Annotated in this window: 48 protein-coding genes and 1 tRNA gene (2 of these 49 running past the window's edge); 28 read left to right on the plus strand and 21 right to left on the minus strand. The window is 67.2% G+C overall.

The window, feature by feature from the left end; all coding sequences use genetic code 11:
- Positions 1-233 carry the 5' portion of a M16 family metallopeptidase gene (locus BVE01S_RS05285; protein ID WP_066625157.1) on the minus strand. The gene continues 2,632 nt to the left of window position 1, outside the view, so the window shows 233 of its 2,865 coding nt (coding positions 1-233); its start codon is at positions 231-233; its stop codon lies beyond the left edge, outside the window.
- Positions 234-423: 190 nt separating this feature from the next.
- Here BVE01S_RS05285 and BVE01S_RS05290 point away from each other — a divergent pair, with 190 nt between their 5' ends.
- Positions 424-1,662: an argininosuccinate synthase gene (locus tag BVE01S_RS05290; protein WP_066625161.1), complete on the plus strand. Its 1,239-nt coding sequence runs from the start codon at positions 424-426 to the stop codon at positions 1,660-1,662.
- On the opposite strand, the gene BVE01S_RS05295 is transcribed toward BVE01S_RS05290, so the two are convergent.
- Genes BVE01S_RS05295 through BVE01S_RS05305 form a run of 3 tightly spaced genes read right to left on the minus strand, consistent with a single transcriptional unit; the run spans position 1,659 to position 5,171 of the window.
- A complete protein-coding gene (locus BVE01S_RS05295; protein ID WP_066625163.1) occupies positions 1,659-2,960 on the minus strand; it encodes a PQQ-dependent sugar dehydrogenase in 1,302 nt (433 codons plus the stop codon). The genes BVE01S_RS05290 and BVE01S_RS05295 overlap by 4 nt on opposite strands.
- A 59-nt stretch (positions 2,961-3,019) precedes the next feature.
- Entirely contained in the window at positions 3,020-4,357 is a 1,338-nt protein-coding gene (locus tag BVE01S_RS05300) for an acetyl-CoA hydrolase/transferase family protein (protein WP_084375303.1), read from the minus strand.
- Positions 4,358-4,394: 37 nt separating this feature from the next.
- The gene (locus tag BVE01S_RS05305; protein WP_066625164.1) at positions 4,395-5,171 is read right to left on the minus strand and encodes a phosphatase PAP2 family protein; all 777 of its coding nucleotides are present in this window, start codon (positions 5,169-5,171) and stop codon (positions 4,395-4,397) included.
- Between the two features lie 257 nt (positions 5,172-5,428).
- Between BVE01S_RS05305 and BVE01S_RS05310 the strand changes: the two genes are divergently transcribed.
- Together BVE01S_RS05310 and BVE01S_RS05315 are read left to right on the plus strand one after the other, a co-directional pair.
- On the plus strand, positions 5,429-7,312 hold the full coding sequence (locus BVE01S_RS05310; RefSeq protein ID WP_370667552.1) for a ribonucleoside-diphosphate reductase subunit alpha: 1,884 nt from the start codon (positions 5,429-5,431) through the stop codon (positions 7,310-7,312).
- Between the two features lie 216 nt (positions 7,313-7,528).
- Positions 7,529-8,335 (plus strand): lipid A-modifier LpxR family protein, encoded by an 807-nt coding sequence (locus BVE01S_RS05315; protein WP_205678458.1) that lies wholly within the window; start codon positions 7,529-7,531, stop codon positions 8,333-8,335.
- Positions 8,336-8,339: 4 nt separating this feature from the next.
- Here BVE01S_RS05315 and BVE01S_RS05320 read toward each other — a convergent pair whose 3' ends face one another.
- On the minus strand, positions 8,340-10,094 hold the full coding sequence (locus BVE01S_RS05320; protein ID WP_066625168.1) for a gamma-glutamyltransferase family protein: 1,755 nt from the start codon (positions 10,092-10,094) through the stop codon (positions 8,340-8,342).
- A gap of 144 nt (positions 10,095-10,238) precedes the next feature.
- Here BVE01S_RS05320 and BVE01S_RS05325 point away from each other — a divergent pair.
- Positions 10,239-10,315: transfer RNA gene (locus tag BVE01S_RS05325), tRNA-Arg, on the plus strand.
- A gap of 228 nt (positions 10,316-10,543) precedes the next feature.
- Here BVE01S_RS05325 and BVE01S_RS17160 read toward each other — a convergent pair.
- The 5 genes from BVE01S_RS17160 to BVE01S_RS05350 form a co-directional block, all read right to left on the minus strand.
- Entirely contained in the window at positions 10,544-11,095 is a 552-nt protein-coding gene (locus tag BVE01S_RS17160) for a helix-turn-helix transcriptional regulator (protein WP_066625170.1), read from the minus strand.
- A gap of 295 nt (positions 11,096-11,390) precedes the next feature.
- Entirely contained in the window at positions 11,391-12,365 is a 975-nt protein-coding gene (locus tag BVE01S_RS05335) for a hypothetical protein (RefSeq protein WP_066625173.1), read from the minus strand.
- Positions 12,328-14,820, minus strand: coding sequence for a fimbria/pilus outer membrane usher protein (locus tag BVE01S_RS05340; RefSeq protein ID WP_244878360.1), 2,493 nt, complete (start codon positions 14,818-14,820; stop codon positions 12,328-12,330). Before BVE01S_RS05340 ends, BVE01S_RS05335 begins: the two co-directional genes overlap by 38 nt.
- A 105-nt stretch (positions 14,821-14,925) precedes the next feature.
- Positions 14,926-15,675 (minus strand): fimbrial biogenesis chaperone, encoded by a 750-nt coding sequence (locus tag BVE01S_RS05345; RefSeq protein ID WP_146112027.1) that lies wholly within the window; start codon positions 15,673-15,675, stop codon positions 14,926-14,928.
- A 78-nt stretch (positions 15,676-15,753) separates the two neighbouring features.
- Positions 15,754-16,344 (minus strand): hypothetical protein, encoded by a 591-nt coding sequence (locus BVE01S_RS05350; RefSeq protein ID WP_055807932.1) that lies wholly within the window; start codon positions 16,342-16,344, stop codon positions 15,754-15,756.
- Between the two features lie 339 nt (positions 16,345-16,683).
- Between BVE01S_RS05350 and BVE01S_RS05355 the strand changes: the two genes are divergently transcribed.
- The 3 genes from BVE01S_RS05355 to BVE01S_RS05365 all read left to right on the plus strand — a co-directional run bounded on the left by BVE01S_RS05355 (position 16,684) and on the right by BVE01S_RS05365 (position 19,704).
- Complete coding sequence (locus BVE01S_RS05355; protein ID WP_066625181.1) at positions 16,684-17,391, plus strand: response regulator transcription factor; 708 nt, start codon at positions 16,684-16,686, stop codon at positions 17,389-17,391.
- 211 nt (positions 17,392-17,602) lie between these two features.
- Positions 17,603-18,028 (plus strand): TadE/TadG family type IV pilus assembly protein, encoded by a 426-nt coding sequence (locus BVE01S_RS05360; RefSeq protein ID WP_066625184.1) that lies wholly within the window; start codon positions 17,603-17,605, stop codon positions 18,026-18,028.
- Complete coding sequence (locus BVE01S_RS05365) at positions 18,028-19,704, plus strand: TadG family pilus assembly protein (protein ID WP_066625187.1); 1,677 nt, start codon at positions 18,028-18,030, stop codon at positions 19,702-19,704. The genes BVE01S_RS05360 and BVE01S_RS05365 overlap by 1 nt, the downstream gene beginning before the upstream one ends.
- A 3-nt stretch (positions 19,705-19,707) precedes the next feature.
- Here BVE01S_RS05365 and BVE01S_RS05370 read toward each other — a convergent pair whose 3' ends face one another.
- A complete protein-coding gene (locus BVE01S_RS05370; RefSeq protein ID WP_066625189.1) occupies positions 19,708-21,063 on the minus strand; it encodes a M23 family metallopeptidase in 1,356 nt (451 codons plus the stop codon).
- Between the two features lie 318 nt (positions 21,064-21,381).
- Between BVE01S_RS05370 and BVE01S_RS05375 the strand changes: the two genes are divergently transcribed.
- The 3 genes from BVE01S_RS05375 to BVE01S_RS05385 all read left to right on the plus strand — a co-directional run bounded on the left by BVE01S_RS05375 (position 21,382) and on the right by BVE01S_RS05385 (position 25,247).
- On the plus strand, positions 21,382-24,588 hold the full coding sequence (locus tag BVE01S_RS05375; protein ID WP_066625191.1) for an intermembrane phospholipid transport protein YdbH family protein: 3,207 nt from the start codon (positions 21,382-21,384) through the stop codon (positions 24,586-24,588).
- A gap of 77 nt (positions 24,589-24,665) precedes the next feature.
- On the plus strand, positions 24,666-24,854 hold the full coding sequence (locus tag BVE01S_RS05380; RefSeq protein ID WP_055754620.1) for a YnbE family lipoprotein: 189 nt from the start codon (positions 24,666-24,668) through the stop codon (positions 24,852-24,854).
- A 33-nt stretch (positions 24,855-24,887) separates the two neighbouring features.
- Positions 24,888-25,247, plus strand: coding sequence for a DUF1318 domain-containing protein (locus BVE01S_RS05385; RefSeq protein WP_055754619.1), 360 nt, complete (start codon positions 24,888-24,890; stop codon positions 25,245-25,247).
- A 74-nt stretch (positions 25,248-25,321) separates the two neighbouring features.
- Here BVE01S_RS05385 and BVE01S_RS05390 read toward each other — a convergent pair whose 3' ends face one another.
- Complete coding sequence (locus tag BVE01S_RS05390; protein WP_066625193.1) at positions 25,322-26,452, minus strand: DNA cytosine methyltransferase; 1,131 nt, start codon at positions 26,450-26,452, stop codon at positions 25,322-25,324.
- A gap of 79 nt (positions 26,453-26,531) precedes the next feature.
- On the opposite strand from BVE01S_RS05390, the gene BVE01S_RS05395 reads away from it, so the two are divergent.
- Positions 26,532-26,993 carry a COG3650 family protein gene (locus BVE01S_RS05395; RefSeq protein ID WP_066625195.1) on the plus strand — a complete coding sequence of 154 codons (462 nt, stop codon included), beginning with the start codon at positions 26,532-26,534 and terminating at the stop codon, positions 26,991-26,993.
- A gap of 4 nt (positions 26,994-26,997) precedes the next feature.
- Here the strand turns inward: BVE01S_RS05395 and BVE01S_RS05400 are convergent, their stop codons facing one another.
- Positions 26,998-27,762: a LytTR family DNA-binding domain-containing protein gene (locus BVE01S_RS05400; RefSeq protein WP_066625198.1), complete on the minus strand. Its 765-nt coding sequence runs from the start codon at positions 27,760-27,762 to the stop codon at positions 26,998-27,000.
- 145 nt (positions 27,763-27,907) lie between these two features.
- On the opposite strand from BVE01S_RS05400, the gene BVE01S_RS05405 reads away from it, so the two are divergent.
- Positions 27,908-28,438, plus strand: coding sequence for a DUF2306 domain-containing protein (locus BVE01S_RS05405; protein WP_066625200.1), 531 nt, complete (start codon positions 27,908-27,910; stop codon positions 28,436-28,438).
- 15 nt (positions 28,439-28,453) lie between these two features.
- On the opposite strand, the gene BVE01S_RS05410 is transcribed toward BVE01S_RS05405, so the two are convergent.
- Positions 28,454-29,212 (minus strand): TetR/AcrR family transcriptional regulator, encoded by a 759-nt coding sequence (locus BVE01S_RS05410; protein WP_066625201.1) that lies wholly within the window; start codon positions 29,210-29,212, stop codon positions 28,454-28,456.
- 177 nt (positions 29,213-29,389) lie between these two features.
- Between BVE01S_RS05410 and BVE01S_RS05415 the strand changes: the two genes are divergently transcribed.
- The 8 genes from BVE01S_RS05415 to BVE01S_RS05450 all read left to right on the plus strand — a co-directional run bounded on the left by BVE01S_RS05415 (position 29,390) and on the right by BVE01S_RS05450 (position 41,508).
- The gene (locus BVE01S_RS05415) at positions 29,390-31,636 is read left to right on the plus strand and encodes a TonB-dependent receptor (RefSeq protein WP_066625203.1); all 2,247 of its coding nucleotides are present in this window, start codon (positions 29,390-29,392) and stop codon (positions 31,634-31,636) included.
- A gap of 142 nt (positions 31,637-31,778) precedes the next feature.
- Positions 31,779-33,305, plus strand: a complete 1,527-nt coding sequence (locus tag BVE01S_RS05420) for a spinster family MFS transporter (protein WP_066625205.1) — start codon at positions 31,779-31,781, stop codon at positions 33,303-33,305.
- Positions 33,306-33,390: 85 nt separating this feature from the next.
- A complete protein-coding gene (gene sucC, locus BVE01S_RS05425; RefSeq protein WP_066625208.1) occupies positions 33,391-34,581 on the plus strand; it encodes an ADP-forming succinate--CoA ligase subunit beta in 1,191 nt (396 codons plus the stop codon).
- Between the two features lie 56 nt (positions 34,582-34,637).
- Positions 34,638-35,540: a succinate--CoA ligase subunit alpha gene (sucD, locus tag BVE01S_RS05430; protein ID WP_017506566.1), complete on the plus strand. Its 903-nt coding sequence runs from the start codon at positions 34,638-34,640 to the stop codon at positions 35,538-35,540.
- 213 nt (positions 35,541-35,753) lie between these two features.
- Complete coding sequence (locus BVE01S_RS05435) at positions 35,754-38,765, plus strand: 2-oxoglutarate dehydrogenase E1 component (protein ID WP_066625210.1); 3,012 nt, start codon at positions 35,754-35,756, stop codon at positions 38,763-38,765.
- A 41-nt stretch (positions 38,766-38,806) separates the two neighbouring features.
- Positions 38,807-40,336 carry a 2-oxoglutarate dehydrogenase complex dihydrolipoyllysine-residue succinyltransferase gene (gene odhB, locus BVE01S_RS05440; protein ID WP_066625212.1) on the plus strand — a complete coding sequence of 510 codons (1,530 nt, stop codon included), beginning with the start codon at positions 38,807-38,809 and terminating at the stop codon, positions 40,334-40,336.
- Between the two features lie 56 nt (positions 40,337-40,392).
- Entirely contained in the window at positions 40,393-41,004 is a 612-nt protein-coding gene (locus BVE01S_RS05445; RefSeq protein WP_066625415.1) for a glutathione S-transferase family protein, read from the plus strand.
- 165 nt (positions 41,005-41,169) lie between these two features.
- Positions 41,170-41,508 carry a hypothetical protein gene (locus BVE01S_RS05450; protein WP_218015912.1) on the plus strand — a complete coding sequence of 113 codons (339 nt, stop codon included), beginning with the start codon at positions 41,170-41,172 and terminating at the stop codon, positions 41,506-41,508.
- Here the strand turns inward: BVE01S_RS05450 and prfA are convergent, their stop codons facing one another.
- A complete protein-coding gene (gene prfA / locus BVE01S_RS05455) occupies positions 41,509-42,576 on the minus strand; it encodes a peptide chain release factor 1 (protein ID WP_066625218.1) in 1,068 nt (355 codons plus the stop codon).
- A 204-nt stretch (positions 42,577-42,780) separates the two neighbouring features.
- On the opposite strand from prfA, the gene BVE01S_RS05460 reads away from it, so the two are divergent.
- From BVE01S_RS05460 to BVE01S_RS05470, 3 genes are read left to right on the plus strand one after another with little or no spacing between them, the layout of a single operon-like run.
- Positions 42,781-43,386: a response regulator gene (locus tag BVE01S_RS05460; protein WP_066625220.1), complete on the plus strand. Its 606-nt coding sequence runs from the start codon at positions 42,781-42,783 to the stop codon at positions 43,384-43,386.
- Between the two features lie 57 nt (positions 43,387-43,443).
- Complete coding sequence (locus BVE01S_RS05465; protein ID WP_055808795.1) at positions 43,444-43,884, plus strand: RrF2 family transcriptional regulator; 441 nt, start codon at positions 43,444-43,446, stop codon at positions 43,882-43,884.
- 33 nt (positions 43,885-43,917) lie between these two features.
- On the plus strand, positions 43,918-44,694 hold the full coding sequence (locus BVE01S_RS05470) for a sulfite exporter TauE/SafE family protein (protein ID WP_066625223.1): 777 nt from the start codon (positions 43,918-43,920) through the stop codon (positions 44,692-44,694).
- A gap of 101 nt (positions 44,695-44,795) precedes the next feature.
- On the opposite strand, the gene ispG is transcribed toward BVE01S_RS05470, so the two are convergent.
- The 4 genes from ispG to BVE01S_RS05490 all read right to left on the minus strand — a co-directional run bounded on the left by ispG (position 44,796) and on the right by BVE01S_RS05490 (position 50,792).
- Positions 44,796-45,932, minus strand: coding sequence for a flavodoxin-dependent (E)-4-hydroxy-3-methylbut-2-enyl-diphosphate synthase (gene ispG / locus BVE01S_RS05475; RefSeq protein WP_066553905.1), 1,137 nt, complete (start codon positions 45,930-45,932; stop codon positions 44,796-44,798).
- Between the two features lie 48 nt (positions 45,933-45,980).
- The gene (locus BVE01S_RS05480) at positions 45,981-47,084 is read right to left on the minus strand and encodes a helix-turn-helix domain-containing protein (RefSeq protein ID WP_205678459.1); all 1,104 of its coding nucleotides are present in this window, start codon (positions 47,082-47,084) and stop codon (positions 45,981-45,983) included.
- A 112-nt stretch (positions 47,085-47,196) separates the two neighbouring features.
- The gene (gene ptsP / locus BVE01S_RS05485) at positions 47,197-49,455 is read right to left on the minus strand and encodes a phosphoenolpyruvate--protein phosphotransferase (protein WP_369814640.1); all 2,259 of its coding nucleotides are present in this window, start codon (positions 49,453-49,455) and stop codon (positions 47,197-47,199) included.
- Between the two features lie 62 nt (positions 49,456-49,517).
- Positions 49,518-50,792, minus strand: a complete 1,275-nt coding sequence (locus BVE01S_RS05490) for an aspartate kinase (RefSeq protein WP_066625234.1) — start codon at positions 50,790-50,792, stop codon at positions 49,518-49,520.
- 56 nt (positions 50,793-50,848) lie between these two features.
- Between BVE01S_RS05490 and ubiG the strand changes: the two genes are divergently transcribed.
- Entirely contained in the window at positions 50,849-51,664 is an 816-nt protein-coding gene (gene ubiG, locus BVE01S_RS05495) for a bifunctional 2-polyprenyl-6-hydroxyphenol methylase/3-demethylubiquinol 3-O-methyltransferase UbiG (protein WP_088582631.1), read from the plus strand.
- A 185-nt stretch (positions 51,665-51,849) separates the two neighbouring features.
- Here ubiG and BVE01S_RS05500 read toward each other — a convergent pair whose 3' ends face one another.
- Complete coding sequence (locus BVE01S_RS05500; RefSeq protein ID WP_066625242.1) at positions 51,850-53,901, minus strand: OPT family oligopeptide transporter; 2,052 nt, start codon at positions 53,899-53,901, stop codon at positions 51,850-51,852.
- A 122-nt stretch (positions 53,902-54,023) separates the two neighbouring features.
- On the opposite strand from BVE01S_RS05500, the gene mutM reads away from it, so the two are divergent.
- The 4 genes from mutM to BVE01S_RS05520 are packed head-to-tail and all read left to right on the plus strand — an operon-like array spanning position 54,024 to position 57,149.
- A complete protein-coding gene (gene mutM, locus BVE01S_RS05505; RefSeq protein ID WP_066625245.1) occupies positions 54,024-54,887 on the plus strand; it encodes a bifunctional DNA-formamidopyrimidine glycosylase/DNA-(apurinic or apyrimidinic site) lyase in 864 nt (287 codons plus the stop codon).
- Positions 54,888-54,905: 18 nt separating this feature from the next.
- Positions 54,906-55,349, plus strand: a complete 444-nt coding sequence (locus BVE01S_RS05510; protein ID WP_066625247.1) for a hypothetical protein — start codon at positions 54,906-54,908, stop codon at positions 55,347-55,349.
- A gap of 59 nt (positions 55,350-55,408) precedes the next feature.
- Entirely contained in the window at positions 55,409-56,197 is a 789-nt protein-coding gene (locus BVE01S_RS05515) for an enoyl-CoA hydratase-related protein (RefSeq protein WP_066625251.1), read from the plus strand.
- A 52-nt stretch (positions 56,198-56,249) separates the two neighbouring features.
- Positions 56,250-57,149, plus strand: a complete 900-nt coding sequence (locus BVE01S_RS05520; protein ID WP_066625425.1) for an alpha/beta fold hydrolase — start codon at positions 56,250-56,252, stop codon at positions 57,147-57,149.
- A 3-nt stretch (positions 57,150-57,152) separates the two neighbouring features.
- Here the strand turns inward: BVE01S_RS05520 and BVE01S_RS05525 are convergent, their stop codons facing one another.
- Positions 57,153-57,271: the final stretch of a protein-disulfide reductase DsbD family protein gene (locus BVE01S_RS05525; protein WP_240612041.1), read on the minus strand. It continues 2,056 nt past the right edge of the window; the window shows 119 of its 2,175 coding nt (coding positions 2,057-2,175); its start codon lies beyond the right edge, outside the window; it ends in the stop codon at positions 57,153-57,155.

A 57,271-nucleotide genomic window follows, 5' to 3' on the forward strand; every position in this document is an offset into this window, starting at 1 on the left:
ACGGGGGCCTTGTGGTCCTCATGGACCAGGACGGTCAGGCCGTTGTCGAGGGTGAACTTGGTATAGGGGATGTCGACTTCATTGATCAGCTGCGACACCGGCGCGGCTTGGACGGCGGGTGCCGCAGCCTGACCGGCGACCTGGGCGGCGGGTGCAGAGGCCACGGAGGCCCAGACGGGCGTTGAAACCGCCAGAAGGGCGGCGGCAGCGACGAGAGAGCCAGTGCGGCGCATGCGATATCCTCGGGATTGCAGTTGGAGGGGACCATAACGCCGGTCTGCCGCCTGGCAACGCGACCAAATGGAACATGACGAAAGGTTCATGTTCTCGCCCGCGCGACCCGGAAAAGGTTGCATCGCCGCACCCCCGGTCTTATGCGCGCGTCAACTCCCCGACTGACCGCCCCTTGCTGAAAGAGCCGCCATGTCCGCCCCCGCCGACAAGCCCGTCAAGAAAGTCGTCCTCGCCTATTCGGGCGGGCTGGACACCTCGATCATCCTGAAGTGGCTCCAGACCGAATATAACGCCGAGGTCGTGACCTTCACCGCCGATCTGGGCCAGGGCGAAGAGTTGGGTCCGGCGCGCGAGAAGGCGCTGAAGCTGGGCATCAAGCCCGAGAACATCTTCATCGACGACCTACGCGAAGAGTTCGTGCGCGACTTCGTCTTCCCGATGTTCCGCGCCAACGCCCAGTATGAGGGCGACTACCTCCTGGGCACCTCCATCGCCCGGCCCCTGATCTCCAAGCGCCAGATCGAGATCGCGCGTCAGGTCGGCGCCGACGCCGTCTGTCACGGCGCGACCGGCAAGGGCAACGATCAGGTCCGGTTCGAGCTGGGCTACTATGCGCTTGAGCCCGACATCCGCGTCATCGCGCCGTGGCGCGAGTGGGAGTTCCGCAGCCGCGAGGCCCTGCTGGACTTCGCCGAAAAGAACCAGATCCCGATCGCCAAGGACAAGCGCGGCGAGGCGCCGTTCAGCGTCGACGCCAACCTTCTGCACTCCTCGTCCGAGGGCAAGGTGCTGGAAGACCCGGCGGTCGAGGCGCCCGAGTTCGTCCACCAGCGCACCATCAGCCCTGAGGACGCGCCGGATGTGGCGACGGTCATCGAGATCGGCTTCGAAAAGGGCGACGCCGTCTCGATCAACGGCGAGGCCATGTCGCCGGCCACGATCCTGACCGCCCTGAACCAGTATGGCCACGACAACGGCATCGGCCGTCTGGACCTTGTCGAGAACCGTTTCGTCGGCATGAAGTCGCGCGGCGTCTATGAGACCCCCGGCGGGACCATCCTGATCGCGGCGCACCGCGGCATCGAAAGCATCACCCTGGACGGCGGCTCCATGCACCTGAAGGACCAGCTGATGCCGAAATACGCCGAGCTGATCTACAACGGCTTCTGGTTCTCGCCCGAGCGCGAGATGCTTCAGGCGGCCATCGACAAGAGCCAGGAAAACGTCTCCGGCACGGTCAAGGTCAAGCTGTACAAGGGCAATGTCTCGGTCATCGGCCGCGAAAGCCCCAACAGCCTGTACGATCAGGACCTGGTGACCTTCGAAGAAGGTGTCCAGGCCTATGACCACAAGGACGCGGCCGGCTTCATCAAGCTGAACGCCCTTCGCCTGCGCGTCCTGGCCAAGCGCGACGCGCGCAAGAGCTAGGGCGTCTTGTCCGACCGGGCGATCCTGAGGATCGCCCGGTTTCGGTCGTCCGTGACCCAGATCGATCCGTCGGCGGCCACGGCCAGCGCGACCGGCGCGCCGCGCGGCTGACGGCCTGCGACCGTGTCCCAGCCCGGCGTCAGAACCTTGCCGCGCAGGCTGGGCGCGCCGGCGGGATAGGGCAGGGCGCCGCGCGGATAGATGGCGTAGCGGCCGCCGATATCGGTCAGGGGGCGGCCCTCGCCATCCGTCTCGCCCGCCACGATCCGGCCGCCCGCGCGACGATAGCCGTGCCAGCTCATCAGCAGCCGGCCGCGCAGTTCGGGGAACATCGCCCCATCGTAATAGAGCAGGTCCAGCGGCGCGGCGTGGGGCGGCAGCAGGGCGACCGGGCGGTCGCGCTGGCTGCATCGCGCCTGGCCCGCGCTCCAGCCCGGCAGGGGCGTCGCCAGATCGACGCAATAGGGCCAGCCGTAATGGCCGCCCTGACGCAGGACATTGATCTCGTCATAGGGATGGTCGGGCGTGGTCAGGTCGACCGAGTTCTCGCCTTGCAGGATCGTGCCCGACGGGTGCCGCACGAGGGCGATGGAGTTGCGCAGGCCCGAGGCGAAGACGGTGCTGTCCTCAGCCCAGCGGCCGTTTCCCAGATAGGCGTGACGCCGCACCTGGGCTGTCGCCGCGCTGTCGATGCAGGCGCCGGACGCATTGGCGCGCGCCCGGCCCCGCGCATCCACGCAGCGGTCGCTGGGCGCGCCGACATTGACCAGTAGGTCGCCGTTTGCGTCGAAGACGAAGCTGGACAGCGGGTGGCGATTGGCGTGCAGCCGGTTGTCCGGCAAGTCACCGATCACGGTGCGCACCGTCGCCGCCGGATCGGCCGCGTCGGGGTCCATCGTCAGGATGCGGTTCATCTCAGACACATAGATGCGCCCGTCCGGCCCGCGCGCCGCCGTGTGCGGCATGTTCAGCCCTTGGGCCAGTCGTCTCCAGCGCGGCGCACTGTCGGGGTCGAACGACAGCCGCCAGATCGCGCCATTGCCCGGATACCAGTTGCCGAGATCCGTCACCAACCAGTCGCCGTTCGATAGCGCCAGCAGGCCGCGCGGCATTCGCGGTCCCTCAGCCCCCGCGCCCTGCCAGACCAGTCCCAGGCAATAGCCGGGCGTCATGCGCACGGTGGTCATCGGGCGGCCGTCGCAGTCGCCATCGGTGGCGTAGGCGCCTTGCGCGCCTCTCGCGCTGACAGGCGTGGCGAGGAGCAGGGACAGCAGGGCCAGCAGGCGGACGGTCTTCATGGCGCCAGAAGTCCCGACGGACGGTCCAAGATCAAGCCGTAGTTCAAGTTGTCGGGGCGTCAGATCAGGCCCTGCTCGCGCGCCGCTGTTGTCAGGCCGTCGCGAAACTCGGGCGCGGCCAAGGCGATCAGGGCGCGGGCGCGTTCGCTGGACGACTTGCCCTTCAGATTGGTCCAGCCGTGTTCGGTGGCGACGATGTGGGTGTCGTTGCGCGGGGTGGTGACCGGCCCGTCCAGACGCGCGACGATGCGTGAGGCCGTGCCTTTCGCCGCCGTGGAATGACAGGCGATGATCGACTTGCCGCCCTCCGACCCATAGGCGCCGCGCACGAAATCCAGTTGGCCCCCGGCGGCCGTGAACTGGCGCCCGTTCAGAAACTCCGAGCAGCAGGCGCCGGTGAGGTCGACCTGAAGCGTGGCGTTGACCGAGATCATCTTCGCATTGCGCGCGATCACGGCCGGGTCGTTCACATAGGAGACCGGATGGGCCTGCATGCCGCGATTGCCGTCTAGAAACTCATAGGTGTTGAGGTCGCCCATCGAGAAGGCGAAGACGCCCACGCCGGGATGCAGGGTCTTGCGGGCATGGTTGGCCACGCCGGCCTGCATCAGCTCGACCAGGCCGGGCGTCAGCATCTCGGTGTGAACGCCCAGATCGCGGTGGTCCATCAGGGCGTCGCAGACGGCGTTGGGCAGGGCGCCGATCCCCATCTGAAGCGTCGCACCGTCCTCGACCAGGCCGGCGATGATCCGCCCGATGGCCAGGTCCGCCGGCTGAGGCTCGGCGCGCGGCACGACCAGCAGGGTCGCGGCATGTTCAACGATGCCGGCGACCTTGGACACATGGACGGTGCAGTCGCCGAACACACGCGGCATGTGCGGATTAACCTCGACGATCACAGTCTTCGCCGTCTGCGACACCGGCTTGGCGTAGTCGGTGTTGGTGCCGAACGAGAAGAAGCCGTCCGCATCCATCGGCGAGACGGTGCAGATCAAGGTGTCCACCTTGACCTCATCGCACAGAAGGCGGGGCGACTGCTGAAAGCCCGTGGGGATGAACTGCACGGGGTTGGGGCGACCCTCCTCGTGTGCGCGCTGCTCAAGCCGGCGTTCGATGGCGCTGTGGAACAGGCTCCAGGGGCGGATCCGGTCCATCAGTTCATAGCGCAGCACCGTGTCCCCCGCGATGGCGGTCGAGAGCAGATAATAGAGGTTCACATCCTCGACCTCGCCGCGCGCGGCCCGTTCGGCCAGGGCCCTGAGCAGGGCGGGCGGCTGGGACACGCCGAGACCCATCGCGACCTTGGCGCCCGAGACGATCAGGGCGGCGGCCTGGTCTGGGGTCTTCAGGCGTTCGGCGTAGAGGGCGGCGTGATCCATGGCGTGCGTCTCCGACATGTCTTCAGACTAGCCTGCCGCGAGGCGGATCGCGGGCCTAGACTTTGGTCGGGTCGGGGGCGGCTTCGATCGGGGAGGCTTCGTCCTGCAGCGCCGCGCGGTGACGCTTCTGCCAGCGCGCCACCCCATAGGCGACCAGCCACAGGGCCATGGCCCAGGCCGCGCCGACCGCCCAGCCGGCGAAGACGTCGGTGGCCCAGTGGGCGCCCAGATAGATGCGCGTCAGCCCGACCAGCAGGGCCAGCAGAATGCCGACGCCCAAGACGAAGACCTTGAACCGCTCGCGCGGGAAGGCGCGGGTCAGCATGACGGCGACGCTGAGATAGAAGACGGTGGATAGCAGGGCGTGGCCGGAGGGGAAGCTGGCGTTGATCGTTTCCACCGCCTGAGCGGCGGCAGGGGGCCGGGCGCGCTCGAACACCGCCTTCAGGCCCTCCGAGAGCGCGACGCCGCCGGCCAGGCCAATGACCAGCAGCAGGGACGACAGCCATTTCCGCTGGCTCAGCAGGAAGACGATCACGATCAGGGCGAACAGACCCAGCACAGAGATGCCGCCCAGCGAGGTGATGTCCGCCGCCGCCTCCTTCAGCCACCACGGCCCCCACGGCCGGCCGGGATCGTCGGCATAGGGCCGCATCAGCGCCAGGACATGAAGATCGAAGGCCTGGCCCTCGCCCTCGGTCATCTCATCGGCAAGCCCGGCGAAGGTCAGAACGCCGCCGGCGACGACCAACAGGGCCAGAAGCGCGGCGATCTCCGTGCGGGCGACCGTCAGGGCGCGTATCAAAAAGGCGCGTAAGTCAGAAAGCGTCATGGGCGAGCCAACGGCCAAGCTCTCGCCATGTTCCTCCAAAGAAAAAATTGGGCCTGTGAGTAACTGCGGAGCAGCCGGAAAGCCTTTGATTCCAGCGAGTCCACCGACGCGAATCACCGCGATGTCCACAGAGTCAGATTTGTCACCACGCGGAGCCAAAAAAATCCAATTTGGAACGGGGGCAAACCGGTGATTTAGTTCTCATTAAGCACAGCAGACACAATATCTGGTATGCGAGACAATCGATGGGGATCGTAATGGCTGGCGGCGAGGCATTGAAGACGACGGAATTCCAAGGCGTTGCGGCGACGCCGACGCCGGAGCGCCCCCACCTGACCGTGGTCAAATCGGTTCAAGTTGACCGCTCGCGCGACGATCTGCTGACCGACTTCGGCAAGAAGACGCTGGAAGATCGCTATCTGCTGCCGGGCGAAAGCTATCAGGACATGTTCGCGCGGGTCTCGACCGCCTTCTCGGACGACGCCGAACACGCCCAGCGCCTGTATGACTATATGAGCCGCCTGTGGTTCATGCCGGCGACCCCGGTCCTGTCGAACGGCGGCGCGGATCGCGGCCTGCCCATCTCTTGCTTCCTGAACGCGGTGGGCGACAGCCTGGACGGCATCCAGAACGTCTGGAACGAAAACGTCGCCCTGGCCTCGAACGGCGGCGGCATCGGCACCTATTGGGGCGGCGTCCGCTCCATCGGTGAAAAGGTGAAGGGCGCGGGCAAGACCTCGGGCATCATCCCTTTCATCCGCGTGATGGACAGCCTGACGCTGGCGATCAGCCAGGGCTCGCTGCGCCGCGGTTCGGCCGCCGTCTATCTGGACATCCACCACCCGGAGATCGAGGAGTTCCTAGAGATCCGCAAACCGTCTGGCGACTTCAATCGCAAGTCCCTGAACCTGCACCATGGCATCAACGTCACCGACGAATTCATGGAGGCGGTCAAGGTCGGCGGAACCTTCGACCTGAAGTCGCCCAAGGACGGCGCGGTCATGAAGACCGTCGACGCCCGTTCGCTGTGGACCAAGCTGCTCGACATCCGCATGCAGACCGGCGAGCCCTATCTGATCTTCTCGGACACGGTGAACCGCCAGATGGCGCCGCACCAGCGCGATCTGGGCCTGAAGGTCAAGCAGTCGAACCTGTGCGCCGAGATCATGCTGCACACCGGCCGCGACCACCTGGGCGTGGACCGGACCGCCGTCTGCTGCCTGTCGTCGGTGAACGCCGAGACCTTCCTGGAATGGCGCGAGGAGCCGCGCTTCGTCGAGGATCTGATGCGGTTTCTGGACAATGTGCTGGAGGACTTCATCCGCCGCGCCCCGCCCGCCATGGCCGCCGCCGTCTATTCGGCCAAGCGCGAGCGTTCGGTGGGTCTGGGCCTGATGGGCTTCCACTCCTTCCTGCAGGGTCAGGGCGTGGCTTTCGAAAGCGCCATGGCCAAGTCGTGGAACATGCGCCTGTTCAAGCATCTGCGTCGCGAGGCCGACAAGGCCAGCCGCCTGCTGGCCGAAGAGAAGGGCCCGTGCCTGGACGCCGAGGAACGCGGCGTGATGGAGCGGTTCAGCCACAAGCTGGCCATCGCCCCGACCGCCTCGATCTCGATCATCTGCGGCGGCACGTCCGCCGGCATCGAGCCGATCCCGGCCAACATCTACACCCACAAGACCCTGTCGGGCTCGTTCGCGGTCAAGAACCCCTATCTGGAGCGCCTGCTCGAGGAAAAGGGCATCAACACCGAGGCGGTGTGGAGCTCCATCCTGGAGAACGAAGGTTCGGTCCAGCACCTCGACGCCCTGAACGAGGACGAGAAGGGCGTGTTCAAGACCGCCTTCGAACTGGACCAGCGCTGGGTGATCGAACTGGCCGCCGACCGCGCGCCGGAAATCTGCCAGGCCCAGTCGCTGAACCTGTTCATCCCCGGCGATGTGAACAAATGGGACCTGCACATGCTGCACTGGTCCGCCTGGGAGCGCGGCGTGAAGTCGCTGTACTATCTACGCTCCAAGTCGGTGCAGCGCGCCGCCTTCGCAGGCGCCGAGGACAAGGCCGAAGAGGTGATCGATCCCAATCAGCCGGATCTCTTCTCCCTGCCCAAGACCGACTACGACGAGTGCCTGGCCTGCCAATAAGGCCATCTGCACCAAACGACCCGATGGGCTCCGCGACAGCGGGGCCCTTTTTCGTTTGGGAACCGCTGCTGGGCGTCCTCGTTCAAAAGCGACGAAACCATGACCAAAAGCCGTTGGACTCTTGCGCCTAAGGGTTGCAGTGTGTGTCCAGCGGATCGGTGGGGAGACCGGATGCGATTAAAGGCCTGTATTGTCGGCTTTGGGGGCGTGTTGGCGATGGCCGGCGCGAGCGCCGCCCGCGCACAGACCTGGGCCCCCAACACCTTCGACGCCTCGCCCGATGTCGAGGCGCGCCTGACTGAACAGACCAGTTTCCGCGTAGCACCTGACGCCCGGTTCGGCGCCCAGATCGAAATCCCGACCGCCTTCCGTCCCGATGACCGATCCGGCCTGTCCGCCAGCACGCGCAACGACGTCTGGATCGATCGCACCGACTTTACCGACCGGGTGACGCTGGAGACGGCCGGCCGTCTGCGCCGCGCCGATGGCTCTCCCCTGCCGGTCACGCCCGTCGATCGGGCCGAACTGGACCCCCAAGCCTACGACCTGCGCTATGTGCGCGGCTTCCGCGGCGCGCGGGGCCACACCGCCTCGGGTCTGGAAGTCAGCCTGACCCCCCACGCCGGTCTCGGCGTCGGCAGCGAGGGCCGCTCGGCCGAGGCCGGCGTCACGCTCAAGATCGGCGAGGGGCTGGACCGCCTGGCCCCCAACGGCCGCGAACGGTTCGGCGAACGTCCCCGCTGGTATCTCTACGCCGCCGGTTCGGGCCGCGCCGTCGGCTACAACTTCGCCCGCACCCGCGACGGCGACTACGCGCGCTCCGGCTACACCCAGGACAAGGGCAGCTTCCTGGGCGACGCCTCGATCGGCGTGGCCTATCGCAAGGGCGACATGCAGACGTCGTTCGGCGTCGTCTATCGCGAGATCGACGCCGGCAAGGGTCTGCGCGGCATGAACGGCTTGGACACCGACGTCAGCGAAGGCCTGCTGGCCTTCCAGCTGTCGATCCGTCCCGGCCGCTGAGCCTTTAGCGAACCTCCGAGACCGCCACGCCCTCGCGACGCGGATCGGCCCCTCCGTCCCAGCGACCGTCGCGCCAGATCGCGCCATGCAGGCCTGAGGTCTCGGTGGCGTTGGGCTTCAGGGCCATGCCCGCCGCCGCCAAGGCGTCGCGGATATCGGGCGCGATCAGGTCGGTGTCGGCCCCGACCATCTCGCCCCGCACCACCAGATTGGGCAGGGCGATCGCCTCCTGCATCGACAAGCCCCAATCCATCGTCCCGACCAGGGCCTTGGCGACATAGGCCAGGATGCTGGACCCGCCCGGCGAGCCGATGGCGCCGACCAGCCGCCCTTGACGATCCAGAATCAGCACCGGCGTCATCGACGAGCGCGGCCGCTTGCCCGCCGCCACGGCATTGGCGGCCGGATGTCCGTCCTCCTGCGGCGTAAAGGAGAAGTCGGTCAGCTGGTTGTTCAGGAAGAAGCCGTCGACCATCCGGCCATTGCCGAAGATGCTCTCGACCGTCGTGGTCATGCTGACCGCATTGCCCCAGGCGTCCACCACGACCATGTGCGATGTGCCGCCCGGCTCGGCGGTCTGGTCGACCCCGCGCGGCGGCGATCCCGTCGGGGCGCCGGCCTCGACCGGCCCGTTCACCTGCGGGGCCAGGGCCGCGCGCGACGCGACATAATCGGGATCCAGCAGACCGGCGATCGGCACCCCGACGAAGTCGTTGTCGCCGATATAGCGGTCCCGGTCGGCATACATCAGCCGCTGCAACCGCCCGAAGGCGACCCAGGCTTCAGGGCTCCTGGCCCCCTTGTTCAGATCGGGCGTCGCCTCGGCCATGGCCAGGAACTGCAGCAACGCCACCCCGCTGGAGGGCGGCGGCGGCACGCAGACCACATAGGCCTGATAGGGCCGGCAAAGGGCGTCGCGGCGCAAGGGGCGATAGCCGGCGATGTCCGCCTCGGTCAGGCCGCCGGGACGCGGTCCTTCGCGAACCGCCGCCGCGATGTCGCGACCGATCGGCCCGCCATAGACGACGCCCGGCCCCCGCTGCGCCAACCGCGCGACCGTGTCGGCGTAGGCGGGGTTCTTCAGCGTATCGCCCGCCTGATACCGCGTGGCGTCCGGCTTGGTGAAATAGGCGCTGGCCCACCGCGTCCGCGCCTGAGGACTGCGTCCATTGATCATGCCGGCCAGACGCGGGCTGACCGTGAATCCGTCGCGCGCCAGCCGTTCGGCGTCCCCGAACAGATCGCGCCAGGCCAGCTTGCCGTGATCCTTCTGCGCCATGGCCAGCATTGCCACCGCCCCCGGCGCACCGGTCGAGCGGCCCGACAGCACCGCGTCGATGAAGGGCAGGGGCTTGCCGTCCTCATAGAACAGTTCGGGCGTCGCCGCCGCGGGCGCCGTCTCGCGCCCGTCATAGGCCGTGACGGTCCCGGTCTCGGCGTCATAGCTCATCAAAAAGGCCCCGCCCCCCAGGCCTGAAGACTGCGGCTCCACCAGGCCCAGCACCGCCTGGATCGCTACTGCGGCATCCACGGCCGATCCTCCGCGCCGCAACACGGTCATCCCCGCCTCGACCGCCAGCGGATTCGCCGCCGCCACAAACGGCCCCCGAGCGGGCGATGCGGCAATCGACGGGGCCGACACGGCCGGCGGCGACGCTGTCGTCGGCGAGTGCGCGCCGTGGATGTCTGTCGCGGTCTGGCATCCCGCCATGAGGACGGGAACCAGCACAGCGGCGATCTGGCGACGGAAGAAACGCATGGAAGATCCGAAAGCAGGGGAGCGTCACACAGGCCTAAGCCGTCGCAGCCGCCACGCCAACCGCTTCAGACGCAGAAACTGCATTCCCCCGCTTGCGTCCGCCCGATCCACCGGCTAAAGACCCGCCCTCGCCGCAAGGCAGCCGCACCCGTAGCTCAGCTGGATAGAGCATCAGACTACGAATCTGAGGGTCGGGCGTTCGAATCGCTCCGGGTGCGCCACTTCTTCCAATGACTTGATGATCAGCGCGCGTGCTCATGGACGCGTGGTTACAGTCGTTCTGCACCATTCTTTGAAGTCGGCGCTCGGCTGGGATGGTCTAATCGGCATCCAGCACGTCACCGGTTCGCGAACCGCGCCGCCGAAGTTATGTGGCCCGGTCCATCGTTTGTCTTGATGGAAGACATGGAAGCGCGGCGGACGGTTTTGATGGCTTTGCGAAACCAGCGTCAGTTTATGAGTTGAAAACTCAGTCTCAGGGCGCCGGTAATGCCTTTGACGCCCATGCGCATGCAGATGGCGCGCAGGTGGGCGCGCACGGTGTGGATCGACATATCCATCTTTCGGCCGATGTCCTTCGGGGCCTCGCCTTGGGTCAGATGGGACAGGACCAGGAGTTCGGCCCGGGTCAGACCGAAGATGGCGCGTAGCGGCTCCATAACCTCCACGCCCATGCAGTGGGCCGGGCGCGCCGTGGCGAAGATGCGGTCGATCGCATCGGGCGCCGTCGCCAGATCCAGCAGGCACCAGGCGTCATCGCCGGCGCGAAGCAGAAGGCGGCCGTGCGATTGTCGTCCTTCCAGCAGACGGTTGGCCAAGGCGTCGAACTCGCCACGATTGCGATGGGAGGGGCAGATGAAGGCCCCGCCAGCGCCCAGCACACCCGCTGCGATCATGGCTCTGGCATTGGCGTTGGCGTGGATTACGCAGCCCTGAGGATCCAGAACGAACCGGGCGAGAATGTCGTGTTCGAACCAGGCGGTGCAGTCCGCGCGGGGCATGGGTGTCGGATTTCCAGTCGATCTGATTGGCGTCGGGCGCTGCCCAAATTCTCCTTGCAGGATTGCTGAAACAGCACGGCCGTCTGTTCGCGACGACGCCGCTATCTTTTGCTCATACATTTGCGCCACCCATTTCCGCAGGCTGTCCAAACCCGGATAGGGCTGTCAGCCTCAAGCTTACGATCTGTGTGTGCCGGCTCCTCCAAACAGCCGGCTCATCGCGTTAACTTTGTTACCAGTTTGACGGCCGGGTCGTAATCGCCGCTATGGGCTAACCATGATGGGGTATCTCTCGTCAGCGGGGCGATATGTCGATAGCGAGCACATCCTGATAGCGACCGGCCATCTGATCCTTGATCTTGCCCAAGGTGAACAGCATCGGCAGCGACATGCCGGCGAGGGTGCGGGGCGGATCGACCTCCTTGGTCCACGGTGCCTGTAGATCGACCGGTGTCCCGTCCAGCTCGACGGCGTAGGCGACGGAGGACGCGGTCTCCGCGTCGCCCTCACGTTGCATCAGGCCGCGATGTTCGGACATGATCGCGATGACCGACGGTGCATTGGCGCGGACCTGGATGAAGATGCGCCGCGTCAGGCCGGTAGAGGCGTCACCGAAATCGACCACCTCCACACTGGAACCCGAACCAAAGGCGCCGGCGGCGCCAGCCAGATTCAGTTGTGCTCGGGGCGTGGAGACCAACTGCATACGGACCGGGATTGGGGCAAGCAAAGCCGTTCCATCAGCGTCCTTGACCAGCAGCTTTAAGTCGGTGGCGTAGGTTCCGGCGTCGGGCACGGCGTCCACGACGATGGCGGCGTCCAGCTGCGCCTGACCTGTCGCCTTGCCTGCGAGAGTGTAGCGGAAGACGCCAGGCTCGACGTCGGACGTCTGAAGCCCCGACGCCTCTCGCGGACGGAACTGCACTCCCACGCCCCCAAGGGGCAGGCCAGAAACAATCGCCCCGCCGTCGTCCACGACGGACAACCGCAGCTCGCAGACCTCGTCTGCCTGGTTCTTCAGGCCCAGATCGATGGCGCCGCTCGACGGTCCCGCAGCGAAGGGATTGTAGTTGATGACGACAGTGCTGGGGCTCTGGGTCAGGGCAAGGTCGCAGGCTCTCGCCTTGGAGGCGGTCACGGCCAGAATAGCCGCCAGGACCAGCGAGACGATGACGGTCAGCGTTTCAGACCAGGTTGGAACCCGGATCTTTCGGTCACCTTGCGCCTTGCGCCTACGGCGACGGCGGAGACGTGCGGATTTCGCCGACATCGACTGTTCCTTCCACTTTCTCGGGAATCACGAATTCTCCCACCACGGCGCCCTGGATCACCAGGCGATAACGACCCGGAGCCAGGCCATCGGCGATGAAACGCCCGGAGCGGTTGGTGAAGAAGGGCTTGCCCTCGGCATCAGCCGGAGCGCCTGCCGCTTGGATGACGCCGCCGGCCAGAGCGACCGGTCCATTGGCGGACATCAGGACGCCTCGCGCGGTGCGCGACGCGTCGCTACCCACCACGAAGCGGTACCCGTTGCCGTAGCCCGGGAAGATGTTGATGACGCCACTGCCCAGGTCATAGCCCTGCGGCAGCGGATCGGCCTCGATCTCGTAGCGATTGACGCCATAGCCGCGATCCAACCCGACCAGAGCCGGACCCAGCCATCCGCTGTGCGCGACCGTATAGCCGCTGGAATCCGTCAGCTTGATGCGTGAATGGGACAGGGTAGGGTGGGGCGTTGCGATGACGAAGCCCTCGCGCGCCGAACGTCCGACGCCAAAGGCGCCGCCGGCGTAACCGATCATCGTCGACATTCGCCACAACGACTCCTGGCGCGTGACCCCGCCGGGCTCGGACGAAACCAGCCGGTTCGATACGAGTTCGGCGTCGAACCGATTATTGATGTAGCGCAGGTCCGCCGTGATCGCTTGGTTGGTTCGATCTTGCGACAGCCGCAAGTCGCCGCTCAAGTCGTTGAGGCGGCCCGAAGATGCGCGTGACACCCCAACCTCGCGCAGGTCGTTGTCGGTGTCGTAGCGCGCGGTGGTGCTCCAGCGCCCGCCGAAGCGCGACGTCAGCGTCAATCCGAAGCGGTCCTCGTCGCGGCCATCTTCGGTGGACCCGCGCTGCCAGGCCAGATTGACCGCGAAACGACGGAAAGTGCGGCCCAGGCCCAGGCTGAAATCGGTGCGATCTTTTTGTTGGCGACCCTTTACGAAGGCGACGCCGCCGCTGATCGAATAGTCACGAAAACGCACAAGCAGCCGCGCGGCGGCGCGCCATTTCTCGTTGTTGAAAGCGGACGGATCGAAGGCGCTCTGAAAATAGCGGCTGGTCGCCTGGGCCGACGCCACAAGGCGCGCATCAGCGGTCTTGCCCAAAGTCCTTTCGAGGAGATAGTCGACAGAGGCGACGTAGCCGTTTTTTCCGGTGTCGCCGTTGTGGCTGGCGGCGCTGCTCAGCTGGATCAGACCCAGTTTGGAACCCCACGTCGCTATGGCGCCGGCTTGCCCCTTTCGGTCGGCGATCTGAGCGTTGACGCCGACGGTCAGAACATCGGACAGGCCCTTGCGAACAAAGCCGCTCGCGGCCAGCGTCGAGCCGTATTGTAGATCTCCGCCTTCTTCCAGCAGTCCGGCCGACACCCCAAAATCCAACACGCCGCGATCCAGCAGCCCGGCGCCGCCGAACAGGTCGAACACAGCGATCTCGCGCCGACCGCTGTCGTCTTCGACGAGCAGGCGAACCGTGTTGGCGCCCTGCGCGAAGGGAAAGTCGCCAATGGAGTAGGGGCCGGCCTCCAGACGGATCCGTTCCGCCACCACGCCGTTGACCTCGACGACGACCAAGGCCGGACGGTCTAGGATGAACTGGCGGCGCCCTGCGGGACGCACGTTCTGGAATGGTCGAATGGTTGAATACGCGCGTGCGGCCGATAGCCCCAAAAATCTTTGCGAGCCCTGAAAACTGTCGATGGGGGGCGCGAACTCGCCGGCGGTCAAACGTACAGCGGATTTGAAGATGTCCTTGGTCAGACGGATTTCGCGGCGCTGCCAGCGGCCTTGCGTGTTGTTCCCGTCGTAATCGACGCCGGTGGTCAGCGTGACGCCGTCAAATCCGCCGAGATTGGCGAAAAAGTCGACGCCGCCCTGTAGCGGCGAAAAACGAGTGTCGGTGTGGGAGTAGAGTTGGGCCAGGGTGATATTCGCGCCGGCCGAAAAGTCCGCCGGTTGATCGAAGGCGGCAGGGTCGATCACCGGGGTTTGGGAGAAGCCGACATCGCGACGCGCTCGGCTTTCCGGCGTGGATGTCGCGACGAAGGTCAGCGAAAGGGGATCGAAGGCTAGCGAAAAGGTGTCGGTGACAAGGTCCGCCATATTGACCTTCGTCTGTGTCGCGATCCGGCCTGACAGAGTGGTGAAGAGTTCGGACCCGATCTGAGGCCGCAACAGGTCCAGCAGGGCTGTCGCATCCACCAATCCCTGGCCCTGGGCGTCGACCGAGCCGCTGATGTCGCCAAGATATTTGCCGTCGAGCGTTAGCGGGCCCTGGATCGGCGTAAAGACCGAGGACGGCCTGACCGAAGGAGACTGGTCCTGAATGGGTGGCGAAGCTTCGGTAACTGGGCCTTCGCTTTCGTCTCGATCGATGGCTACGACGGCGGAATAGTCCGGCGGCGCCGTGCGCATGACCTCATCGGTCAGCACGACGGGAGCGGCATGTGCCACGGTAGCCAATCCGCCCCCCATGCAGGCGACGGCCCCGATGCGGCGAAAAGCGGTTCGCGCTCCGGACCGCCCGCCCTTGAGGGACTCGCGGGCCATCGCCGGCCCTCACAGCAGCACGATAGAAGCGGTGAGGTCGCCGGATGCCGATGCGGCGAGGGCCGCCGGTATCTTCACCTGCCGCGTGGCGCCGCCGGCGATCACGCTGACCTGTCCGACATCCACTTCGGCGGCCGGCACCTCATGCGACTGTCCGTCCGCCGTCTTCAGGATGATCCTGGACTCGCGGATATAGGCGAAGCCGGTCCCTGAATTGTGGGCGGTCAGGATGACGTCGCCGTTCGGCTCGCGCGACACCGCAGTGACCTGCACTTCGGCGCGCGCTCTGGGCGGGGCCACGAAGACATAGGTATTGATCGTGAAGGCGACCTGAATGTCAGCGCCTACGCCGCCGTCGCTGGGCGTTGTCTGCATATTGATCGGCAACTGTGCTGCGCGGACCAGATACATACGGCCCTCTTCGGTAGCGTCGCCCGTGTAGCGGACTTGGATCACCTGCTCGCGATTGGCCGGGATGACGGACTGGACAGGAAACACCGTAATGTCTTTGTCGTCTTCGACCAGAGACCGGGCGCCGTTATCATCGACCTGCATGCGATAGGTCTCGATTTCGACCGTCGCTGGTGTGGCGCTGTCGTTCCTGACGGTCATCCGATAGCTGGACCCACTGCCGGATGGCGTGATCTTCGAGATCATGGGCGACACGTCCATGGCCTCGGCCGGTGCAGTCGCGCCTGCCATCAGGACTGTCGTTAAAGCCGTTGCGGCCATCAGTGTCGCGAATACACGACGTGTCATTGTTGCCCCCGTTGTGTTGTCAGACTTCTCACGAAGAAGCAGGGGCCGTCCGAGGGCGGCCCCTGCATTTCGCGACGATCAGGCGGGATCGAGCGAGAAGGTGAAGGTTTCCGTATAGGTTCCGGCCGGAGCCGAGGCGGCGCCTGGACCCGAGGGGGAGGCAGCGCAACCGGAAGAGCCGGGGTTGCTCGGATCGCCCTGCGTTCCGCCCACACCGCTGCCGCCGGGGACGTTGTAGCAGAGGTTCAGGAACAGATCGCCGAAGACGCCGTCAGCCAGTTTTTGGCTGTAGCCGCCAGAGTTGGTGACTTGGGCAGGTTCGCCGGGATAGGTGTCGTTGGCCGCAAAGCCCAGGCTGGGGATTTCCGGCACGGACAGATCCCAATCGTAGTTGATCAGCTTGCCTGCCGCCGACTTGAAGTCGCCGTTGGCGGCGCTTGATGTCAGTTTGGCGCCGCTGGCGGCGTTGCACGACATCCGCAATGTGGTGACCTTCTGACGTACGCCGTTGGCGACCGCGACGTTTCCGCCTGCAACATTGGCCAAGCCGATGCCGCAGAAGTTGGTCACGGTGGTCGAGACGGTAACATTTGTCTGTGCGCTCGACACCGCCGGCATCGCCAGCAGGGCCGCAGCGGCAGTCGCCGCTGCAATAATATAGGTCCGCATAATATCCTCCAGCTTTTCAATATTTTCCCGCCCAATGAGACTGGGTGGGCTCCACAATGTCGTGGTGTCATCATCTATTCACCGCTGGAGGCGGCGTCGCATCGTCAAAGACACTATCGATGATTGCTTAGTCGATCTGCGCATCATTATTGGTGGTGCAAGGACACACCTTGAAGCTGCGCCAGCGTGTTGGTGTGAAAGTTCGACGCCACTTGGCGAGCGGTATTGAGCTGGATCGGCTTCGACGGCCGTCACTCCCCTAACTCGGGTATGTCAATTGGCCCGGTCTGTGGATAGGACGGTGTGGTGAACTGCGCCTGAGAACGCTCGACGCTTGGAATGGCTGTTTACGTGTCGAGCATCGAGGCCCAGCCACGAGGGAGGGTTGAGATGATTGTGGGCGTGACGGGCTTTCTTGCTGTCGGGAGTGAAATCGGCGACTGCGATCCACGACAGGCGAACCTGAACTTCGACGATGACGCCGATCTCATACCGCCCTGGTCTCGCGCCATCGCGGCTTGGGTCAACATCGATCCCCGCGCCAGGATGTTGTTATCGCGATCGGGACGAATCGGTTGGGCCAACGAAGCCGCCTATCGAATGTTGAAGGACGCCGGCGTGTTCCGGCTCATTGACGACCATCTTGTCTCCGACAGTGCTCAGACGGCTGCGGCGCTGGCGCGCCTTCTGAGAGACGCTGTGCCCGGCCAAGCGATCTATGCGGTCACATCGACGGATGCGGATCGACAATGGCTTTTGCGCTGTCAACAACTGATACCCGGCGATGACGACAGCATAGGTTTTGCCGCACACCGAATGGCGGACCGTGTTTCGTACGAAGCAATGCTCCAGATTCACCACCTGACACCCTGCGAAAAACACATCGTGACGATGATGTTGGCGGGGATGGAGACGGGGCGTATTGCTCAGAAGCAGGACATCTCCATCGAGACACTGCGCACTCACATCAAACATGCCTATCGCAAGTTGGACGTCAGCAGTCGTGGCGAACTATTCGCCAAGGCTGTGGACTTCGCGGGTCTTTAGGCCGGCGCACGATTCGGGCGGAGACGTAGGTTCCGTTTGGCGGGCCATTGCGTGAACATGCCGTTCGGTCCGCGACGCAGCGGCTGATCGAGCTACACCTTCAGGGGCGCTCCGATTTTCGTGGCAATCTCCCGGCCCGCTATTGGCGCCGGCCACACGAACGCTTAACCGTGCCTGATATACAACCCATGATGGTAATCGTGAGGTTGGCATGCGGACGTTTGGACCCATTCCTTCTGCAAGGCGACGCGGGCGCGAGGGCGTGGCGGCGGTGGAGTTTGCGCTGGTGGGGCCGATCCTGGTCCTGCTGCTGATCGGCATCGTCGTCTATGGCGGCTGGTTTTTGATGGCCCAGTCGGTTCAGGCCCTGGCGTCTGAGGGCGCCAGGGCGGCGATCGGGGGGCTGGATCCAGTCGAGCGCGACGGTCTGGCGCGGCGTGAAGTCAGCGAGGCGGTGCGAGGCGTGGCGCTGAACCCCAAGCACACGACCATCGAGGTGATGGAGGACGCCGGCCGCCTGCGGGTCGTCGTCGCCTATGACGCGAGCGACAGTCTGATCATGGCGCTGGGCGGGATGCTGCCGCGTCCGCCGTCTGTCATTCGGCGTTCGGCGGTCATCCATGTGGGCGACTATTGATGAGCGTCCGGGCGCCTTGGCTGCCGCTCCGGTTCGGCGCCGATCGGCGCGGGGCTGTGGCGGTGATCGCGGCGGTCGCGGGCGGTCTGTTGTGTCTGTTCACGGCGGCGGTGATCGACCTGGGCGTTCTGGTCCTGCACACGCGCCGGGTTCAGGGGGCGGCGGATCTCGCGGCGCTGTCGGCGGTGCGAAACCTGGCGCAGGGCGAGGGTGCGGCCTTGCGCGCGGCCCAGGCGACGGTCGAGGCCAATGTGGCGCCCGACGTCTCGGTCACGGTGGCGACGGCGCTGGGCGTCTATACGCCCGATCCGGCCAAGGCGCGCAACGACCGGTTCATGACGGGCGGGATCAAGCCGAACGCCGCACGGGTCGAGGTCACCAGCCGCGCGCCGATGTTCTTCACGCCGCTGTTGCTGGGCCGCGATCAGGTGCGGGTCACCCGCCGGGCCACGGCGACGACGGGCGGCGGGACGCCCAAGGCCATGATCTCGATCGGGTCGCGTCTGGCGCGACTGGACGGCGGCGTGGCCAATCAACTGCTCGGCGGCCTGACCGGGTCCAAGGTGTCGCTCAGCGTCATGGACTATCGTCGTCTGATCGATCTGGACGTCAATCTGCTGGGGTTCACCGACGCCCTGGCGACCGATCTGGGCGTCCAGGTCGGCGACTACGACCGGCTTCTGGCGACCCAGGTCGACGCCGCCCGTGCGTTGAGGGTGCTGGAGCGGGTGGCGGGCGGCCAGGACGGCGGGGCGCTGGGCAAGGTGGCCTCGGCCTCGGTCGGGACAAAGGTCAAGCTGGGCGATCTGATCGGGCTGGAGGCGCGCTCGCCGGACGGGATCCGCGAGGGGCTGGACGCCTCGGTGTCGGCCATGGATCTGGTCATGGCCATGCTGGAGGTCGGGGGCGGGGATCGACAGATCGCGCTGAATCTGGGCGTGCCGGCAGGGCTGGCGGATCTGAAGACCAGCCTGGCGATCGGCGAACGCCCCAATCGCTCCCCGTGGCTGACGGTGACGGCCGACGGCCAGCCGATCATTCGCACGGCCCAAGCGCGGCTCTATGTGCGGGCCAAGACCGCGCAATCCCTGTCAGGTCTGGCGCGGGTCGAACTGCCGATCCTGATCGAACTGGCGGCGTCCGAGGCGAGGCTGAAGTCGCTGTCCTGCGATCCGAGGCGCGCGGTCGAGGTCGATGTGCGGCCGGGCCTGGCGCGCGCATCGATCGGTGTGGTGGACGAGGCGAAGCTGGGCGATTTCAAAACCCCGCTGACGCCCCAGCGCGCGACCCTGCTGTCGGTCCTGGGCCTCGTCAGCATCACCGGCAAGGCGGATGTCGAGGCGGCGGACACCGGTTTCAGGCCGCTAAGGTTCGACGCGGGCGACATCGACAATCAGCGCATCAAGACCATGGCGTCGCGCGGCTTCGCCAGCGGTGCGGTCGCCAGCCTGCTGGCGCGGCTGGACGTGGATGTGAACGTGATCGGGCTGGGCCTGGGGCTCGGCGACCTGACCAAGGCGCTGGGGCGGCTGCTGGAGCCGCTGGGGCCGGTGCTGGACGGCGCGCTGAATCCGGTACTGGACCTGTTGGGCCTGAAGCTGGGCGAGGCCGATGTGACGGTCCACGGCCTGTCCTGCCCGACACCGGGGCGCGCGACCCCGCGTCTGGTTGGCTGAACCTTAGCCGCGGGCCGGACGCAGGCCTTCGGCCGAGGCCTGCTGCATGGCGGGGCGCTTTTGACCGCCCGAAGCGATAATGCGGTCGATGCGGGCCTTTTCGGCGCGGAAGGCGGTCAGGTCGGCGCCGGCCAGTTCGGTGCCTTCCTGGGTGCGCACGCCGGCGGGATTGATCCGCTGGCCGCCGCGCCACAGCTCATAGTGAAGGTGCGGACCGGTCGAGGCGCCGGTCGAGCCGACATAGGCGACGATCTGACCCTGGCTGACCCGCTGGCCGGCGCGGATGCCCGAGCCGTAGCGCGACAGGTGGCCGTAGCCGCTTTCCAGTCCGTTGTTGTGGCGGATGCGCAGCCAGTTGCCATATCCGCCCCAGCGGCGCGCCTCGACCACCACGCCATCGGCGGGAGCCACGACCGGCGTGCCGGTTCCGGCGGCGAAGTCGATGCCCTGGTGCATCTTCTTATAGCCCGAGATCGGGTGCGTACGGAAACCAAAGCCCGAGGACACGCGGCGGAAGTTCTGCAGCGGCGTGCGCATCATGGCCGAGCGCAGGTTCTTGCCGTTCGAATCGAAGAACTGAGCTTCCTTCGCGCCGGCGGGCTTGAAGCGATAGAAGGTGACGCCGCGCAGTTCGGCGTACATCAGGTCGCCCACGTCCACCGTGCGGCCGGCCTCGGTCACTTCACGATCGAAGACCATGGTGAACTCGTCGGTGGCGCGAATGTCGCGCTGCATGTCGAACTTGGTGGCGAACAGGCGGCTGGCCGAACGGACGATGGAGGCGGTGGCGCCCAGTTCACGCGCGCTGGCCGACAGGCTGCGCTCGACATCGCCCTTCAGGACGACGGTCTCATGGGTGACTTTTTCTTCCAGCGAACGCAGGCGCAAGGCGCCGTCGAAGCTGCGCGACACGGTCAGTTGCGACGCCGGGCCGGTGCGCATGGTCAGGCCGATCAGGCGGGCGTCGCCCCGGCCATTGCGCGGTTTGGCGATGGCGGTTTCGAACTTCAGTCCGGCGCGCAGATCGGCCAGGTCGAAGGCGTTGGCGACGGTGGCGGCGACGGCGCTGGCTTCTTCGGGGGCGACGCCGGTGCGGCGCACGGCCTGCTCGAAGGTTTCGCCACGGCGAATCTGGACGTTGACGGCCTCGGGCGCCGTCATTCCGGCGGGAGCATTGGCGGCGGCGAAGGCTTTGGCTTCCATGGCCGCCATCTGCGTCGAGGTCAGCGCGGGAACTTCTTCCGCCTGAGCGGGTTGATAGGCTCGACCGGCGAGCATCGCCACCGAGATTGCAGCGGCCGCCGTAAGCATGTGCGGCGCGAGCCGCATCGGCTGGCGGCGTGGGTCGAACTGAGCCATCGGTCCCCGTCGTATTGCGACGCCTTCGGCGCCAAAGCTTTACTCGTTCTCGAAGATCGCGCCGTATCGCCCGTGGCGCGAAGGCGGTCCTATACCGCGCTTGTCTCATTTTGGAAAGCAGACCGTTACAAACGGTTAACGTGCGTCAGACAAAGCTCGACGGTGCAGGGATCCCGACCGGTCGATTCGCCGTTATCTGGCCCAGCTTGACCGGCAGGAAGCGGGCGCCGACAACCGACCGTCACGCTTTGATCTTGTGCTGGGGACAAGGATGACCAAGGTGGGCGGCCCGCTGTTTCAATCACGCGATCGATCCGTTTGACCGACACGCCGTCCAAGCCAAAGCCAAAGCCGCAGGCCAAGACCCGTCGCATCCTGCGCGCCGTCGCAGTCGGCGTTCTGATCCTGGCGCTGCTGATCGGCGTGGTGGCGGCCCTGATCTATCTCAATCGCCGCGCGGTGGCCCGCAATGTCCTCGTCGGCTGGCTGGACCAGCGCGGGATTCCGGCCGATGTCGAGGTGGAGCGGATCGAGATCGACGGGTTCGTCGGTCGCATTCGCATCGGCGATCCCAACAATCCGGATGTCGTCGTCGAGCGGGCCGAGGTCGATTACGCCGTCGCCCTGCCGTGGTCCAAGTCGGGCCTGGGCGTGACCCCCAGCCGCATCCGCCTGCTGCGACCGGTCGTCCGGGCCAGCTGGAAGGGCGGAAAACTGTCATTCGGCTCGCTGGACCCCCTGATCAAGGAGTTCACCGGCGGACCGCCGCGCCCGGATTCGCGCGGGCCGCTGGTCATCGTCGAGGGCGGTCGCGGGCGGTTGAATACGGAATACGGGCCGGTCAATCTGCTGGCTGACGCCCGGATTGACGACGGCAAGCTGATGCGGCTGGCGGCGCGGCTCCCGAAGGCCGCGCTGAAGAGCGGCGACACGCAGGCCCAGGGCCTGTCCGGCCTTCTGGATCTGACCACGACCGGCGACCGGATGGCGATCAAGCTGTCGGCCGCCGCCGACAGCTTCGCGACACCGGCGGCCCGAGGGCAGGGGGCTGCGCTGACGCTGACCGGCGATCTGCCCTATCCGGATCTGAAGACGCGGCGCGGCGACGGCCGGGCAGTTCTGGACGCCCGCCTGACCGGCGAGCGCCTGGGAACCTCGACGCTCAGCGCCCGCAGCGCCGATGTCGTCGCCCGCTTCGACGGCGCCGTCTCCGGTTGGATCGAAACCTTCCGGCTGGACGGCGAAGTCACAACTGCGCTGAAGGCGGCGGCCGTCGAGGGCGCGGACCTGCGCATCGCCGATGTCGCCGCGACGGCGACGCGGGGCAAGCTGACGGTGTCGCGCGACGACGCCGTGCGCTGGCGCATGCAGGGGCCGCTGGCCCTGACCGCCGGTTCGGGACGGACGGGTCAGACGACAATCGGCGGATTGTCGTTGACGTCGCGCGACCTAGCCTTGGGCGGCAAGGATGCGGCCTTCGAGGCGACAGGCCCATTAAGCGCGACCTTCGACCGTTTCGGTTTCGGCGACCTGGCGCTGAAGCGCGGCCGCGCCGACCTGGATCTGGACGTGGTCAGCGACGGCGGGGTTCAGATCGCGGCGAACGGATCGCTGCGCGCGGCCGACGGGGCCTGGCCCCTGTTCGGCGCGCTCGGCCGCGACGACATCGCCGAGCTGGCCGAGATGAAGCGCGCGCTGGGACGCTTCGCCCTTAACGCGCCCGCCATCCGCTTCGCCACGGGCGCGGCCGGCACGACTGTATCCCTGTCGCGTCCTGTCACCCTGACGCCCGCCAACGGCGGCGTCCTGACGGTGGCTCAAGGTCAGGGCGGCGCCTATCAGGCCGAGCCGGGGCGGCTGGGCGGCGGGGCGCTGACCCTGACCGCAACGCGCGGCAAGGGCTTGCCGGAAATGTCCGTCGCGATCCCGAACTGGCGCCTGACCGAAGGCGGGTTCGAAGCGACGCTGGACGGTCGCGCCCGACTGGATTTCGACCTGGCGCGCGGCATCGACGCCCGGACGCGCGGCGTCCTGGCTATGAACGCCGGCCGGCTGACCTATGCGACATCGGACTGCGTCGACCTGACCGTCGAGCGGCTGGAGCTGGACGAGAACGACGTCCATCAGGTCGTCGGCAAGCTGTGTCCCCAGGGTGGTCCGCTGTTGACGTCGAAGGACGGCGTCTGGCGCGTCGCGGGCGGCTTCAGTCAGGTCTCGGCCCAGGCGCCCTTCCTCGGCATGCGGTTCGCCGACGCCTCGGGCCGTGTCACCGTCGATGGAACCAAGGCGGGCATCGGCTTGACCGCCAATGTGGCCGCCGCCCGCGTCATCGACGCCCTGACGCCGGAACGTTTCGAACCGCTTTCCGCCACAGGATCTGCGACCCTGGCGAGCGAACGCTGGAGCGGCGCCTTCGATCTGAAAGGCACGGGCGCGGCGGCCGCCTTTGATCTCGGTCGCCTGACCCTGGCGCACGATGGCCGCACCGGATCGGGCGGCATCGTCATCACCGCCCCGAACGTGACCTTCGCCGAGCATGGGCTTCAGCCGGCGATGCTCAGTCCGCTCGCCGCCGACTTCCTGCAGTCGCCGGTCGAGGGCGCCGTCAGCTTCGACGGGCGTTTCGACTGGACCAAGGACGCCGAACCGACCTCCAGCGGCCATCTGGTAACGCCGGGCCTGGATTTCGTCAGTCCGGTCGGGGCCGTGAAGGGCCTGCGCGGCGACATCGTCTTCAGCAGCCTGACGCCCCTGATCACCGCCCCGAACCAGAAGCTGACGGCCGACAGCCTCGCCGTCGGCACGGCTGTCACGGCGCTGGATGTGACCTTCTCGGTCAATGAGGCCGGGGTGCTGATCGACGGCGCCCAGGTCGTCGCCGGCGGCGGGACCGTCTCGGTCGAACCCTTCACCGTCCCGCTGGACGCGACCCAGCCCTACAGCGGCGTGATCGTGCTGGATCGGGTGCAGCTGGGCGATATTGTCGCCGACACCGGCTTTGACGACAAGGTTCAGCTGGACGCCGTCGTCTCGGGCCGCCTGCCCTTCATCATGGACCCCAAGCGCGGGCTCAAGATCACCGCCGGCAAGCTGGAGGCGGTCCAGCCGGGCCGCCTGTCGATCAAGCGGGACGTCCTGACCGATGTCGCCGCCAGCGGCGGGGGCGGCGAGGTGTCGGAAAACGTCGTCGAGGACCTGGCCTATCAGGCGATGGAAAATCTGTCCTTCGACCAGCTCAGCGCCGATGTGAACAGCCTGGACGGCGGGCGTCTGGCGGTCCTGTTCCACATTCGCGGCCGCCACGATCCGCCCAAACGTCAGGAGCTTCGGCTGACGATCGGCGAACTGATCAGCCGCCAATTCCTGAACCGCAAACTGCCGTTGCCGTCCAACACTCAGATTGACCTGACCCTGGACACGACCTTGAACGCCAACCAGCTGATCTCGGATCTGCTGGCCGTCAATCGCGCCCGCCAGGGTCAGCAGGATGCGACGCCCGCGCCCGTCCCGGCGCCTGCCGATTGAACTTCACCATTCAGCGCGCGTTCATTGGACGGCGTGCTATTAGAGACATCACCCTCGGCCGAACCGGAGCCCACGTCATGATCCACAAGCGCCAACTGGCCGGCCTCGGTTTCGGAGCCGTCGTCGTCGCCCTCGCGGCCTGCGCCCCGACCATCCGTCTTGAGGTCGCGCCGATCCAGATCTACGCCAAGCTGGACGCCGACGTGCGCGTTCGGCTGGACCAGGAGCTGCAGCAGCTGTTGCAGCAGAACCCCAACCTCTTCTGATTTCCCGCTTCTCTCTGAAAGGGACAGGCTGACATGACCTTCCGCAAACTCTTCGTCATCGGCGCCGCCGTTGCGGCTCTGGGCGTCGCGGGCGCCGCCATCGCCCAGACCAGCGCCCAGAAGGCGCAGATCGACCAGGCCAAGGCCGCCGGCACCGTGGGTGAGCAGGCCGACGGTTACCTTGGCTTCCGCACCCCGACCTCGGACGCCAGCCTGCGCGCCGCCGTTGACGCCACCAACTCCGGCCGCCGCGCCGCCTACGCCCGCAGCGCCGCCGACGCGGGCACTTCGGCGGATGTCGCAGGGGCCCGGATGTTCGAGGCCCAGCTGCTGCCCCGCATCTCCTCGGGCCAATGGTACCGCAACGCCCAGGGCCAGTGGGTCCAGCGCTAGGACCACGCTTTTCCCACCCCCCCCTCGGGCGATGTCCCGGGGGGTGTTTGTATATTGGCGATCAGTCGACGGCGTCAGGCGGCGGCGCGTCGATCCACCAGCGCGGGCAGCAACAGCCCTTCAGCCAACGCCCTGACCACCGGCACGGCGACCGCGTCGCCCATCAGCTTCAGCGCCGCGCTTTCGCTCGACGGCAGGCGATAGTCGTCAGACACGCCCATCAGCCGCGCGGCCTCGCGCCCGGTCAGCCGCCGAACCCGCGCCAAGCCCCGATCGCACACCACCACATATTGACGCGACGAGCCGCCGGCCGGCGTCCTCAGGCATCCGGCCAGGCCATCGAACCGGATTTCCAGACGCTGAACCTTATGGCCGTTCTCGGTCCGCACCCGGCGATAGGCGGCGCCGACGCAACGCTGGCCCGACGCCAGGGCCGACGCGATCCGGGCGCGGTGCAGCGGCGCGGCCAGGGCCAGGATGGCGTCCGCATCATCCAGCCAGGTGACGGCGTCGTCCGGCTCCAGAATGGCCGCCAGGTCCAGATTGCGCTGCGACGGCGCAGGCAGCGACCACCAGGCCCAAGCCGCCTTCACCGCCTCGGGCAGCCGCGCGTGGGCGGCGACCAGACGCGCTGAATGGAAGGGCTGGGTCGGACCGGCCGCGCGCGGCGCCTCGCCCTGAATGGCCACCACGAACAGGCGCGGCCGCGACTGGGGCAGCCAGTGGGCGGCGTCCATCTCCAGTGCGCCGACCGTATAGCCCGCCTCGACCATCGCCGTGCAGACGGCCGCGAAATCCCGCCCCACTTCGGTCCTTGGCCCGGAAGTCAGCAGGCCGATGACGTTCTCAAGCACGATCACGCGCGGGCTGCGCCCCTCGGCCGCCAGCCCCTGCATCAGCCGCCAAAAGCCCCAGAAGGCGCCCGACCGCCCGGCCTCCAGCCCGCCGCGCGCGCCCGCAAGGCTGACGTCCTGACAGGGCGACGAGGCCCAGGCCATGTCGGGCCGTCCCGGCAGATCGTCGACGGTCAGGCCCCAGACATCGCCCTGACGAAACGGGGTATGTGGATGATTGGCTTTAAAGGCGCGCGCCTTGGCCGCGTCCATGTCGTTGGCCAAGACGGTGTCGATGCCGGCGGCGGACAGTCCCAACCCCGCCAGGCCGCCCCCGGCGAAGAACTCGAATGCGGTGGGGCGAATCGACATGGGACCAGCATAACCCAGCCGCGCCCCTTGACCGAGGGCGGCGGGGACCTCACCTGCGCCCGAACCAAAAGGAGCCGTCATGCGCCTCATTCCGCTCACAGCCGCCCCGTTCGCCATCGCCCTTGCCGGCCTCTCGCTCAGCGCCTGCTACGACCGCGAGGATTCCAAGCCCAAGCCGGCGCCGCAGCCCCAGGCCGCCGTCACCCTGGCCGGGGTCGATCTGGGCCAGCCGGTGCGGGCGCTGGGGACCGAACCCTTTTGGGGCGTAGAGATCACGCCGGACGCCCTGGTCTACACCCGCGTCGATCAGCCGACCCAGCGTGCGCCGAACCATGGCGCGACGGTCCAGGGCACGGTCGCGACCTTCGCCAGCTCAACCAATCTGAACAAGGCGCTGAACGTCGTGCTGATCGCCACCGAATGTTCGGATGGCATGAGCGACCGCACCTATCCGCTGACGGCCAAGGTCGAGATTGGCGATGACGAGCTGACGGGTTGCGCGGCGCCGGCGTCGATGCTGACCACCCCGCCCGCGCCCTGAAGCGTCACCACCATTCGGCGTCGCGCAGCATCCGGGCGTAGCGGCGGCTGACGGGCGCCGACAGGCCGCCGTCCAGCGTCAGGGTCGCGCGACCGTCGCCGCGTTCGACGGCGCGCACCGCCTCGCGCGCCACCCACCAGCTGCGGTGCGTCTGGGCGCCCTCCAGCCCCTCCAGCTCTTCCACCGCGTCCGACAGCCGCATCAGGATCAGGTCCGATCCCCGGTCGGTATGGATGCGCAGATAGTGGTCCTCGGCCTGCACCGCCCGGATCGTCGCGCCTTTCAGCTTCATGGGCAGACGGTCCAGAAACCGCACCGGACGGGCCGCTGTCTCAGGCGGCGCCGCATGGGTCTGGACCGGCACGGCCCGCCCCAAAAAGACGTTCAACGTCGTCACCGCCGCCGTAATGACCACGACGGGCACGATCAGCTGCGGCAGCACCGCCAACGGATAGAGCCTCTGGGCGAAGAACAGGCCCGTCGCCGCCCAGACGATGACGCAAAGCGGCCCGGTGATCACGACCACCATGACCGCGATGGTCAGCCACGGCCGCTCGTCCGAATCCAGAAACCGGCTGACCAGCACCCCGCACAGATGCCCCCACAGTCCGCCCAGCACCATGACCAGCACCCAATAGGCCAGTCGCTGAACGAAGGTCGCGCCCGCCGTCCCGAACGCCCCGGTCGTCGCCAGAAACACGCCGCCCAGAACGGCGACAATCAGGCCCCTGACAAAGGTGCGGCGACGGTCTGCGGCGAGGGTTGTCATGGCGCCTTGAGATCATGATTTCCGACACGTTGAAAGGCGGGCGCGAAAGACAGGTGGGCGTTGGCGCAGCACAGACGGTCATTGGCGAAAGCCCCGATGCGGCGGGCGGGACGCTGCGGCACGACCGGGCAAACGGAGATGTCCGATGCCTCGCCTTTCCCGCCTCGCCCCGTCCGCCCTGGCCCTCGCTCTGCTGATCATTCCGCTCGTCGCCTATCTGTCGGTCGACGACGGGCGGCTGGCGCGAATGGGGTTTGCTCTTCACGCCCCGCGCTGGGGCTTGCTGCTGGCGTCGCCGACGGCGATCCAGATCCATGTGGCGGCGGCCGTGACGGCCTTGGCGGTCGGCGTCGTCCTGCTGATTGGGGTCAAGGGAAACCGGCTGCACCGGACCCTGGGCTGGGCCTGGGTCGTGGCGATGGGGACGACGGCAATCAGTTCCTTTTTCATCCACCAGCTCAATCCGAACGGACCCGGCGGCCTGTCCCTGATCCATCTGCTCAGCGGCTGGACGGTGGTCGCCCTGCCGATGGCGGTGTACGCCGCCCGCCGTCACCGGGTGGCTGTTCACCGGCGCGCCATGACGAGCATGTTCGTCGGCGGACTGATCGTCGCCGGCGCCTTCACCTTCCTGCCCGGTCGGCTGATGTGGGCGGTCTTCTTCGGCCCGAACTGATCAGGCCATTAAGGATCAGGCTTGGCGGGACGACATCCCGACCACAGCCCGGAACCCGGCCGCCGCAAACCGAACCATATAGTCGCCGGCCGTCTCCAGATCGCCGGATCGCGCCCGCCCGTTCGACAGCCGGTCAAGACGCCCCGTCTCGCCCAGGGTCAGGGTCAGGGCGCCCGACAGATTATGATAGCCCCAATACAGATCGACCTCGCTGGCGCCCGGCAGCACCTTGGCGATCAGTTCGATCAGCCGGTGGATGGCCGGGTCGAAATAGCGCGCCATCGTCTCGCCGCCGAAGCTGGGGTTGGCGTTGGTCTGGGCCACCAGGGCGGAATAGTGTTTCCAGCCCGGTCCGCCCTTCAGCGACCATTCGAACGGCGGCCGCAGGAAGGCCTCCAGCAAGCCTTCCAGCGTCATGTCGTCGCCCGCCGTCTCGGCATAGCGATCGATGGCGGCGACGCGGTCGTCGTTCCAGACCTCGGCCCGGCGCAGGAAGACGGCGTCGAACAGCTCGCGCTTGGCCCCGAAATAGTAGTGGACCAGGGCCGTATCGACGCCGGCCTCGCGCGCCACCTCGCGGATGGTGACGCCATAGAAACCGTGTTTGGAAAACAGGTCTTCGGCCGCATCCAGGATCAGATCTCGCGTCTCGCCCGCCGCCTTGGCCTCGGTCTTGGGCGGCCGACCACGCCGCGCCGGCGCAGCGCCCGCCGCCTTGCGACGCGCGGCGGCGACGGGGCGGGGAAGGGGGGCGGCGGCGTCCGGCTTGCTCATCCGGCAAGGCTAGGCGCACGACCGCGACGGTGCAACGGCGCCACGGTCGGCGATCCAAGTGACGCTGCGTCAGTCCAGTGTTTGACAGACGCCCGAAACCGGGTAGGTTCCATGAAAATCATTGAACGCTGAATAAAAGCGTCCATCGGGCTGGAAACGACAAAGGGGTCTAGGATCATGAACCGTCATGTGAAGTGCGCGCTGCTGGCCGGCGCGGCGTGGGGCGTGCTTGCGGGGGCCTCGGTCGCCCAGGACGCGGAGGCGACCGCTCAGGCCGCGAACGCCCAGGATGCGGCGACCGTCGACGACATCGTCGTCACCGCGCGCCGCCGCGCAGAAAGCCTGCAGGACGTGCCGGTCGCCGTGACCGCCGTCAGCGGCGAACAGCTTGAGGCACGCGGCGCCCTGGACATCACCGAACTGGCGCGCTCGACGCCCAGCCTGACGCTGAACGCCGCGCGGGGCTCGAACTCGACCCTGATCTCTTTCATTCGCGGCGTGGGCCAGCAGGATCCCCTGTGGGGCTTCGATCCCGGCGTCGGCCTGTATATCGACGACGTCTATGTGGCCCGTCCGCAGGCCGCCGTTCTGGACATCTTCGACGTGGAGCGGGTCGAGGTGCTGCGCGGTCCGCAAGGCACGCTTTACGGCCGCAACACCATCGGCGGCGCCATCAAATACGTCACCAGCCGCATCAATGCCGACGAGCCCGAGGGACGCCTGCGCGCCTCCTACGGCAGCTATAGTCAGCGCGACGTGATCGCCAGCGCCCAACTGCCCTTCAGCGACGAGTTCAAGGTCTCGGCCGCCCTGGCCCGCTATCTGCGCGACGGCTACGGCAAGAACCTGAACACCGGCAATGAACACTACAACAAGGACGTAACCGCCTTCCGCGCCAGCGCGGAATGGAGCCCGACCGACAGTCTGTTCTTCCGTTTGGCCGGTGATCTGGTGAACGACGATTCCAACGCGCGCCACGGTCACCGCGAAGTCGCTCCGTCGCCCGCCGACGTCTATGACACCAACGCCGGCGCCGGCGACAAGAACCGCGTTCAGACGCGCGGCGTGTCGCTGACCGGCGAGTGGGAGATGAGCGACATGTTCACCTTCAAGTCGATCACCGCCTATCGTGAAGGCCTGACGCGCGGCAACATCGACTTCGACAACCTGCCTCAGCCCATCCTCGACATCCCGGCCGCCTATGACGACGACCAGTTCAGCCAGGAATTCCAGGTTCTGGTCAGCGCGGGCCGCCTGAACGGCGTCGCCGGCGTCTTCTACATGGACGCCAACGCCTCGGGCGCGTTCGACACCGTCGTGGGTCTGGCCAATCTGACGACCCTGACCTCGGGTTCTGTGGCGACCAAGAGCTACGCCGCCTTCGCCGACTTCTCCTATGACTTCACCGACGCTCTGTCGGTCTCGGTCGGCGGTCGCTTCACCAAGGACGAGAAGGAAGGCACCGTCTTCCGTCAGCGTTACTTAGGTATCCGCAGCCCCTATTTCGGCAATGCGACCGCCGTGCCGTTCTTGGGCGAGGCTCCCCGCACCAACTACACCCGCACGCGCGAGTTTGAGAAGTTCACGCCGCGCGTCTCGGTCAACTACAAGTTCGGCGCCGATCTGACGGCCTACGCTTCGTGGGGCGAGGGCTTCAAGTCGGGCGGTTTCGACATGCGCGGCGATGCGGTCCTGTATCCCGCCACCGTCAACGGCTATGCGCCGGAAACGGTCGAGACCTACGAAGTCGGCCTGAAGGGGTCGCTGCTGGATCGTCGCCTGACCTTCGCCACGGCGATCTTCGATTCCAGCTACGAGAACCAGCAGATCACGACCCAGTATCCGGCCGGCGCGACGATCGCCTCGGTGGTGGACAACGTCGGCTCGTCCTCGATCCGCGGTTGGGAGTTCGAAGGCCGCGTGCGCGCTACCGACGCCCTGACCTTCAACGCCTCGCTAAGCTACATCGACGCCAAGTTCGACCAGTTCCTAGCCTACATTCCTACCGGCCCGCTGAACACGACCTGCCCCACAGCGGTCGGCTGCTTCGTCGATGTGTCGTCGCAGCGCGATTTCCAGAACACGCCGGAATGGACCGGATCGATCTCGGCCAACTACAATTGGGTCATGGAGAACGGTTCGTCGATCGCCTTCATTCCGTCGGTCGCCTATCGCGGCGCCTATCAGCAGTTCGAGACGCCCGCGCCGCTGCTCGATCAGGACGCCTACTGGATGTATGACGCCAGCATCGTCTGGACCTCGTCCGACGACCGCCTGACATTCGGCGTCCACGGCAAGAACCTGGGCGACGAACGCTATCGTGTCGGCGGCTACACCTTCCCCGGCGCCCTGACTGGCGACTCGATCATCGGCTTCTACGGCCCGCCGCGCACCGTCACGGCGACCCTGGGTCTGAAGTTCTGATCCACATCCATAACGCCTGACGACGAGGGGCGGCGGTCTCCGGGCCGCCGCCCCTTTTCGCTCTGGCAAGCCTATTTTGCACAGGGCGGACTTGCGGCTAGGCTCGCCGCAACGAACAACAAGACGCCGAGGGGAAACGCCGATGACGACGGAGACGCTGACGGTCCAGGAGGCGCGGCCCGAGCGGCCTGAGCGGCCCGGCTACCGCTACTATGTGCTGGCGGTCCTGATCCTGATCTACATGCTGAACTTCCTGGATCGCCAGATCATCGGCATCCTGGCCGCGCCGCTGAAGGAAGAGTTCGGCATGTCCGACAGCCAGTTCGGCCTGTTGGGCGGCATCGCCTTCGCCTCGGTCTATTCGACACTGGCCATTCCTCTGGCCTGGCTGGCGGATCGGTTCAGCCGTGTCTGGATCATGACCGGCGCCCTGGCCGTCTGGTCGGGCTTCACCGCCCTGTGCGGCATGGCCGGGTCGTTCGGCCAGCTGTTCCTGTGCCGGATGGGCGTGGGCATCGGCGAAGCGGGCGGCGTGGCTCCGGCCTATTCGCTGATCGCCGACTATTTCCCGCCGCATCAGCGCGCGCGGGCCATGGCGGCCTTCGCCTTCGGCATTCCGCTGGGCATGGCGGCGGGCACCCTGGTCGGCGGCCTGCTGGCGGCGACCTACGGCTGGCGCACGGCCTTCATCGTGGTCGGCCTGCTGGGCGTGCTGGTCGCGCCCCTGCTGCGTCTGACGGTGCGGGATCCCAGGCGCGGCGGAACCGACGCCATCAAGACCGAGGCCCAGGTCGCGGCCCTGGCCGCCGCCCCCGTCGGCACGGATCGAGCCGGCAAGATCGCCGCCCAGATCATGCTGGGCCTCGGCGCCGGTCTGCTGATCCTCGGCGCCTTGAGCTGGCTGATGGGTATGTCGCTCGGCAATCCGCTGGTGCTCGCTTTCGGCGGCCTGCTGGCGGTGGTGATCGGCGTGTCGCTGATGATCGCGCGGCGCACCGCCTCGGTGGTCATCCGCAAGCCCAGCTTCTGGCTGCTGGGCCTGGGCGCCGCCTCATCGTCGGTGTGCGGCTATGGCGTCGCCGGCTGGCTTCCCCTTTTCTTCATGCGCAGTTTCGACCTGACCCTGAAACAGACCAGCATCTACTATTCCGGCATCGCCCTGATCGGCGGCATCCTCGGCATCTGGCTGGGCGGCATGATCGCCGACAAGCTGTCCAAGAAGGGCAAGGGCGCCTATCCGCTGACGCCCGCCATCGCCTTCCTGATCTCGGCGCCCTGTTTCATCCTGGCGATGAACTCGCCCTGGCTGATCGGCTTGGTTCTGCCCGGCGGCGGCAGCCACGTTCAGCAGCTGACCCTGGCCTTCTTGATCTTCCTGCTGCCGACCGGATTGAACCTGGCCTGGCTGGGTCCGATCACGGCGGCGGTCCAGCATCTGGTGCCGGCGGCCATGCGCTCGACAGCCTCGGCCCTGTTCCTGCTGCTGAACAATCTGCTCGGGATCGCGGTCGGCTTCTACTATTTCGGCTGGATGAGCGACCTGCTGGCGCCGCGCTTCGGCGAGGAAAGCCTGCGCTGGGCCATCTACACCGGCATGGGCTTCTATGTGCTCGCCGCGATCCTGCTGATCGGGGCGTCGCGCACCCTCAAGAAGGACTGGGTCGACTAAAGGGGGCCTGTGGACGGTTGCACCTGCGAAGGGGTGGGGCCTATAAGCCCCGCAACTCTCCCAGCAGCGGTTGCGACGGTCCCCCATGAACATTCACGAATATCAGGCCAAGCAGGTCCTCAAAGGCTTCGGCGCCCCGGTCGCCGAAGGCGTCGCGGTAACATCGGTCGATCAGGTCGAGGCGGCCGCCAAGTTGCTGCCCGGTCCGCTCTATGTCGTGAAGTCGCAGATCCACGCCGGCGGCCGCGGCAAGGGCAAGTTCAAGGAACTGCCGGCCGACGCCAAGGGCGGCGTTCGCCTGGCCTTTTCGGTCGAGGAAGCCGTCGCCCACGCCAAGGAAATGCTGGGCAACACCCTGGTCACCGCCCAGACGGGCGACGCCGGCAAGCAGGTCAACCGCCTCTACATCGAGGACGGCGCCGATATCGAGCGTGAACTGTACTGCTCGCTGCTGGTCGATCGCGCCTATGGCCGCATCGCCTTCGTCGTCTCGACCGAAGGCGGCATGGACATCGAAACCGTCGCCCACGACACGCCCGAGAAGATCCAGAACATCGTCATCGACCCGAGCGCGGGTGTGACCGACGCCGACGTCGCCGCCATCACCGCCGCCTACGGCCTGACGGGCGCCGCGGCCGAAGACGCCAAGTCGCTGTTCCCCGCGCTGTACAAGGCCTTCGTCGAGAAGGACATGGACATGCTGGAGGTGAACCCCCTGATCGTGATGAAGGACGGCCATCTGCGCGTTCTGGACGCCAAGGTCAGCTTCGACGGCAACGCCCTGTTCCGCCACGACGACATCAAGGAACTGCGCGACGAAACCGAAGAAGACGCCAAGGAAATCGAGGCGTCCAAGTGGGATCTCGCCTACGTCTCGCTGGACGGAAACATCGGCTGCATGGTCAATGGCGCCGGTCTGGCCATGGCGACGATGGACATCATCAAGCTGTACGGCAAGGAGCCGGCCAACTTCTGCGACGTCGGCGGCGGCGCCGGCAAGGAGAAGGTCGCGGCGGCCTTCAAGATCATCACCGCCGACCCGAACGTCCAGGGCATCCTGGTCAACATCTTCGGCGGCATCATGAAGTGCGACGTCATCGCCGAGGGCGTGGTCGCGGCCGTGAAGGAAGTGGGCCTGAAGGTGCCGCTGGTGGTGCGTCTGGAAGGCACCAACGCCGAACTGGGCAAGAAAATCCTGAACGAGTCGGGTCTGACCATCCAGGCCGCCGACGACCTCGACGACGCCGCCCAGAAGATCGTCGCGGCGGTCGGCTAAGGCTTCGGCCTTACTCGCCACCGCCCCGCTGACACATCGAATCAGAGCACAGACCCATGTCCATTCTCGTCGACAAGAACACCAAGATCATCGTCCAGGGCCTGACCGGCAAGACCGGCGGCTTCCACACCGAACAGGCCCTGGCCTATCACGGCACCCAGATGGTCGCCGGCGTGCATCCCTCCAAGGGCGGCACGAACTGGACCGGATCGCACGGTGAGAGCCTGCCGATCTACGCCTCGGTCGCCGAAGCCCGTGACGCCACGGGCGCCGACGCCTCGGTGATCTACGTCCCGCCGTCGGGCGCGGCCGCCGCGATCATCGAAGCCATCGACGCCGAAATCCCCTTCATCACCTGCATCACCGAGGGCATCCCGGTGATGGACATGGTCAAGGTCAAGCGTCGTCTGGAAGGCTCCAAGTCGCGCCTGCTGGGCCCGAACTGCCCCGGCATCCTGACGCCGGACGAGTGCAAGATCGGCATCATGCCGGGCAACATCTTCAAGAAGGGCTCGGTCGGCATCGTGTCGCGTTCGGGCACCCTGACCTATGAAGCCGTGTTCCAGACCACCAACGAAGGCCTGGGCCAGACCACGGCCGTCGGCATCGGCGGCGACCCGGTCAAGGGCACCGAGTTCATCGACGTGCTCGAGCTGTTCCTGGCCGACGAGGAAACGACCTCGATCATCATGATCGGCGAAATCGGCGGCGGCGCGGAAGAAGACGCCGCCCAGTTCCTGATCGACGAAGCCAAGAAGGGCCGCAAGAAGCCGATGGCCGGCTTCATCGCGGGCCGTACCGCTCCGAAGGGCCGCACCATGGGCCACGCCGGCGCGGTCGTCTCGGGCGGCAAGGGCGATGCGGAATCCAAGATCGCGGCGATGGAAGCCGCCGGCATCCGCATGTCGGAATCGCCCGCGCGCCTCGGCAAGACCCTGGTCGAAGTGCTGAAGGGCTGATGCTCTCCGCCTGATCGCTTTCGGCATCAAAAATGCCGTGTGACGCATCGATGGACGCCCTCGGCTCAGGCCGGGGGCGTTTTTTCTTGGGCCTGCGACCAATTTCCTACCAAATTGCCCCGTTTCGGTCATGACCCGTCAGGAAACGACGCCTATATGACGGGCGCGCCCCTCACGGAGATGTGTCCGTCGGGGCCCAGGGATTGCGAAACGATGGCGGACGATGCCGGTCGGCTGAACCAGGTCTTTGCCGAGACCTCATTCCTCTACGGGTCGAATGCGGCCTACGTCGAGGAGCTTCAGGAGAAGTGGGCGAAAGACCCCGGCTCCGTTTCCGCCGAATGGAAAGCCTTCTTCGACCAGCTGCGCGACAACGCCGCGCTGGTGACCGCCTCGGCCGGCGCCGGCAGCTGGGGCCGTGGCGTCGCGACCGAACCGACCGAGGAGACCGGCGTCTTCGACGGCCGTTGGCCGGCCCCGAAGCCTGATCCCAAAAAGCCCGGCGCTGCGCCGGCTGCTGCGCCCACGGCCGCGTCCGCCGACGTCTCGGCCGATGCGATCCGGGCCGCCGCCCACGATTCCATCCGCGCCCTGATGCTGATCCGCAGCTATCGCGTGCGCGGTCACCTGCAGGCCAAGCTGGACCCGCTGGGCATCGAACAGCCGGTCGAGAACCCTGAGCTGACGCCCGAATTCTACGGCTTCACCGGCGCCGATCTGGACCGCCCGATCTTCCTGGACGGCGTGCTGGGTCTTCAGACCGGCACAATCCGCGAAGTGCTGGAGATCCTGAAGCGGACCTACTGCGGCACGGTCGGCATCCAGTTCATGCACATCGCAGAGCCGGAAGAGAAATCCTGGCTCCAGCAGCGGTTCGAGGGCGCCGACAAGTTCGAGCAGAACGCCTTCTCCAAAGAAGGCAAGCTGGCCATCCTGTCCAAGCTGGTCGAGGCCGAAGGCTTCGAACGCTTCCTGCACAAGCGCTTCCCCGGCACCAAACGGTTCGGTCTGGACGGCGGCGAGGCCATGGTCCCGGCGCTGGAGCAGGTCATCAAGCGCGGCGGTTCGCTGGGCGTCGACGAGGTCGTGCTGGGCATGGCCCACCGCGGGCGCCTGAACGTGCTCGCCGCCGTGATGGGCAAGCCCTACAAGGTCATCTTCCACGAGTTCCAGGGCGGCTCGGCCGTGCCGAGCGACATCGAGGGCTCGGGCGACGTCAAATACCACATGGGCGCCTCGTCGAACCGCGAATTCGACGGCAACCACGTCCACCTGTCGCTGACCGCCAACCCGTCTCACCTCGAGATCGTCAACCCGGTCGTGCTGGGCAAGGCGCGCGCCAAACAGGCGTTCGATATTCGCGAGGCCAACGAGGGCGTGCCCGAGGGGCAGTGGGCGCTGGACCGCTCCAAGGTCGTGCCGCTGCTGATTCACGGCGACGCCGCCTTCGCCGGCCAGGGCGTGGTCGCGGAGTGTTTCGCTCTGATGGGACTGAAGGGCTACCGCACCGGAGGCACGCTGCACTTCGTCATCAACAACCAGATCGGCTTCACCACCAGCCCGCGGAACTCGCGCTCGTCGCCGTATCCGTCGGATGTGGCCCTGATGGTCCAGGCGCCGATCTTCCACGTCAACGGCGACGACCCCGAGGCGGTCGTCTTCGCGTCCAAGGTGGCCACCGAATACCGCCAGAAGTTCCACAAGGACGTGGTGGTGGACATGTTCTGCTACCGCCGGTTCGGCCACAACGAAGGCGACGACCCCACCTTCACCCAGCCGCTGATGTATTCGAAGATCCGCGCCCAGCCCTCGACCCGCGAACTGTATTCGCAGCGTCTGGTAGCCGAAGGCGTGATCAGCCAGGCCGAGGTGGACGCCGAAGTCGAGCGGTTCGAGAAATTCCTCGACGAGCAGTTCGAGGCCGGCAAGACCTGGTCCGCCGAAAAGGCCGACTGGCTGGACGGCCAGTGGCAGGGCTTCCAGTCGCCCAAGGACGAGCTGCGCGGCGACACCGCCGTGCCGCTGGCCAAGCTGACCGACCTGGGCCACCGCCTGACCACGATCCCCAACAGCGTCGACATGCACAAGACGCTGAAGCGCGTCATCGACGGTCGCCGCGAAGCCATCACCTCGGGCCAGGGCCTGGACTGGGCCACGGCCGAAAGCCTGGCCTTCGCCAGCCTGGTCGATGAAGGTTTCCCGATCCGTCTGTCGGGTCAGGATTCGGTGCGCGGCACCTTCTCGCAGCGTCACTCGGGCATCATCGATCAGACGACCGAAGAGCGCTACATCCCGCTGAACAACCTGCGCGAAGGCCAGGCCAATTTCGAAGTCATCGATTCGGCCCTGTCCGAAGAGGCGGTGCTGGGCTTCGAGTACGGCTACTCGCTGGCCGACCCCAATACGCTGGTCATGTGGGAAGCCCAGTTCGGCGACTTCGTGAACGGCGCCCAGGTGGTGATCGACCAGTTCATCTCTTCGGGCGAACGCAAGTGGCTGCGCATGAGCGGCCTGACCATGCTGCTGCCGCACGGCTATGAAGGCCAGGGACCGGAACACTCCTCGGCCCGTCTTGAGCGCTTCCTGCAACAGTGCGCCGAAGACAATATGCAGGTCGCCAACTGCACCACCCCGGCCAACTACTTCCACATCCTGCGTCGCCAGATGCACCGGCCGTTCCGCAAGCCGCTGATCCTGATGACGCCCAAGTCGCTGCTGCGTCACAAGAAGGCGGTCTCGTCCATGGCGGACCTGGCGGAGGGTTCGGCCTTCCACCGCGTCCTGCACGACGACGCCCAGACGCGGCCCGAGATCGCCGGCATCACGATCAAGGCGGACAAGGACATCCGCCGCGTCATCCTGTGCTCGGGCAAGGTCTATTACGACCTGCTGGACGCGCGCGAGAAGAAGGCCAAGGACGGCCAGGCCGTGGACGACGTCTACATCCTGCGTCTGGAGCAGTTCTATCCGTGGCCGATCCAGTCGCTGCGCAAGGAACTGGCCCGCTTCCCCAACGCCGAACTGGTCTGGTGCCAGGAAGAGCCGAAGAACATGGGCGGCTGGACCTTCGTGGATCCGTGGCTGGAGCTGACGCTGGACAAGCTGGACGTGAAGGCCAAGCGCGCCCGCTACGTCGGCCGTCCCGGCTCGGCCTCGACCGCCGCCGGTCTGATGAGCCGGCACCTGAAGGAACTCGAAGCCTTCACGACCGAAGCCTTCGCCTGATACACGTATAAAAGACCGACTAGAGACGAGCTGGACCTGACATGGCCGACATCCTGACCCCCGCCCTCGGTGAATCCGTCACCGAAGCCACCATCGCAAAGTGGACCAAGAAGGTCGGTGATCCGGTCAAGAAGGACGAACTGCTGGTCGAGCTGGAGACCGACAAGGTCTCGCTGGAGGTCGTCTCGCCCGCCGACGGCGTGCTGGGCGACATCAAGGCGGCCGAGGGCGACAACGTCGTTCCCGGCACGGTGCTGGGTTCGGTGACGGATGGCGCGTCCGCCGCCGCCGCTCCGGCCGCTGCGCCGGCAAAAGCCGCAAAGGCTGATGCCAAGGCCGCGCCGGCCGCCGCTGCTCCGGCCGCCGCCGCTGCGATCGACATCACCGTGCCGGTCATGGGCGAGAGCGTCGCCGAGGGCTCGATGGGCAAGTGGGTCAAGAAGAACGGCGACACGGTCAAGAAGGACGAACTGCTGGTCGAGATCGAGACCGACAAGGTCGCGGTCGAAGTCTCCGCCCCGGCCGACGGCGTTCTGACCATCGCCGCTGACGAAGGCGCGACCGTGACGCCGGGCCAGAAGATCGGCTCCATCTCGGGTTCGGGCGCTGCCAGCGCGCCGGCCGCCGCCGCACCGGCGCCCGCCGCCGCCCCGGCCAACACCGGCTCGGCCCAGGTCTCGGCCGCCAAGAACGAAACCCTGTCGCCCGCCGTCCAGCGCGTGGTCGGCGAGAACAATCTGGATCCCAAGGCCATCAACGCCACGGGACCGAAGGGCAACATCACCAAGGCCGACGCCATCGCCGCCATCGGCCAGGCCTCGGCTCCGGCCCCTGCCACCGCCGCAGCGCCCGCCGCCCCGCGTGCCGACCAGCCGCGCGAAGAGCGGGTGAAGATGACGCGCCTGCGTCAGACCATCGCCCGTCGCCTGAAGGAATCGCAGAACACGGCCGCTCAGCTGACCACCTTCAACGAGGTGGACATGACCAACGTCATGGCCCTGCGCGCCCAGTACAAGGACGTGTTCGAAAAGCGCCACGGCGTGAAGCTGGGCTTCATGTCCTTCTTCACCAAGGCTGTCGTCGCGGCCCTGCATGAGATCCCGGCCGTCAACGCCGAGATCGACGGCACCGACATCATCTACAAGAACCACTACGACATCGGCGTCGCCGTCGGCACCGACAAGGGTCTGGTGGTGCCTGTGCTCCGCGATGCCGACACCCTGTCGCTCGCCGGCATCGAAAAGGGCATCGGCGCCCTGGGCAAGGCCGCACGTGACGGCTCGCTGACCATGGATCAGATGCAGGGCGGCACCTTCACGATCACCAACGGCGGCACCTATGGCTCGCTGATGTCGACGCCGATCCTGAACGCGCCGCAGTCGGGCATCCTGGGCATGCACAATATCGTCCAGCGCCCGATGGCCATCAACGGCGAGGTCAAGATCCGCCCGATGATGTATCTGGCCCTCAGCTACGATCACCGCATCGTGGACGGCAAAGAAGCCGTGACCTTCCTGGTCCGGGTCAAGGAACTGCTGGAAGATCCGGCGCGGGCCCTGCTGGACCTCTGATTTCCTGAAAGGCGGCGATGATCTCGCCGCCTTTTTCTTTGCTGCGAGGCGCGACCATGCTGACCCTCTACGCCGCGACCGGATCCTGCAGCCGGGCCAGCCATATCGCGCTGGAAGAGTCGGGGCTGCCCTATGAGGTTCGTCTGGTCGACTTCGCCAGGGCCGAGCAACGCGAGCCGGCTTATCTGGCGATCAATCCCAAGGGCCGCGTTCCTGCGCTCGCGACCGATCAGGGCGTCCTGACCGAGAGCCCGTCCATTCTGGCGCACATCGCCGCCCTGTCGCCGCCCGGCCTGTTGGCGCCGACCGATCCCTTCGCCTTTGCGCGGATGCAGTCTTTCAACCTCTATCTGGCCACCACCGTCCACGTCGCCCACGCCCACGGTCGCCGCGCCGCGCGCTGGAGCGACGATGCCGCCGCTCAGGCGTCGATGGCGGCCAAGGTCACGCAGAACATGCGGGACGGCTTCGCCCTGATCGAGGCGGACCTGACAGGCGAATGGGCGATGGGCGACGCCTATACGGTCGCGGACCCCTATCTGTTCACCTTCGCCGGCTGGCTGGAAAGCGATGGCGTGGACATCGCCGCATTCCCGCGCGTCCAGGCGCATTTCGAGCGCATGAAGGCGCGTCCGGCGGTCCAGCGCGCGCTGGCCGCCAAAGCTTAGCGGGCGCGCTCGCAGACCAACGGTTGTGTCTAATTTGCGCCGGTCGTTAACGATCCAAATCGGCGTCGCATTTTCCCTGATTACAACCGCAGAAAATGGCGCCTTATTTCGGACATGGAGTGGGCGGCGCGCGCGATAGGGATGTTTTACGTCTTGGGCGGACTGATGCTTTTGTATCAGGCCTGGCTCAACTGGCGTCTGCAACGGGCCTTGTCCGGCGTCATCGCCGTTCCCGCAGACGATCAGATCGCAGACGGCGTGATCGCCCTGGGCGGCGTGGTGGTCCTGATGTCGGGCGTCGCGCTGGCGGCGCTCAGCGCCTGGGCCGTGGTCGCCTTCCTCGCCGGTTGGGCGATCCAGGCCGCCTATCTGCTGTGGGTCAACCGCGCCGATCTCGACAGCCCGCTGGCCAGCGGCCGGTTGAAGTCGGTGCATGCCTTCGCCGCCTATACCGCCGTCACCGGCGTGGTGCTGTGGCTGCCGCTGACCGGCGTCCTGGGCTGATCAGCCGAACTCGGCTTCCAGGTCGGCCAGACGCGCCGCCTGGTCCTCGGCGATCAGGGCGTTCAGCAGCGGATCGATGTCGCCTTCCATGATCTGGGGCAGGCTGTGCAGGGTCAGGTTGATGCGGTGATCGCTGACCCGCCCTTGCGGATAGTTGTAGGTGCGGATCCGTTCCGACCGGTCGCCCGACCCGACCTGGGACTTGCGGCTGTCCGAGCGGGCCAGGTCCTTCGCCTGGCGCTGCATGTCGTACAGGCGAACGCGCAGGTTCTTCATCGCCTTGTCGCGGTTGACGTGCTGGGACTTCTCCGACGACGTCACCATGATGCCTGTGGGCAGGTGGGTGATGCGCACGGCGGAATCGGTCGTATTGACGTGCTGCCCGCCCGAACCCGACGCGCGGAAGGTGTCGATGCGGATGTCCTTGTCGTGGATTTCGATCTCCACGTCCTCGACCTCGGGTAGGACCGCCACCGTCGCCGCGGAGGTGTGGATGCGCCCCTGGGACTCGGTCGTCGGCACGCGCTGGACCCGGTGAACGCCGCTCTCGAACTTCAGCCGGCCGAACACGCCCTCGCCCGTCACCGTAGCGATGATTTCCTTATAACCGCCGGCGTCGCCCTCGGTCGCCGAATCCAGCTCGATCCGCCAGCCGCGCGTGGAGGCGTAGCGCGAATACATGCGGAACAGGTCGCCAGCGAACAGGGCCGCCTCGTCCCCGCCGGTGCCGGCGCGCACTTCCAGTACGGCCGAGGCGTTCTCGTCGGCGTCGCGTGGGGCCAGCAGCAGGGCTACCTCGCGTTCCATCTCGGGCAGCCTGTCGGTCAGCGCCCGCAGCTCTTCCTCGGCCATCGCCGCCATTTCCGGATCGGCCGTCATGGCTTCCAGGTCCGCCATTTCGGCGCGCGCGCGCGCCAGGCCCTGGACCGCATCGACGACGGGCTTCAGCTCGGCGTGCTCCTTGGACAGCCGCACGATCTCGGCGCCGTCGGTCGCCGAACCCATGCGCGCCTCCACCTCATGGAAACGGTCGAGCACCTGATCGAGACGGGCCTGGGGCAGTCGCAAGAGGGAAATGTCCTGAGAAAAAGCGGAGCGCCGTCCTTACCCGCCGGGGGGGCTCGTGTCGATTGCAGGCGTATCGAGGCGTGGACCAGCGCCGGCGCCGCGCTTGTGATCGGCGATCACAGCCGTGTCACGATGGTGTCAGTCGCGGTGACGCAATCGGCTCAAAGCCATTAGTTGAGATCGAACAACCGTAAGGAGGACGCCATGTTCGATCGCCCGCCCCCGTCGCAGCCGGACGCCGCCGAGGTCGCCGAAAGCGTCGATCGCCTGTGCCGCCTGTACGACAGCCGTCTGGCCGAGACCGGCGGCGACCTGTCGCCCGAGGACGCCCGCGAACTGAAGGCCATGGCCGCCATCTATGATCTGGACACCGACCGCCCCTCGACCGAGGTCTGGCGCGACCTTCGCGCCGTGGTCACGCGTCAGGCGCCGATTGACGCCACGGCGCCGGCCGAGATCAAAGCCTTGACCCTGCTGGTGGTCGAGGACGATCCCGACGCCGCCGCCTCCCTGACCGAACTGCTGACCGAGGCGGGCCACAATGTCGTCGGCCCGTTCCACAGCGCCGCCGCCGCCGAGGCCGCCGCTGCGCTGCACAGCATTGATGCGGCCTTGCTGGACATCAACCTGTCGGGTGAGATGACCGGCGTGGAACTGGCCCGCGTCCTGACCGACCGCTGGGGCGTGCGGGTCATCTTCATCTCCGGCGATGTGGCCGCCGCAGCGAAGAATGCGGACATGGCCGAGGCCTTGGTGCTGCAACCCTATAACGGCGCGCAGATTCTGGAGGCGGTGGCGCGGCTCGCCTGAGGGTCGGATCGAGCTCCCACAGCTTGCGTCTGGGGCTCAGGCGGGCGATCACGGATCATGCTGTCGAACCGGTCTCGCTACGCCCTGCGCGCCATGGTGCATCTGGCCGGTCTGCCGGACGGCGGCCCCGCGACCATCGCCGAGATCGCGGAAGCGGCGGCGGCTCCACGAAAGTTCCTGGAGGCCATCCTGCTGGATCTGCGCCGTCAGGGTTTGCTGGCCTCGAAGCGGGGCAGGGCGGGCGGCTATGCGCTGGGCGCGCCCGCCGACGCCATCAGCTTCGCCGACGTCATTCGCGCGCTGGAAGGCCCGCTGGCCCTCGCGCCTTGCGCCTCGCGCACCGCCTACGGCCCGTGCGAAACCTGCCCGGATGTCGAGACCTGTCCGTTGCAGCCCGTGCTTCAGGACGGGCGTGACGCCATCGCCGCCGTCTTCGAGGCGCGAACCCTTCTGCAAGCCGCCGTCACTTCTTCTCCTATTGACCGACTAGGGAAATAGCCCGCACCGTTCGCCCCTGTTTCAGAGGACGCCATGCAAGATTTCCTGCTCTTCCTCGCCGTCGGTTTTCTGGCCCAAATCGTAGATGGGGCGCTGGGCATGGCCTATGGCGTGATCTCCTCGACCGTCCTGCTGTCGTTCGGCGTGCCGCCCGCGACGGCGTCGGCCAGCGTCCACGCCGCGGAGGTCTTCACCACGGCGGCGTCGGCCGGCTCCCATACGGTCAACAAGAACGTGAACTGGAAGCTGTTCGTGCCGCTGGCCCTGGGCGGCGTCGTCGGCGGGGGTTTCGGCGCCTTCGTCCTGACCAGCATCGACGGCGATGTGCTGAAGCCCTTCATCACCACCTATCTGGCCATCATGGGCGTCGTGATCATCTGGCGCGCCACACGTCAGACGCGCGAGCGGATCTTCCCGCGCAAGTTCGCCGGCCCTCTGGGTCTGGTCGGCGGCTTCTTCGACGCCATCGGCGGCGGCGGCTGGGGACCCACGGTCACCACCACACTGGTCGGCACGGGCCAGGATCCGCGCGTCTCGATCGGCACCACCAATACGGCGGAGTTCTTCGTCACCTCCGCCATTTCCGCGACCTTCCTGGTCGCACTGCTGACCGGACATTGGCAAGAGGCGGAGGGCTTCTCCACCCACGCCATGGCGGTGCTGGGCCTGATCCTCGGCGGCCTGATCGCCGCCCCCTTCGCTGGCGTCATCGCCCGCATCGCCCCGCGCCGCGCCCTGACCTATGGGGTCGGCGCCGTGGTGCTCCTGTCCGCCGGCTATCAGGCCCTGCGTCTGTTCAAGGTGATCTGAAACGAAAAACGGCGGCGGGTTCGCACCCGCCGCCGATCCGACTTCGACTTCGATTCAGAGCATCGCCGGGGTCGCCGCCCTGCATAAGCGGTTTCTGCCGCCTACTCCGCCGCCTGAAGCTCCGCCGCGCGTGCGGCGTCCAGTTCGGCGGCCTTCTGTTCGACCAGATCGACGATGTGGTCGATCATGCCGTCGTTGGCCTGTTTGTGGGCGATCTTGCCGTTCAGATAGATCATGCCCGCGCCCTTGCCGCCGCCGGTGAAGCCGATGTCGGTATAGAGGGCCTCGCCCGGTCCGTTCACGACGCAGCCGATCACCGACAGGCTCATCGGCGTCGAGATATGGGCCAGCTTCTCTTCCAGCACCGCCACCGTCTCGATGACGTTGAAGCCCTGACGCGCGCAGGACGGGCAGGCGATGATGTTGACCCCGCGGTGGCGCAGACCCAGCGACTTCAGGATGTCGAAGCCGACCTTGATCTCCTCGACCGGATCGGCGGCCAGGGAGACGCGGATGGTGTCGCCGATCCCGGCCCACAGCATCGACCCCAGGCCGATGGCGGACTTGATGGTGCCGGTGCGCAACGGCCCCGCCTCGGTCACGCCCAGATGAAGCGGGCAGTCGATCGCCTCGGCCAGCTGCTGATAGGCGGCGACGGTCAGGAACGGGTCGGACGCCTTCACCGAAATCTTGAACTCGTGGAAGTCGTGGTCCTGCAGGATGCGGGCGTGGTTCAGCGCGCTCTCGACCATGGCGTCGGGGCAGGGCTCGCCGTATTTTTCCAGCAGTTCCTTTTCCAGCGAGCCGGCGTTGACGCCGATCCGCATCGAGCAGCCATTGTCCTTGGCCGCCTGAATCACGTCGCGGACGCGGTCGGCCGAACCGATGTTGCCAGGATTGATGCGCAGGCAGGCGGCGCCCGCCTCGGCCGCCTCGATGCCGCGCTTGTAGTGGAAGTGGATGTCGGCGACCAAGGGAACCTTGGCCTCGCGCACGATGGTCCTGAAGGCGGCGGTCGATTCCACGTCGGGGCAGGAGACGCGCACGATATCGGCGCCGGCCTCTTCCAACTGACGGATCTGGTCGATGGTCGCCGCCGCATCCGTCGTCGGCGTATTGGTCATCGACTGGACGCTGATCGGGGCGTCGCCGCCCACCAGGACGGAGCCGACGCGGATCTGGCGGCTCTTGCGACGCTCGATGTGGCGCCAGGGTCGGACGTGCGTGTGATCGCTCATGGGAGCATCATATAGGCCGATGATGACGGCGGGACCACGGCCGACGCATCAGTTCGGCGCAGGGGCGGGTGAAGAGGAGGCGGGAGCGGAAGAAGGCGTCGCCCCTGGCGTCGCGGCCGCCTGGGTCCGGGCCTGGGCGGCCTGAGCCTGGACCTGGGCGCGCGCCTGGCTGGCGGCCAGCGCCTTGGCCGCCTGGTCCGCGCGACTGTTCAACTGCGCCAGCGGCGTCAGCACGCCGGCCAGCGGTCCGCCGTATTCGCCGTTCAGGAAGACGTCGAAAGCCGCCGGGTCGGACACGTCCACCGTCGCCGCCACGCCGATGGGCGCGCGCCAGGCCTCGCCCGGCGCCATCTGGCGCGCGAACAGGGCCTGACCGTCGCCCAGCCGAACGACCAGGGCGCCGGCCGTCTTGGCCTGGATCACCACCATCGAGGCGTTGGCCGAGGCGCCATAGACGGCCCCGCGCGGGTTGAACGCCTTCTGCACCGGCTCCGGGTTAGCGGCGGCGGCGATCACGGCCGGATCGGTCGGATCGACCCCGGTGAGTTCGGCCTCCAGCCCCGGCGTGATGTAGAGGGCCGGCGTCGTCTGGTCGGGCGGCGCGGACATGGGTGCGCTGAGCGCGACCTGCGGATCCGGATCGGCCGCCCCGGTCCAGGTCTTTGGCACGGCGGCGATATCGGACGGATGGGCGGTCTGATGCAGGCTGGCGCGCTGGAACACGTTCCAGCCGATGACGGCGACCACCACGGCGGCGATGCCGGCGACGATGCGCGGCGAGTGGCGTTTCACGTCCTCGAAGGCGATGCCGATGGGCGCCTTCAGCGGCACGGAGGTGTCCGGGCTCTCGCGCTTGAACCGCTCGACGGCGGTCTGTTCGTCCAGCGACAGAGCCGAGGCGTAGGCCCGCACATAGCCCAGGGCGAAGACGCGCGAGGGCAGGGACGACCAGTCGTTCTGCTCCAGAGCGGTCAGGAACCGGCGATGCACCTTGGTCTCGGCGGCCAGCTCGGCCGGCGACTTGCCCGACCGCTCTCGGGCGGCCCGAAAGCCGTCGCCCAGGGTCGCGGCGTCGACGAAGGCGGCCGTCGGATCCGGCCGGTCCGCAATGCTTTCGATCGCCTCGGGGGCGACCCCCGCATTCAGCGTCATGACGCCTGACCCCATGTCCGGGAAACACAGCGCCGACGCGCCGTTCACAGGGCCCGAGATAGACGATTGCGCGCCGACCAGCAACGCCGCCCTTGCGTCCAAACGCCTGCGATCAGACCGCGACGTTCAGCTTGCGCGCCAGGGATTCGATCTCGTTTCGGACCGAGCCAGTGGACAGGTTCAGCAGATTGGCCATGCCGCGCCGGGCCGCATTCAGGTCCGCCGACAGGATCATCCGCTTGACCGGCCCGACACCGCCCGCCGGCGCCGACAGTCGGGTGAAGCCCAGAACGATCAGGGCGAAGGCCTCCAGCGGCCGTCCCGCCAGTTCGCCGCAGATCGAGACCGGCGTGCCGGTGTCGGCGCAGGCCTTCTGGATGGTCTGGAGCGCCCGCAGGGTCGGCGGCGACAGCGGGTCGTAGCGATCCGAAACCAGTGGATTGGTCCGGTCGGCCGCATACATGTACTGGAACAGGTCGTTGGTGCCGATGGAGACGAAATCCGTCAGCGGCAGCAGGGCGTCCAGATGCCACAACAAGGACGGGCATTCGACCATCGCCCCGACGCGCAGCAGGGCGGGCAAGGCGCGCCCGCGACGCCGCGCCCAGGCGCATTCGATATCCACCAGCTCGCGCGCGGCCCGGAACTCGTCCACCGTGGCGATCATCGGGAACATGACGCGCAGTTCGCGCCCGGCCCCCGCCGCCAGCAGCGCCCGAAGCTGCATCCGCAACAGCGACGGCCGATCCAGGCCCAAACGGATGGCGCGGCGGCCCAGCGCGGGGTTCTCTTCGCGCTCGGCCTCCAGATAGGGCAGGACCTTGTCGCCGCCGATATCCAGGGTACGGAAGGTGACGGGTTTATCGCCCGCTGCGTCCAGCACCAGCTTGTAGAGCGCCGTCTGGGCGTCCAGCCGGGGCAGTTCGTCCGAGACCATGAACTGAAACTCGGTGCGGAACAGGCCGATGCCCTCGGCGCCGGTCTCGATCATGTTTTCCAGATCGACCGCCAGGCCGGCATTGGTCAGGACCGTGATCCGCTGCCCGTCCAGGGTCACGGCCGGCACGTCGCGCAACTGGGCGAACTCGGCCTGGCGCTGTTCGCGCACGGCCATGCGCGACTGCACCGCCTCCAGCATATCGGGGCGGGGGCGCAGATAGGTCTCGCCGGTCTCGCCGTCGGCGATGACCATGTCGCCTTCCGACAGTCGGTCGCGCAGGCCCATCAGACGGCCGACGCACGGGATCTGCAGCGCACGTGCGACGATGGCGGCGTGGCTAGCGGCCGAGCCCTCTTCCAGCAGCAGCCCCTTCAGCTTGTCGCGCGGATATTCCAAGAGGTCGGCGGGGCCCAGGTTTCGCGCCACCAGTATGGCGTCGTCGGGCAGTTCGCGCTCGCCCGGCTTGTCGCCCGCCAGCACCCGCAGCAGCCGGTTGGCCAGATCCTCGAAGTCGTGCAGCCGCTCGCGGATATAGGGATCGCGCGCCTGGGCGAAGCGGGCGCGGTGTTCGTTCCTGACCCGGTCCACCGCCGCCTCGGCCGTCAGACCGTTCCTCACCGCCTCCTCCAGCGACCGGTTCCAGCCGCGGTCGTCGGCGAACATCCGATAGGTTTCCAGAACCTCGAACGACGGACCGGCCAGGCCCTGGCCCTTGTCCAGCATGACGTCCAGGCCGCTCTTCAGCGTGGCCAGCGCCAGCTTCAGCCGCGCCTCCTCCATCGCCGGGTCGTCGGATAGCAGGCGTTCGGGCGCCAGCGGCGCCTCGTGCAGAACCACATGGCCAAAAGCCAGGCCGTCGGCGAACTTCTGGCCCTTCAGCCGCTCGGGCCGATGCGGCGCCAGCTCCACGTCGCGCAGCTCGTCCAGCGCCAGCAGTTCGCCCGACGACACAGTTTCGGACAGGACCATGGCGATGGTCTGGATGTCCTCGACCTCTTCCTCGTCATAGCGCCGCTCGGTGCGGTTCTGGACGACCAGGACGCCAATGGCCCGGCCGCCGCGCAGCAGCGGGGCGCCCAGGAAGGCGTGATAGGGGTCTTCGCCCGTCTCGGGGCGATAGGAGAAGGACGGGTGCGACGGGGCGTCCGACAGGCTGATGGGCTGGGCCATCCGCGCCACCTCGCCCACCAGGCCCTCGCCGGGCCGCAGCCGGGTGTTGTGCACGGCGTCGGGGTTCAGACCCTCGGTGGCGAACAGCTCGAGCTCGCCCGACGCGCGACGCAGATAGATGGAGCAGACCTCGGCGACCATCGACCGGGCGATGATCTTGACGACCATGTTCAGCCGGTCCTGCGCCGGCGTCGCGCCCGCGCCGGCCCCGCCCAGAGCCTCGCGGATCTGGCGCAGGAGGATCCGGGGTCCTCTGGTCATCGCGCCGCCTGCCGGCATCATGTCTCCCGCGCCCCGGCGCCTAGGCGCCTTCTGAAATCACCCTATACCGCGTCCAGCCCATATGCCGAATGCAGGGCGCGAACGGCCAGCTCGGCGTAGGCGGCGTCGATCAGCACGCTGATCTTGATCTCGGAGGTCGAGATCGCCTGGAACTTCACGCCCTTGTCGGCCAGGGCCTTGAACATGGTCTGGGCGACGCCCGCATGGCTGCGCATGCCGACGCCGACGACCGAGACCTTGGCCACGTCCTCGTCGACGCGGATTTCCTCGAAGCCGAGCTGCTCCTTGGCGGCGGTCATCAGGTCGGCCGCGCGCACGGCGTCGCGACGGCCGGTCGTGAAGGTCAGATTGACCGTTCCGGCGGTGCGCGACTGGCTCTGCACGATCATGTCGACGTTGACGTTGGCCTCGGCCAGGCGCGTGAAGACGTCGGCGGGGGCGTCCACCCGGTCGGACAGGCCCAGCAGCGTGATGCGGGCCTCGTCACGGCTCATGGTCACACCGGACACGATACGTTTTTCCACGATCTCCTCCTCGTCGCAGATCAGGGTTCCACCCTTGTCGGGCATGACGCCATTCGCGTCGGGTTCGATAAAGCTTGAAAGGACGCGGACCGGGACCTGTTTGGCCATGGCCAGCTCGACCGAGCGGGTCTGCAGCACCTTGGCGCCCAGCGACGCCATTTCCAGCATCTCTTCGTAGGACACCTTGGCCAGGCGCCGCGCGCGGTTCTCGATGCGCGGGTCGGTCGTATAGACGCCGTCCACGTCGGTATAGATGTCGCAGGGGCAGCCCAGGGCCGCCGCCACGGCGACCGCCGAGGTGTCCGAACCGCCGCGTCCCAGGGTGGTGATCTTGCCGTCCGCCGTCACGCCCTGGAAGCCGGGGACGATGGCGATCTCGCCGGCGTCGACGGCGGCGCCCAGCTTCTCGCCGGGGATGTCGATGATGCGGGCGCGGGCGTGGGCGTCGTCGGTCAGGATCGGCACCTGCCAACCCATCCACGAGCGCGCGTTGAAGCCCATGTTGCGCAGGGTCGCGGCCAACAGGCCCGAGGTCACCTGTTCGCCCGAGGCGACCACCACGTCATATTCGTCGTCCGACAGCGGCAGGCCCGCCGCGGCCGGACCCGCGCCGTCGGTCCAGGCGACCAGTTCGTTGGTCTTGCCCGCCATGGCGGAGACGACGACGGCGACCTTTTTGCCCGCCGACACTTCGGCCGCGACGATCCGCGCCGCACGGCGAATGCGTTCGAGGTCGCCCATCGAGGTGCCGCCGAACTTCATCACCAGTCGTGTCGTATCGGGCCGCGTCATCGTGGCGTTCCGCCCCCTGCTTGCGTGAAAGGGCGCGAAGGTTCATCCCTCGCGTCATGACCGCTTCTAACGGCGCCGCTCCGTCTCGCCTACCCCAACAGGGGCATGGTTTTTCGCAAAATTCGTCCGAAACGGCGTTCGGCGCATCGATCGACCCCGCCGACGTGGCGCGCTTCTCGGCCCAGGCGGCCGAATGGTGGGACGCGCAAGGGCCGTTCGCGCCGCTGCACCGCTTTAACCCGGCGCGGCTGGCCTTGATCCGCGACCAGCTTTGCACGCGGCTGGGCCGCGATCCCAAGACGCGCGCGCCCTTCGAAGGTCTGACCCTGCTGGACGTCGGATGTGGCGGCGGACTGATCGCCGAGCCGATGCGGCGGATGGGCTTTGAGGTCACCGCCATCGACGCCTCGTCCGAGAACATCGGCACGGCTCGCGCCCACGCCGACATGGTCGGCCTGGATATCGCCTATCGCGCCGCCACGGTCGAACAGATCGAGGCGGAAGGGGCGGGGCCGTTCGACGTGGTCCTGACGATGGAGGTGATCGAACACGTCGCCGATCCCGAAGGCTTCGTGCGTGCCTGTTCGCGCCTGGTCCGGCCGGGCGGGGTGATGATGGTCGCCACCCTGAACCGCACGCTGAAGTCGCTGGCCCTGGGCAAGGTGGCGGCGGAATACATCCTGCGCTGGGTGCCGGCCGGCACCCACGACTGGCGCCAGTTCCTGAAGCCCGACGAGATCCGGTCGATGCTGGCCGCCGAGCCGGTGACGGTCGAAGGCCCCTACGGCCTGAACTACGATCCGCTTCAGGACCGATGGAGCCAGACCGACGATGCGGGCATCAACTATATGATGGTCGCGACGCGCGCCTGAGCCAGCTTTTCCCTCCCCGTTCCGGGGAGGGTGGTCGCGCTAGCGACCGGGTGGGGGCGGCCGGCAAGGCCGCACCTGTTCAACCTAAGACAGACTTGCGACGTGTCGCCCTGCCGCCCCCACCCGGCTTCGCCTTCGGCTCAGCCACCCTCCCCCGCAGGGGAGGGAGAGGCGCCAGTCCGCCCCTAGACCTTCGAAGCCCGGCTGCGCGTCCAGGCGTACAGGCCGAACACCGCGACGGCGAAGCCGACGATGCCCGCCAGCATGGCCGGCCAGGCCGAACCCTCGGGCAGCATGGCGAAGGGCGCGTCGTCCCGGGTCGCCACGATGACGCCGGCGGTGAAGACGCCGAACAGGCTTTCGCCGACGATCAGGCCCGAGGCGAGCAGCACGCCCATCCGGCGCGCCACGTCAGCGTAGCGGGTGGATGAGACCGCCTTGTCGTAGATCCAACCGGCGACGGCGCCGATGACCAGCATGGTGGTGACCGCAGCCGGCAGATAGAAGCCGATGCCGACGGCCAGCGGCGGCAGCTTGACCTTGCCCTTGGTCGCCTTCGACACGACCGCGTCCAGCACGATGATGACCACGCCGATCGCCGCGCCCAGACCGATCAGGTCCCAGCGCAGGTCGCCGCCGATGACGCCGCGCGCCAGGGCCGAGATCAGGGTCGCCTGGGGCGCCGCCAGGGTCTTGGCGCCTTCCACGATGGCGGGCGGGCCGCCTTCGAAGCCGAAGGCCTGGTTCAGCAGGTTCAGGATGAAGGGGATCACCAGGGCGCCGGCACCGACGCCGACGATCAGCGCCACCTGCTGACGCCACGGCGTGGCCTCGACCAGCTGGCCGGTCTTCAGGTCCTGAAGGTTGTCATTGGCGATGACGGCGACGGCGAAGACCACCGCCGTCACGATCAGGGCGAAGGCGATGATCGACGGATCGGCCGGCACGCCGGCGATGGCCATGACGCCCAGCATCAGCAGCGAGGCGATGACGATGGCCAGGATGCCGACGCCCGACACGGGGCTGTTCGACGACCCGATCAGACCGGCCATATAGCCGCAGATGGCCGCCACGGCGAAGCCGATCAGCACCACATAGACCAGGCCGCCGATCACCAGGAGCGGCGTCGAGCCCGCCAGGGCCGGAGCGCTCTGGGCGAACCAGGCCAGAAGGCCGGCGATGCCGACTAGGCAGGCGACCGAAACGCCGCCCACCAGTTTGATGGGCAGATCCTGTTCCGTGCGCTCAAGCACTTCGCCGTGGACGCGTTTGGCGTTGGCGGCCAGCGCCGAGGTCAGGCCGCCGATCAGCGGACCGGCCAGTTTGATCAGGGTCCAGATGGCGGCGACGCCGATGACGCCCGCGCCCATGAACCGCACCTCGCGCGCCCAGACGGTTGTCGCCAGCTCCTCGGCCGGCGCGCCGGCGGGCAGGGTCGAGGCGATCGACGGAATGCCGTGCGCCGTCAGCCAGGCGATGGTGTCCGGGCTGGTCAGGATCGGCACGGCGATGGCCCAGGCCAGCACCAGGCCGAACAGCTGCGCCAGACCGACCGTCAGGCCGATCAGATGCCCGGCGCCCAGCAGGGCGAACTGCATGCCGAAACCCATGCCCGTCGCCCCGCCGCCCAGCGCGGCCGGCAGCTTGAAGAACTTGGCCGCTTCGCCCGCAAAGACCCGACCCGCGACCAGCAGGGCGTAGCCTGACGACATCACGGCGCCGGCGACGACGACCCACAGGCCGGACTTGTTCTCGCGCACCGCGCTTTCGGTCTGTTCGGCCCCGCGCGACCCAACCTTCAGCACCTCGGCGGCGGCGACGCCTTCGGGATAGGGCAGGCCGCCGTTGACGACCAGCGCCCGGCGCAGCGGGATCGAGAAGGTCACGCCCAGCACGCCGCCCAGGATGCAGATCGCCACCGACTGCCAGAACGGAAACTCCAGCCACCAACCGATCATCACCAGGCCCGGCAGGACGAAGATGATCGAACTCATGGCCCCACCAACCGAGGCCACGGTCTGGACGGTCATATTCTCCCAGATGGTCGAGGTGCGGAACGCCCGCAGCACCGCCATCGAGATCACCGCCGCCGGAATGGCCGAGGCGAAGGTCAGGCCGACCAGCAGGCCCAGATAGGTGTTGGCGGCGGTGAAGATCACCGCCAGCAGGCAGCCCAGCACCAGGGCGCGGAGCGTAAGTTCTAGCCGGCCCTTGGGGGCGGCGGCGGCGTCTGTCATATGCGAAGGTCCCACGTTTGCGCGGACGTAAGCGCATTCTGTCGCAGGCGGCAACTGGTCGCGGTCAGATGCGGGCGCCCCCGCCGCTTGGCCCCGCGACCCGGACGGGCTAGGACCGGCCCATGCCCGAACTTCCCGAGGTTGAAACCGTCCGACGCGGCCTGACGCCGGTGCTGGAGGGCGCGCGGCTGTCACGGGTCCGGATCAACCGGCCCGACCTGCGATTTCCCTTCCCCGGGCGTTTCGTCGAACGGCTGGAGGGGGCGACGGTCCTGCGGATAGACCGGCGGGCCAAATATCTGCTGGCGCCGCTCTCGACCGGCGAGACCTGGATCACCCATCTGGGCATGACCGGCCGGTTCACCCTGGACGGAACCCTGCTGGGCGAGTTCGAGGAGGCCGCGCCCATCGCCGGCAAGCACGAACATTTCAGCGGCTGCGCCATCCGCGATGGAGCGGCGACCCGCGTCGGATACGCCGACGCGCGCCGGTTCGGCTTCATGGGCCTGATCTCCAGCGACCAGATCGAGACCCATCCCTGGTTCGCCGGCCTGGGCCCCGAGCCGCTGGGCAACGGCTTCTCCGGCGCCCATCTGGGTGAGGCCTTCGCGGGAAAGAAACAGAACATCAAGGTCAGTCTGCTGGATCAGCGGATCGTCGCCGGCCTGGGCAATATCTATGTCTGCGAGGCCCTGTACCGCGCCCGCATCTCGCCCCTGGTCGCGGCCGGATCGGTGTCGAAGGCGCGGCTGGAGCGTCTGGCGACCGAGGTCCGAAACGTCCTGAACGACGCCATTGCGGCGGGCGGCTCGACCCTGCGCGACTTCGCCAACGCCGAGGGCGGCCAAGGCTATTTCCAGCACCGGTTCGACGTCTATGGCCGCGAGGGCGAACCGTGTCGGGGTGAGAATTGCACCGGCGTCGTCGCCCGCATCGTTCAGGGCGGACGCTCCACCTTCTACTGCCCCTCCTGCCAGAAACGGTAAGCCTTTGAGGTCCGACCCATGCGCAAAATCCATCTGTGGATCAGTCTGATCGTCGGCGTCCTGGTCTGGGGCGCCTATTTCGCCCACTTCGTCCAGGGCCTGCGCGACGGCGACCTCGGCGACCTGATCTGGTGGTTCGTCGCCGCCCTGGTCGTCGCCGCCGTCGCCGAGGCCGCCGCCACCGGCCTGATCGCCCGGCTGTTCCGCCGCCGCGCCCGCGTGCTGGACGAGGGGCCGACGCTCCAGGCGGCGCTGAAGGCGGGTCATGTCGCCCTGATGCTGCTGGTCGGGCTGGTTCTGATCTCGGCGCTGATCCTGGCCCTGTCGTCCGTCTTCGGCTGGACGCTGGACCTGTCAGGCGCGCGGGGTCAGGTGATCGCCGCCAATCTTCTGCTGGGCATGGTGGTCGTGGTCGAGCTGGCGCGCGCCGCCCTGACCCTGGCGCTGATGCCCCGACGATAGCGCCTGCGCTAGCGGGTCCCGTCTCGCGCCTGTATGACCGCCGTCAAAGGAGACCGACCATGGCCGACGCCTATTCCAACCTGCTGATCGAACGCCACGCCGACGGCTATGCGGTGGTGACCCTGAACCGACCCGAGGCGCTGAACGCCCTGAACGCGGCCCTGTTCAAGGATCTGGCCGACTTCCTCGACAGCGTCGAACAGGATGACAGCGTGCGCTGCCTGATCCTGACCGGCTCAGGCGAAAAGGCCTTCGCCGCCGGCGCCGACATCAAGGAGATGGCGGACCAGACCTATGCCCAGATGTACATGGGCAACTATTTCGCGCTCGGCCACGACCGCATCACCCGGTTCAGAAAGCCGATCATCGCCGCGGTCAACGGCTTCGCCCTTGGCGGCGGCTGCGAACTGGCCATGCTGTGCGACTTCATCGTCGCCTCTGACAAGGCGAAGTTCGGCCAGCCCGAGATCAACCTGGGCGTCGCGCCGGGCATCGGCGGCTCCCAGCGCCTGACCCGTCTGGTGGGCAAGTCCAAGGCCATGGACATGGTTCTGACCGCGCGGATGATGGATGCAGCCGAAGCTTTGGCGTCGGGCCTGGCCTCGCGCGTCTTCCCTCACGAAAGCTTGCTGGACGAAACGCGCAAGATCGCCGCCAAGATCGCCTCGCAAAGCCCGCTGGCGATCATGGCCAACAAGGAGATGGTCAACGCCGCGCTGGAGACGACCCTGACCCAAGGCGTCCAGTTCGAACGCCGACTGTTCCACTCCCTGTTCGCCTTCGAGGACCAGAAGGAAGGCATGTCCGCCTTCGTCGAAAAGCGCAAACCCGAGTTCAAGGGGCGATAGGTCGCAAACGCGTCGTCAACCGATCGCCGTGATCGGGCGTTAGGGGCGAATGATGATCCGCTTCCTCGCCTCGCTCCTTGCGACCCTGTTCGTTCTCGCCCCGGTCGCCGTCCAGGCGCAATCTCAGGGCCAATCTCAGGCCCCGGCCTTCAGCTCCAGCCGCATCATCGTCGAGACGCGCGGGCGGGGGCCGGACATCATCTTCATCCCCGGCCTGGGCTCGACCGGCTCGGCCTGGCGTTCGACGGCGGATCGGCTGGATGACCGCTACCGGGTGCATCTCGTCACCCTGCGCGGCTTTGGCGAGACCCAGATCGGCGACAATGTCAGCGGCGGTCTGGCCGGCCCCGCAGCCAGCGAGATCGAACGCTACATCCGCGAGCAGCGCATCGACCGTCCCGCCGTGATCGGCCATTCGCTGGGCGGCCAGATCGCCCTGCGCGTCGCCGCCGACATGGGCGACCGGATCGGCCGCGTCATGGTGGTCGATTCCTCCCCCTTCTTCCCGTCCCTGATCGACGCCCGCACCACATCGGATCAGGTCGAGCCCCTGGCCCGTCTGGGCTATCAGGCCCTCTTGCTGTTCGGCGATCAGGCGCTGAAGTCCCAGGTCGCGGCTTTCGGCGTGGACATGGGTCTGGCCGGCGACATGGTGTTCCAGGGGCTGGGGCTTCAGGGCGGCGACCGGCGCGTCCTGGCCCAGGGTCTGTATGAGGCGCTGACCGTCGATCTGCGGCCCCGCTTGTCGCAGATCACCGCCCCGGTCACCGTCGTCTATGGTTGGACCCGCGATCCCGACGCTCCCCGCAATCGACTGGAGGGTCTGTATCGCTACGGCTTTTCCGGCCTGCGGCGCACCGCGAAGTTCGAGCGGATCGAAGGCGCCGAACACCAGGTGATGATCGAACAGCCGCAGCGGTTCCTGGCGGCGGTGCAGCGGTTCCTGAGCTGACGCTCAACCCTTCAGCGCATCCACGACCACGCCCTCGGTCAGCAGCTGCGGCAGGATTTCCGGCTCGGCCCGGCCCGGTCGATACAGCAGATACAGCGGCACGCCCGAGCGCCCATGCGCCT

Origin of the sequence: Brevundimonas vesicularis NBRC 12165 (assembly GCF_001592205.1) — a bacterium.
Classification (GTDB): domain Bacteria; phylum Pseudomonadota; class Alphaproteobacteria; order Caulobacterales; family Caulobacteraceae; genus Brevundimonas; species Brevundimonas vesicularis.

Coding starts and splice junctions, on each gene's coding strand:
- BVE01S_RS05445 (WP_066625415.1), top strand. CDS start 40,393: ATGCTGACCCTCTACGCCGCGACCGGATCCTGCAGCCGGGCCAGCCAT.
- BVE01S_RS05450 (WP_218015912.1), top strand. CDS start 41,170: ATGCTTTTGTATCAGGCCTGGCTCAACTGGCGTCTGCAACGGGCCTTG.
- BVE01S_RS05370 (WP_066625189.1), bottom strand. CDS start 21,063: ATGGCTCAGTTCGACCCACGCCGCCAGCCGATGCGGCTCGCGCCGCAC.
- BVE01S_RS05345 (WP_146112027.1), bottom strand. CDS start 15,675: ATGACACGTCGTGTATTCGCGACACTGATGGCCGCAACGGCTTTAACG.
- odhB (WP_066625212.1), top strand. CDS start 38,807: ATGGCCGACATCCTGACCCCCGCCCTCGGTGAATCCGTCACCGAAGCC.
- BVE01S_RS05335 (WP_066625173.1), bottom strand. CDS start 12,365: ATGTCGGCGAAATCCGCACGTCTCCGCCGTCGCCGTAGGCGCAAGGCG.
- BVE01S_RS05490 (WP_066625234.1), bottom strand. CDS start 50,792: ATGACGCGGCCCGATACGACACGACTGGTGATGAAGTTCGGCGGCACC.
- BVE01S_RS17160 (WP_066625170.1), bottom strand. CDS start 11,095: ATGCCCCGCGCGGACTGCACCGCCTGGTTCGAACACGACATTCTCGCC.
- ubiG (WP_088582631.1), top strand. CDS start 50,849: ATGACCGCTTCTAACGGCGCCGCTCCGTCTCGCCTACCCCAACAGGGG.
- BVE01S_RS05500 (WP_066625242.1), bottom strand. CDS start 53,901: ATGACAGACGCCGCCGCCGCCCCCAAGGGCCGGCTAGAACTTACGCTC.
- BVE01S_RS05305 (WP_066625164.1), bottom strand. CDS start 5,171: ATGACGCTTTCTGACTTACGCGCCTTTTTGATACGCGCCCTGACGGTC.
- BVE01S_RS05465 (WP_055808795.1), top strand. CDS start 43,444: ATGCTGTCGAACCGGTCTCGCTACGCCCTGCGCGCCATGGTGCATCTG.
- BVE01S_RS05515 (WP_066625251.1), top strand. CDS start 55,409: ATGGCCGACGCCTATTCCAACCTGCTGATCGAACGCCACGCCGACGGC.
- BVE01S_RS05405 (WP_066625200.1), top strand. CDS start 27,908: ATGCCTCGCCTTTCCCGCCTCGCCCCGTCCGCCCTGGCCCTCGCTCTG.
- BVE01S_RS05290 (WP_066625161.1), top strand. CDS start 424: ATGTCCGCCCCCGCCGACAAGCCCGTCAAGAAAGTCGTCCTCGCCTAT.
- BVE01S_RS05310 (WP_370667552.1), top strand. CDS start 5,429: ATGGCTGGCGGCGAGGCATTGAAGACGACGGAATTCCAAGGCGTTGCG.
- BVE01S_RS05295 (WP_066625163.1), bottom strand. CDS start 2,960: ATGAAGACCGTCCGCCTGCTGGCCCTGCTGTCCCTGCTCCTCGCCACG.
- BVE01S_RS05410 (WP_066625201.1), bottom strand. CDS start 29,212: ATGAGCAAGCCGGACGCCGCCGCCCCCCTTCCCCGCCCCGTCGCCGCC.
- BVE01S_RS05480 (WP_205678459.1), bottom strand. CDS start 47,084: ATGACGCTGAATGCGGGGGTCGCCCCCGAGGCGATCGAAAGCATTGCG.
- BVE01S_RS05400 (WP_066625198.1), bottom strand. CDS start 27,762: ATGACAACCCTCGCCGCAGACCGTCGCCGCACCTTTGTCAGGGGCCTG.
- ispG (WP_066553905.1), bottom strand. CDS start 45,932: ATGAGCGATCACACGCACGTCCGACCCTGGCGCCACATCGAGCGTCGC.
- mutM (WP_066625245.1), top strand. CDS start 54,024: ATGCCCGAACTTCCCGAGGTTGAAACCGTCCGACGCGGCCTGACGCCG.
- BVE01S_RS05360 (WP_066625184.1), top strand. CDS start 17,603: ATGCGGACGTTTGGACCCATTCCTTCTGCAAGGCGACGCGGGCGCGAG.
- BVE01S_RS05380 (WP_055754620.1), top strand. CDS start 24,666: ATGATCCACAAGCGCCAACTGGCCGGCCTCGGTTTCGGAGCCGTCGTC.
- BVE01S_RS05460 (WP_066625220.1), top strand. CDS start 42,781: ATGTTCGATCGCCCGCCCCCGTCGCAGCCGGACGCCGCCGAGGTCGCC.
- BVE01S_RS05355 (WP_066625181.1), top strand. CDS start 16,684: ATGGCTGTTTACGTGTCGAGCATCGAGGCCCAGCCACGAGGGAGGGTT.
- sucC (WP_066625208.1), top strand. CDS start 33,391: ATGAACATTCACGAATATCAGGCCAAGCAGGTCCTCAAAGGCTTCGGC.
- BVE01S_RS05365 (WP_066625187.1), top strand. CDS start 18,028: ATGAGCGTCCGGGCGCCTTGGCTGCCGCTCCGGTTCGGCGCCGATCGG.
- BVE01S_RS05350 (WP_055807932.1), bottom strand. CDS start 16,344: ATGCGGACCTATATTATTGCAGCGGCGACTGCCGCTGCGGCCCTGCTG.
- BVE01S_RS05315 (WP_205678458.1), top strand. CDS start 7,529: ATGGCCGGCGCGAGCGCCGCCCGCGCACAGACCTGGGCCCCCAACACC.
- BVE01S_RS05510 (WP_066625247.1), top strand. CDS start 54,906: ATGCGCAAAATCCATCTGTGGATCAGTCTGATCGTCGGCGTCCTGGTC.
- BVE01S_RS05520 (WP_066625425.1), top strand. CDS start 56,250: ATGATCCGCTTCCTCGCCTCGCTCCTTGCGACCCTGTTCGTTCTCGCC.
- BVE01S_RS05470 (WP_066625223.1), top strand. CDS start 43,918: ATGCAAGATTTCCTGCTCTTCCTCGCCGTCGGTTTTCTGGCCCAAATC.
- BVE01S_RS05435 (WP_066625210.1), top strand. CDS start 35,754: ATGGCGGACGATGCCGGTCGGCTGAACCAGGTCTTTGCCGAGACCTCA.
- ptsP (WP_369814640.1), bottom strand. CDS start 49,455: ATGACCAGAGGACCCCGGATCCTCCTGCGCCAGATCCGCGAGGCTCTG.
- BVE01S_RS05420 (WP_066625205.1), top strand. CDS start 31,779: ATGACGACGGAGACGCTGACGGTCCAGGAGGCGCGGCCCGAGCGGCCT.
- BVE01S_RS05395 (WP_066625195.1), top strand. CDS start 26,532: ATGCGCCTCATTCCGCTCACAGCCGCCCCGTTCGCCATCGCCCTTGCC.
- BVE01S_RS05390 (WP_066625193.1), bottom strand. CDS start 26,452: ATGTCGATTCGCCCCACCGCATTCGAGTTCTTCGCCGGGGGCGGCCTG.
- sucD (WP_017506566.1), top strand. CDS start 34,638: ATGTCCATTCTCGTCGACAAGAACACCAAGATCATCGTCCAGGGCCTG.
- BVE01S_RS05300 (WP_084375303.1), bottom strand. CDS start 4,357: ATGTCGGAGACGCACGCCATGGATCACGCCGCCCTCTACGCCGAACGC.
- BVE01S_RS05320 (WP_066625168.1), bottom strand. CDS start 10,094: ATGCGTTTCTTCCGTCGCCAGATCGCCGCTGTGCTGGTTCCCGTCCTC.
- BVE01S_RS05415 (WP_066625203.1), top strand. CDS start 29,390: ATGAACCGTCATGTGAAGTGCGCGCTGCTGGCCGGCGCGGCGTGGGGC.
- BVE01S_RS05385 (WP_055754619.1), top strand. CDS start 24,888: ATGACCTTCCGCAAACTCTTCGTCATCGGCGCCGCCGTTGCGGCTCTG.